The following is a 43,814-nucleotide window of genomic DNA, read 5'->3' as shown; positions in this document are numbered from 1 at the left end:
TTTCGCCTTCGGCGAGTTACTTGGAAAAGCACCCCAAGTAACCAAGGGTGCCTGCTCCTGGTTTGGCCCTTCGTTCCTCAGGGTTCCCTCACTCCGACGACGCTCCGTGGGCCCGCACCCAAGTCGCGATTGGCGGTGTCTGGGCTGGCTGTGTATGAAGATCAAGATCACGATCAAGTGCAGATCAAAGGCTTCTCGGCTGAAGCCGGTCCTACGGGTGCGCGTTGTTTCTGCTGATCGTTGATCGTTCCCACGCTCCGCGTGGTAACGCCGCCTCGGACGCTCCGCGTCCCTGCATGACGCGGAGCGTCTTGGGATGCATGCCCACGCGGAGCGTGGGAACGATCAGTTGCCGAACTGAGAAACTGATGGTGACTGAACTGCCCCCTTCCCGGCTAAAGCCGGTCCCACTAACGGCAGCGCGTGCATTCTGCAAGAGTCGCGGCAGACCTCGACCGTAGGACCGGCTTTAGCCGGGAAGCCCTTGATCGGCTTTAAAAGCGCTTTTGATCTTCCTGCACAAAAAGCCCAAACACCGCAGAACGCGACTTGGGTGCAGGCTGAACGCAGGTCTCGCGGAGTGGGCCGAGCCGCAGGGATGCGGCGAGAGCGCCGTCAGGACATGGATGTCCGTTCGGCGCGGGCCCACGGAGCGAGACCGGAGTGAGGGAACCCCGAGGAACGAGGGGCCCAACCAGGAGCACAAGCCCTTGGTTACTTGGGGCTTTATCAAGTAACTCGCCGAAGGCGAAACAGTCTGCCCCCAGGCAGACGCTTTTGATCTTGATCTAGCCGACCTCAACGCCATGTTGCTTTAGAAACCTCACAAACGCCTCTTCGTCGAGCACCTTAAGCCCCAGCTCGTTGGCCTTGGTCAACTTCGACCCCGCCCCCGGCCCGGCCACCACCGTGTGGGTCTTCGCCGAGACCGAACCGGACACCTTCGCCCCCAGCCCCTCCAGCTTCTCCTTCGCCACATCCCGGCTCATCAACTCCAGCGAACCGGTCAAGACCCACGTCTGCCCGGCCAGCGGCAAACCCTCCACCACCTTTTTCTCGCTCTGCCAGTGCATGCCGAAATCCTTCAGCTGCTGCTCGATCGCCAACGCCCGCTGCGCATGCTCCGGGACATCGAAAAACGCCCGCACCGCCTGCGCCTGCTTCTCCGGCAGTGTCTGCCGCATATCCAGCCAGTCTGCCGAAACCACCGCCTCAAGGGTGCCGAACTTGTCCGCCAGTTTCTGCGCCGCACCCGGCCCTACCGACGGAATATTCAGCTTGTCCAGCATCCCGCCCAAGGTCGCACTGGCTGCGAACTCAGCGCCCAAGTCGCCCGTGTCCTGAAGCTCCATCTGGCATTCGCCGAGCAAGGCCCCGATCACCTTCTGGTTGTGCTCGTCCTCGAAGAAACTGTGAATCTCATGGGCGACTTCCAGACCCACGTCCGGCAAATACGTCAGCACCTCCGGCAGCGCCACAATCACGCGATCCAGCGAACCCAGCGAGCGCGCCAATACCTTGGCCGTCTCCTCACCCACGTCCGGAATGCCCAGCGCATAGATGAAGCGCGCCAGCGTCGGCTGCTTGCTGTCGTCGATGGCCTTGAGCAGCTTCTTGCTGGAGATTTCGGCAAAACCCTCCAGATCGATGATCTGCTCGTACTTCAGCTTGTACAGATCGGCGGGCGAACCGATGAGCTTCTCGTCCACCAGCTGCTCGATGGTCTTGTCGCCCAGGCCTTCGATGTCCATCGCCCGACGGGACACGTAATGGATGATCGCCTGCTTGAGCTGCGCGCCACAGGCCAGACGGCCGACGCAACGGTAAACCGCGCCTTCGCTGATGGTTTCCTTGCCCTTGCTGCGCTTGATCAGTTGCGTGCGCTCGACCTGGGAGCCACACACCGGGCAGGTCTGCGGGATCTCGACGGCGCGCGCGTGTGTCGGGCGGCGCTCCTGCACCACCTGCACCACCTGGGGAATCACGTCCCCGGCGCGGCGGATGATCACCGTGTCGCCGATCATCAGGCCCAGACGCGCCACTTCGTCCATGTTGTGCAGCGTCGCGTTGGCGACCGTCACACCGGCGACTTTCACCGGTTTCAAACGGGCGACCGGCGTGACGGCGCCGGTGCGGCCGACCTGGAATTCCACGTCGAGCAGCTCGGTGAGTTCTTCCATGGCCGGGAATTTGTGAGCGATGGCCCAGCGTGGTTCGCGGGCGCGGAAACCCAGCTCGCGCTGGGCGGCAACGCTGTTCACCTTGAACACCACGCCGTCGATTTCGTACGGGAGCGTGAGACGTTTCTCGCCGATGTCGTGGTAGTACGTCAGGCAGTCTTCAATGCCGTGGGCAATTTTCATCTCGCGGCTGATCGGCATGCCCCACTCTTTCAGCTGCTGGAGGTTGCCGGTGTGGGTGTCGGCGATGTCGTGGGACACCTGGCCGATGCCATAGCAGCAAAATTCCAGCGGGCGGTTGGCGGTGATTTTCGAATCCAGCTGGCGCAGGCTGCCGGCCGCCGCGTTGCGCGGGTTGGCGAAGGTCTTGCCACCCACTTCAAGCTGACTGGCGTTCAGACGCTCGAAGCCGGCCTTGGACATGAAGACTTCGCCGCGCACTTCGAGGGTGTCCGGCCAGCCCTTGCCGTGCAGCTTCAGCGGGATATTGCGCACGGTGCGCACGTTGACGCTGATGTCTTCGCCGGTGGTGCCGTCGCCGCGGGTGGCACCACGCACCAGCGCGCCGTTCTGGTACAGCAGGCTGACCGCCAGGCCGTCGAGTTTCGGCTCGCAGCTGTATTCCACCTTCTTCGAAGCAGCCGGCAGGTCCAGCCCTTCGTTGACCCGACGATCGAACTCGAGCATGTCGGTTTCTTCGAAGGCGTTGCCGAGGCTCAGCATGGGGATTTCGTGGCGCACCTGGGTGAACGCCGACAGTGCCGCACTGCCCACCCGCTGGGTCGGCGAGTCAGGGGTCACCAGATGCGGGTTCTCCGCCTCCAGCGCCTTCAGCTCGTGGAACAGCCGGTCGTACTCGACGTCTGGGATGCTCGGCTCGTCGAGCACGTGATAGCGGTAATTGTGCTGATCCAGCTCAGCGCGCAGTTCAAGGATGCGGGTTTCGGCGGCTTTCATAAAAATAATCTCGAAATGCAAAAGAGCAGCCGAAGCTGCTCAATCGTGGTACGTGCATAACCTGTGGGAGCGTGGCTTGTCCCGCGATCGGCTGCGCAGCAGTCGCAGCTCATCCAACGCGGTGTAGCTGAAATACCTCATCCGTCAGATCTACTGCCGCTTCGCGCCAGATCGCGGGACAAGCCACGCTCCTACAGGATTGCATCGTCCAATAAACGTGCAGCCAATCAACGGCGCTGGGTCAGGGCGCGGCGTTCGAACTCGACGATGCGCTGACGGTAATGCTCGATGGTCTGCGCGGTCATGACGCTGCGCTGGTCATCTTTCAATTCACCGTTGAGCTCGTGGGCCAGCTTGCGAGCGGCGGCGACCATGACATCGAAGGCCTGCTTCGGATGACGCGGCCCTGGCAAACCCAGGAAGAAGCTCACGGCGCGGGTGCTGAAGTGGTCGATATCGTCCAGATCGAACACGCCCGGCTTGACCGCATTGGCCATCGAGAACAGCACCTCGCCGTTGCCGGCCATGCTTTCGTGACGGTGGAAAATGTCCATTTCGCCAAAGCGCAGGCCGCTTTCCAGAATGTTCTGCAACAGCGCCGGACCTTTGAAGCCGCTTTCGTCCCGGGAGATCACGCTGATCACCAGCACTTCTTCCACCGGTGGCAGGTCCTTGTCTTCGGTGATGCGCTGGTTCGGCTTGTCGTCCGGGAAGTCGTCGTCGCGGGCACTGAACAGGTCAGGACCGGCGCTCAGGTTAAGGTCGCCCTGATGCGGCTCGTCCTTGCGCTTGCCCCGTCGCGGTTCACGTTCGGCGCGCTCCCGGGGCGCGGCACTCATCGTCGGCAGGTCATGCTCGTCGAGTTTCGGTTCTTTATGGGTGTCGAGGACGCGCGCAGGGCCCAGCACTTCGGCGGACGTTGGTTCGTCGTCGTCCGGCAGGTTGGATAAGTTGCGGTCCAGCCTGAATTTCAATTTGCCCTTGCCGCCGCGCATACGGCGCCAGCCGTCAAACAGAATACCGGCAATGACAATAATGCCGATGACGATCAGCCACTCTCGCAGACCGATTTCCATGTAGTCCCGTGCCTCTAATGAAATTCTGAAAATTAAGGGCGCAAACCCCTTTAAAACGTGGAGCCAACTCTATGTTCTGAATGGCCTTTTACCCACGCGAAATGGAAAAGTGGACATTAAGCTAGCACGACCAAAGGCAACTTTACACCGTCTGTTACATCTGGCAGGTCACAAGCATCTGTCACGCTGCGGCGGTGGTTCCTGTACTGGACGTCCGTGCGCCACTTTTCCCTGCAAATCTGCATGATCGCCACGCGATCAACTGCGCATCCTGCTATGACTCCACCAGCGCCATCGCCTCCTCTACGTCCACCGCCACCAGCCTTGAACAACCCGGTTCGTGCATGGTGACGCCCATCAACTGGTCAGCCATTTCCATGGCGATCTTGTTGTGGGTGATGTAGATGAACTGCACCGTCTGCGACATCTCTTTGACCAACCGGGCGTAGCGCCCCACGTTGGCGTCGTCCAGCGGCGCATCGACTTCGTCGAGCATGCAGAACGGCGCCGGGTTGAGTTTGAAGATGGCAAAAACCAGCGCCAGCGCGGTCAGGGCTTTCTCACCCCCGGACAGCAAATGGATCGTGCTGTTTTTCTTGCCGGGAGGACGCGCCATGATCGTCACCCCTGTATCGAGTAAATCTTCGCCCGTCAGTTCCAAGTAAGCGCTGCCGCCACCGAAAACTTTTGGAAAAAGTGCCTGAATTCCGCTGTTTATCTGATCAAAGGTCTCTTTGAAACGGTTGCGTGTTTCCTTGTCGATTTTGCGAATCACGCTTTCCAGCGTGTCCAGCGCTTCGACCAGATCGGCGTCCTGGGCGTCCAGATAGCGTTTGCGTTCGGACTGCTGCTGATACTCGTCGATGGCGGCAAGGTTGATGGCGCCCAGACGCTGAATCCGTGCGGCGATGCGTTCGAGCTCTTCTTCGGCGGCCTTCTCGTTGGCGTCGGCGGTCAGGGTCGCCAACACGCCGTCCAGGTCGTAGCCGTCTTCGTGCAGTTGCTCCTGAAGCGCCTTGCGCCTTACGGTCAGGGTCTGCCATTCCAGGCGCTGCTGCTCCAATTGCCCACGCAACAGCGCCGATTGCTGCTCGGCCTGGTTGCGACGTTTCTCGGCTTCCCGCAGTTCGCGGTCGGCGTCTTCCAGGGCGTTCTTGGCGGTGCGCATCTCCTCGTCGACCACCATGCGCTTTTCCAGCAGCTCTTCGAGCTTCATGCGCAACTCTTCCAGCGGCGCGGCGCCCTCCTCCAGATTCAGGCTCAATTGCTCGCGCTTCTCGGTCAGGCGCTCGGACTGCATCTCCAGCCGTTCCAGGGCCTGACGGGTGGAATCATGCTGCGCGCGCAGCGAACCCAGGCGCACGGCCAACTGGTTGGCGTGATCCTTATGCTGCCGGGCTTCCTGACGCACCCGGTCCAGGCGCTCGCGCAGGCTGTCGCGCTGGGCCAGCAGCAGCTCGCGCTGTTCGGTGTCCAGCGCCATGCTGTCGAGGGCGTCCTGCAGTTGCAGGCGGGATTCGCCGAGGGTTTCCTGCTCCATGGCCCGCTGTTCAGCGAGCTCGGTCAATTCTTCATCGAGCCGCGTGCGGCGCAGGGTCAGTTGCTCGACCTTGGCTTTGGCAGCGGACAACTGCGCCTTGAGCTCGCTCTGCTGACGGGCTTCGTCCTGCAAGCGACGGCGCAATTGCTCGCGGTTGTCTTCCTGGGTGCGTTGCTGCTCGCGCTGAGTTAGCAATTGTTCTTCCAGCGCAGCCAGGCTCGCCTCACGTTCGTCGCGCTCGGCTTCAAGGCGCTGCAATTCCTGACCCCGCGCCAGCACGCCGCTTTCGGCTTCGCTGGCGCGGCGCACGCGGAGAAAATCCCGACCGACCCAATAGCCGTCGCGGCTGATCAGGCTCTCGCCGGCGCCCAGTTGGCCGCGCAGCGCCAGGGCATCGTCGAGGGTTTCAGCGGGTTTGACCTGGCCCAGCCAGTGGGTGAGATCGACCTGAGTGTCGACTTTGTCCAGCAAACTGCCAGGGATGCGCATGACATCAGCGCCGGGACTCACCAGGCGCAGGTCGCCCTGACTGAATCCGGCCAGATCGAGCCCGGCGAAATCATCCACCAGCACCGCATGCAGGTCGGCGCCCAGCACGGTTTCCACGGCCATTTCCCAGCCCGCCTCGACCCGCAGCCCTTCGGCCAGACGCGGACGCTCACTGAGTTGATGATCGCGCAGCCATTCGGCGGTGCCGGTGCCGGGATCGAGTGCCGCCTGTTGCAAGGCTTCCAGCGAAGCGAGGCGACCGTTCAAGCGTTGCAGATCGCCCTGGGCCTGTTGCTGCGCCTGGGTGGCCTGTTGTAGATCGACGCGCAGTTGCTCAAGGCGCTCGATCAGGTGTTCTTCTTCAGCGGTCAGTTCTTCGAAAGCCATTTCCCGCGCGGCGAGGTCTTCGCTGAGTTCGAGAATCGCGGCGTCTTCGGGGTCAGCCGCGAGCAATTGGCGCTCTTCACCCAAACGCCGCTGACGCTCGGCCAGGCGCTCCAGGCTGGTTTCCAGCTGCTGAATGCGCGACTGCTGCACTTCGGCCTGCCGCCGGGGTTCGGCGGACGTGAGGTTGAAAGCGTCCCACTGCTCCTGCCAGCCGTGCATGGCGGTTTCGGCGTCTTCCAGCGCGGCGGCGGACTCTTCGGCGGCGGCGAGGGTGATTTCCTGCTCCGGCTCGAGCATTTCCAGCTCTTCGCCAAGGGTCGCCAGCAGTGTGCGGTCGTGGCCCAGGTGGGATTCGGTTTCCAGGCGCGCGCGCTCGGCTTCGCGCAGGTCGTCCTGCAACTGACGCAAGCGCTGCTGACCGTGCTGGATGCTTTGCTCGACCCGGGCGATGTCGCCGCCCACGGAATAGAAGCGCCCCTGCACGAGATTGAATCGCTCGGACAGGTCGTGATGGCCATCGCGCAGGCGCTCGATGGCCGCGTCGGCGCTGCGCTGGTCGGCGACCAATGACTCGAAGCCGACCTCCTGATTGCCGATCACCGATTCGCGCTGGGCCACTTGCTCATTCAGCGCCTGCCAGCGCAACGCCGACAGTTGCGCCTTGAGCTGACGCTCTTCGGCCTTGTATTCTTGATACTTCTCGGCCGCCTGGGCCTGACGCTGCAGGCGCTCCAGCTGCCGACCCAGTTCTTCGCGCAAATCGGTCAGGCGCGCGAGGTTTTCGTGGGTGCGGCGAATGCGGTTTTCGGTGTCGCGGCGGCGCTCCTTGTACTTGGAGATGCCGGCAGCTTCTTCGATGAAATTGCGCAGGTCTTCGGGCTTGGCTTCGATCAGCTTGGAGATCATGCCCTGCTCGATGATCGAGTAGCTGCGCGGGCCCAGGCCGGTACCGAGGAAGATGTCGGTGATGTCGCGGCGACGGCATTTGGTGCCGTTGAGGTAGTAGCTGTTCTGGCTGTCGCGGGTCACTTTGCGGCGAATGGAGATTTCCGCGTAGCTGGCGTATTCGCCGACCAGGGTGCCGTCGGAGTTATCGAAAACCAGCTCGATGCTCGCCTGACTCACCGGCTTGCGGCTGGTGGAGCCGTTGAAGATGACATCGGTCATCGACTCGCCGCGCAGGTTCTTGGCCGAGCTTTCGCCCATGACCCAGCGCACCGCGTCGATGATGTTGGATTTGCCGCATCCATTGGGGCCGACCACGGCCGCCATGTTGCTGGGGAAGTTCACCGTCGTCGGGTCGACGAACGATTTGAACCCGGCCAGCCTGATGCACTTGAGGCGCATGAATCAGCTGGCCGCCAGGGCAGACAAAACCGATTGGCAGCTGCGCTCGGCGTAGCAGGTCAGCACGTCGCGGATGCGCGCCAGATCCCGCGCCACCACTGCTTCGAGCAACTGGCCGAACAGGGTCAGGTATTCACTCATTTCCGCCTCGCGTTGATCCAGGGCGAGGAAATAGAAGCGGCTCATGGAGGGCTGCAGGTTCTCGACGGTCTCTTCCAGGTACGGGTTGTTGGCGAACGGATAGGCCGCGCGCATCACGTTGAAGCTCTCTTCGACGAAGCCTTTCACGTCCTGGCGCTCGCAACTGGCCATGAGCCGCTGCTGAATCTGCTGGAACGGCGCCAGATCGACCGGCTCCTTCCAGCTGCGCGCCACGGCCAGACCGAGCAGGATGTACATCTCGCTCATCAAGGCGCAGAGGCTGGTGATGTTGTGCGGGGTCAGGACCGACACCTGCGCGCCACGACGGGGCAGGATCACGATCAGGTGGCGGCGTTCGAGAATCAGCAACGCCTCGCGCACCGAGCCCCGGCTCACGTTCAGCGCGGCCGTGACCTTCTGCTCCTGAATCCGCTCCCCTGGCTTGAGCTCGCCGCGGATGATGCGCTCGGCAAGGTGGTGAGCGATCTGCTCGGCGAGGCTGTCAGGTGCCTTGAACGTCATTTCTTACCTTCAACTTCTTGGGTCGCAAACAAGCGGCGGAGTGTATCGCACTGCAGGTCTGTGGCGCAGGGCCATACTGTGGAAACTGGCACGAATTAAGCAGAAACACGGATATGTTCTGCTCACGCGCACCCAGTCTTTAAACATCATGTTCACCTGAGTTATCGGCCATATTTCGAAATAATGAATTTCTTGACCTTTGAGTCAGAAATTAATTGACCCGATAGTCAGAGCTGATAGATTCATCGACATGTTCGATGACCCCTCCGCCGGCAGCTGTGACCAGTGCTTTTAAATGACAAGAACGAGGCGCGACCCGTGATCCAGTTTCTCCTGAACCAAGAGCTGAAAACCGAACAGGCTCTGGACCCCAATGTGACGGTGCTCAACTATCTGCGCGAGCATCTGCACAAGTCCGGCACCAAAGAAGGCTGCGCCAGCGGCGATTGCGGCGCGTGCACGGTGGTCGTGGGCGAGCTGACCACCGATGCGGCGGGCCGGGAGCAACTGAGTTATCGAAGCCTCAATTCTTGCCTGACCTTTGTGGCCTCGCTGCACGGCAAGCAACTGATCAGCGTTGAAGACCTCAAGCATCAGGGACGCTTGCACAGCGTTCAGCAGGCGATGGTCGACTGCCACGGTTCCCAGTGCGGCTTCTGCACGCCGGGCTTTGTCATGGCGCTGTTCGCGCTGCAAAAGAACAGCGCCGAATCCGCCTCGCCCGACACCAGGCACGCCCAGGCCCACGAAGCCTTGGCCGGAAACCTATGCCGTTGCACCGGCTATCGACCGATCCTCGCGGCGGCCGAGCAAAGCTGCAGCCAACCGCAGCCTGACCAGTTCGATGCCCTGAAAGCGCAGACCATCGCCCGCCTCAAGGCCATTGCGCCGACGCAAACCGGCGAGCTGAACAGCGGTGACAAGCGCTGCCTGGTACCGCTGACCGTCGCTGATCTGGCGGATCTCTACAACGCCTATCCTCAGGCGCGATTGCTGGCCGGCGGCACTGATCTGGCCCTCGAAGTGACGCAATTCCATCGCCCGCTGCCGGTGATGATCTACGTCGGCAACGTCGCCGCGATGAAAAAGATCGAACACTTCGAAGACCGCATCGAGATCGGCGCGGCCACGGCGCTCACCGATTGCTACGAAGCACTGAGCCGCGAGTACCCGGACTTCGGCGAATTGCTGCACCGTTTTGCATCGCTGCAGATCCGCAATCAGGGCACCCTCGGCGGCAACATCGGCAACGCTTCGCCGATTGGCGACTCGCCGCCCCTGCTCATCGCCTTGGGCGCGAAGATCGTGCTGCGCAAAGGCGAGCAAACCCGCACCCTGGCGCTGGAGGATTACTTCATTGATTACCGCGTGACGGTGCGTCAGGAAAGCGAGTTCATCGAGCGCATCATCGTGCCCCGCGCCAACGCCCGGCAGACGTTTCGCGCGTACAAGGTTTCCAAGCGGCTGGACGACGACATCTCGGCGGTGTGCGCAGCGTTCCGCGTGCAGGTCGAGAACGGTGCCATCGTCGACGCCCGCGCGGCCTTCGGCGGCATGGCGGCGATCCCCAAACGCGCCGCCCATTGCGAACAGGCGCTGATCGGCCAGCCATGGACGTCGGCCACCATCGAGCGTGCCTGCGCCGCACTGGCCGAGGATTTCACGCCGCTGACGGATTTCCGCGCGAGCAAGGAATACCGCCTGCTCAGCGCACAGAACCTGCTGCGCAAATACTTCATTGAAGTGCAAACGCCCCACATCCAGACGCGGGTGACAGCTTATGTCTAACCATCATTCAGCCAAGTCCCAGGAAGAAATGGTCGCCCTGTTTCAACAGGACCTGACCACCGGCGTGGGCCGCAGCGTCAAGCACGACAGCGCCGACAAGCACGTCTCCGGCGAAGCGATCTACATCGACGACCGTCTCGAATTCCCCAATCAGCTGCACGTGTATGCGCGGCTGTCCGACCGTGCCCACGCGCGCATCGTCCGCGTCGACGTGTCGCCCTGCTACGCCTTCGACGGCGTGCGCATCGCCATCACCCATGAAGACATTCCCGGCCTCAAGGACATCGGCCCGCTGCTGCCCGGCGACCCGTTGCTGGCCATCGACACGGTCGAGTTCGTCGGTCAGCCGGTGATTGCCGTGGCCGCCCGGGATCTGGAAACCGCACGCAAGGCGGCCATGGCCGCGATCATCGAATACGAAGACTTGGAGCCGGTGCTCGACGTCGTCCAGGCCTACCGCAACAAGCACTTCGTGCTCGACAGCCACACCCACCAGCGCGGTGATTCGTCGACGGCGCTGGCGTCCGCCACCCACCGGATTCAGGGCACGCTGCACATCGGCGGTCAGGAGCACTTCTACCTGGAGACGCAGATTTCGTCGGTGATGCCCACGGAAGACGGCGGCATGATCGTCTATTGCTCGACGCAGAACCCGACCGAGGTGCAAAAACTCGTCGCCGAAGTGCTGGACGTGCCGATGAATAAGATCGTCGTCGACATGCGCCGTATGGGCGGCGGCTTCGGCGGCAAGGAAACCCAGGCCGCGAGCCCCGCGTGCCTGTGCGCGGTGGTTGCGCGTCTGACCGGTCAGCCGACCAAGATGCGCCTGCCCCGCGTGGAAGACATGATGATGACCGGCAAGCGGCACCCGTTTTACGTCGAGTACGACGTGGGGTTCGACGACGACGGACGCTTGCACGGGATTCAGCTTGAACTGGCGGGCAACTGCGGTTATTCGCCGGACCTGTCGGCGTCCATCGTCGACCGCGCGATGTTTCACGCCGACAATTCGTATTACCTGGGCGACGCCACGATCAATGGCCATCGCTGCAAGACCAACACCGCGTCAAACACGGCCTACCGGGGCTTCGGCGGCCCCCAGGGGATGGTCGCCATCGAGGAAGTGATGGACGTCATCGCCCGGCATCTGGGCAAGGATCCGCTGGCGGTGCGCAAGTCCAACTATTACGGCAAGACCGAGCGCAACGTCACCCATTACTACCAGACGGTCGAGCACAACATGCTCGAGGAAATGACCGCCGACCTGGAAGAAAGCAGTGACTACGTCGAGCGACGCAAAGCGATCACGGCCTACAACGCCCACAGCCCGATTCTGAAGAAAGGCCTGGCCCTGATTCCGGTGAAGTTCGGCATTTCCTTCACTGCCAGCTTTCTCAACCAGGCCGGCGCGCTGATCCACATTTACACCGACGGCAGCATTCACCTCAATCACGGCGGCACCGAGATGGGCCAGGGTCTGAACGTCAAGGTGGCGCAGGTGGTGGCCGAGGTGTTTCAGGTCGACATCGACCGTGTGCAGATTACCGCGACGAATACCGACAAGGTGCCGAACACGTCGCCGACGGCCGCCTCCAGCGGCGCTGACTTGAACGGCAAGGCCGCGCAGAACGCTGCGGAGATCCTCAAGCAGCGGCTGGTGGAATTCGCAGCCAGGCATTATCAGTGCGATGAGTCGCGGGTCGAGTTTCGCAACGGTCATGTGCGCGTCGGCGAGCAGGTCATCAGCTTCGACACCCTCGCCCAGCAGGCGTGGATGGGCCAGGTGTCGCTGTCGAGCACGGGCTATTACAAGACGCCGAAGATCTTCTACGACCGCAGCCAGGCGCGCGGCCGGCCCTTCTATTACTTTGCCTTCGGCGCGGCTTGCACCGAGGTGCTGGTCGACACCCTGACCGGCGAATACAAAATGCTGCGCACGGACATCCTTCATGACGTCGGCGCCTCGCTGAACCCGGCCATCGACATCGGCCAGGTCGAGGGCGGCTACATTCAAGGGATGGGCTGGCTGACCACCGAGGAACTGGTCTGGAACGACAAGGGCAAGCTGATGACCAATGGCCCGGCCGGCTACAAGATTCCGGCCGTGGCCGACATGCCGGCGGACCTGCGGGTGAAGCTGGTGGAAAACCGCAAGAACCCCGAAGACACGGTGTTCCATTCCAAAGCCGTGGGCGAGCCGCCATTCATGCTGGGCATCGCCGCGTGGTGCGCGATCAAGGACGCGGTGGCGAGCCTGGGCGATTACCGGCATCAACCGAAGATCGACGCGCCGGCGACCCCGGAACGGGTGTTGTGGGGGTGTGAGCAGATGCGGGCGTTGCGGGCTGCGGCGCCGGAAGCGGAAGGTGTCGCCCATGAGCTGGCGGGTTCGCCAGTTTGAACAGTGGTGGCTTGAGCCAACGCCTTCGCGAGCAAGGTGGAGCGCCACCCCGGTCGTTCCTACAGTCCAAATGCGAGCCTGTAGGAGTGAGCTTGCTCGCGATGAGGCCAGCACGGGCAATGACGATGTTTGATCTGCCAACCCGCCGATCAGGAGAAATCACATGAATAACTGGATCAGCGCCCTCGCCGATTTGCAGCAGCAGGGCGAGGCCTGCGTGCTGGTGACCATCATCGAGGAGCGGGGCTCGACGCCGCGCAATGCCGGCTCGAAAATGGTCGTCAGCGCCGGGCGGATCTTCGACACCATCGGCGGCGGTCACCTGGAATACAAGGCCATGGAAATTGCCCGGGAGATGCTCGCCAGCGGCAGCCAGCACACCCGCCTGGAGCGCTTCAGCCTTGGCGCCAGCCTGGGTCAGTGCTGCGGCGGCGTTAACGTGTTGCTGTTCGAACCCATGGGCCAGCCCCAGGCGCACATTGCCGTTTTCGGCGCCGGCCACGTCGGTCGGGCGCTGGTGCCGCTGCTGGCCAGCCTGCCCTGCCGCGTGCGCTGGATCGATTCCCGCGAGGCCGAATTTCCCGCGCACCTGCCAGAAGGCGTGACGCAGATCCTCTGCGAGGACGTCACCGAAGAAGTGGATAACCTCCCCGCTGGCAGCTATTGCATCGTCATGACCCACAATCATCAGCTGGACCTGGAACTCGCCGCTGCGATTCTCAAGCGTGGCGACTTCAGCTATTTCGGCCTGATCGGCTCGAAAACCAAGCGCGTGAAGTTCGAGCATCGCCTGCGGGATCGCGGCTTCGATGCTGCGGTGCTGCAGCGGATGCGGTGCCCGATGGGCCTGACCGAGGTCAAAGGCAAGCTGCCTATGGAAATCGCCGTGTCCATCGCCGGCGAAGTGATCGCCACCTACAACGCTCATTTCGGCGAGCAAAGCACCACCGCCGAACCTGTCGCCAAGCTGCTGCCGGTGTCCCGCCGCAGCCAGGCCCAATGAATCCCGGAAGAACGATCAACTGACATGACCACAGATATCAGCACCGCCAAAAAAGCCTACCGCGCCGCCATCATTCACAGTATCGCCGACCCTGCCGACGTAGCGGTGGAAGCGTCGTACGAATATTTCGAAGACGGCCTGATGGTGGTCGACAACGGCAAGATCATCGCCCTCGGCAATGCCGAAGACCTGTTGAAGACCCTCGCCAACGACGTCGAAATCGTCAGCTATCAGGACGCGCTGATCACCGCCGGTTTCATCGACACCCATATCCATTTGCCGCAGACCGGCATGGTCGGGTCCTACGGCGAGCAGTTACTCGACTGGCTGAACACCTACGTCTTTCCCTGCGAGAAGCAGTTCGAAGACCCTGAGCATTCGGCGCAGGTGGCTGACATCTTTCTCAAGGAACTGCTGCGCAACGGCACCACCACGGCACTGGTGTTCGGCAGTCGTCACAAGGAGTCGGTGGAGGCGCTGTTCAGTGCAGCCGAGAAGCTCAATCTGCGCCTGATTGCCGGCAAGGTGATGATGGACCGCAACGCGCCGGATTATCTGGTGGACACCGCTGAATCCAGCTACGTCGACAGCAAGGCGCTGATCGAGCGCTGGCATGGCAAGGGCCGTCTGCATTACGCCGTCACCCCGCGCTTCGCCCCGACCAGCACGCCCGAGCAATTGACCCTGGCCGGCCAGTTGCTGACCGAATACCCCGACCTGTACATGCAGACCCACATCAGTGAAAACCTGAAGGAAGTCGAGTGGGTCAAGGCGCTGTTCCCGGAGCGCAAGAACTACCTGGACGTGTACGACCATTTCAACCTGCTCGGCGAGCGCTCGATGTTCGCCCATGGCGTGCACCTGTGCGACCAAGAGTGTGAGCGCCTGGCAGAAACCGGGTCAGCCATTGCCTTCTGCCCGACCTCCAACCTGTTCCTCGGCAGTGGGCTGTTCAACTTGCCGATGGCGGAAAAGCACAAGGTCAATGTAGGACTCGGGACAGACGTCGGCGCCGGGACGTGCTTCTCGCTGCTGCACACGCTGAACGAGGCGTACAAAGTCATGCAGCTGCAAGGCGCCAAACTGAGCCCGTTCAAATCGCTGTACCTGGCGACACTGGGCGGCGCACGGGCGCTGCGGCTTGACGACAAGATCGGCAATCTGCAGCCGGGCAGTGAAGCGGACTTCGTGGTACTGGACTACAACGCCACGCCGCTGCTGGCCTACCGCATGAGTCAGGCGACCAGCATCGAAGAGCGGTTGTTTGTGCTGATGACCCTGGGGGATGACCGGACCGTGAGCGAAACGTATTCGGCGGGGGGGTTGGTGCATAAGCGTTGAGGCGCTGCTGCACGCTCTGCGTTCGCCGCAAGAGATGCGGCGAACGGGAGGGGTTAGACCGCGGTGCTGCGCCCTGCCTTTTTCTTCGGCAGCATCAGGTGCGAGAACACGGCGTGGAGGTCGTCGGAGGCGCTGTCTTCGTCGAGGTTGAGCTTGCTGTCGATGTGATCCATGTGGTGCATCATCAGGTTCACCGCCAGGGTCGCGTCGCGGGCTTCGATGGCGTCGATCAGTTGGGTGTGTTCATCGTATGAGCAGTGCGAGCGGTTGCCGCTTTCGTACTGCGCGATGATCAGCGAGGTCTGCGAGACCAGACTTCGCTGGAAGCTGATGAGCGGAGCGTTTTTCGCCGCTTCCGCCAGCTTCAGATGGAATTCCCCCGACAGACGAATGCCTGCTCCGCGATCCCCTTTGGAAAAACTGTCGCGCTCGTCGCTGACCATCTGGCGCAGCTCGCTGAGCTGTTCCGCCGTGGCGTGCTCGACCGCCAGTTCAGTGATCGCCTTCTCCACCAGACGCCGGGCAAAGAACACCTGTCGTGCCTCATCGACGCTCGGGCTGGCCACCACCGCCCCACGGTTAGGGCGCAACAACACCACCCCCTCGTGGGCCAGACGCGAGAGTGCGCGACGAATGATGGTGCGGCTGACGCCGAAGATTTCACCCAGGGCTTCTTCACTCAGTTTGGTGCCGGGCGCCAGGCGCTGTTCGAGAATCGCCTCGAAAATGTGCGCGTAGACGATGTCGTCCTGGGTGCCGGTACGGCCGGATTTGGCCGTGCGTGAGTGTTTCTTGAGGGGTTGCAGCTGATCGTTCATGGGCACTCGTGGTAACAGAATCCGGCGCGGGGCATTGCCGTGATCAGGGCGGGTACGACCACTGTTGGAGCAACCAATAGCAGATATCCCGGCAAAGTCACAGTAAAAGTAATGGCGCATTGTACACAGCCGGCAACGTCTGCACAGGCCCCGAAACGGCGGGGCGTTATGCACACAATCCGCCAAATATACCGAACAATATCTAAAACATTATTTGCATTATTTGTATACAAAAGCATAATCCTCTCGTGCACGTTTCTGACCTTTCAGTCAACAAATCGGCCTGACAGGTCCACCGCCTCCCGGAGCCCGCAACCGGCTTTGTCATAACAACAAAAACGTCCCGAGGATTTCACTGTGGAAAGTCGCAAAACCGAAGCCACGCCGCTGGATCTCACGCTGCCGCGCAGAGGCCTGCTTGAACGCCTCTTCAAACTGAGCCTGCACGGCACGACCGTCCGGACCGAGCTGCTGGCGGGGCTCACGACCTTCATCACCATGGCCTACATCATCTTCGTCAACCCCAACATCATGGCCGACGCCGGCATCGATCATGGCGCGGCGTTCGTCGCGACCTGCATCGCCGCGGCGCTGGGCTGCCTGCTGATGGGGCTGTACGCCAACTGGCCGGTGGGTCTGGCGCCGGGGATGGGCCTGAACGCGTTCTTCACCTACACCGTTGTCGGCACCATGGGTTACAGCTGGGAAACGGCCTTGGGCGCGGTGTTCGTCTCGGGCGTGATCTTCATGTTCCTGACGCTGTCGCGGATCCGCGAATGGCTGCTCAACAGCATCCCGGTCAGCCTGCGCTACGCCATGGGCGCCGGGGTCGGTCTGTTTCTCGGGCTGATCGGCCTGAAGACCGCCGGCATCGTGGTCGACAGCCCGGCGACGCTGATCAAGCTCGGCTCGTTGCGCGAACCCGGTCCGCTGCTCGCCGCCATCTGCTTTCTGATGATCGCCGTACTCAGTTATCACCGGGTCTTCGGCGCGATCCTCATCAGCATCATCGCGGTGACGCTGGCCGGCTGGGGCCTGGGGCTGGTGCATTACAACGGCATCTTCTCCACCCCGCCGAGCCTGGCGCCGACCTGGATGGCCATGGACCTGACGGGCGTGTTCAACGTCAGCATGATCAGCGTAGTGCTGGCGTTTCTGTTCGTGCACATGTTCGACACCGCCGGCACGCTCATGGGTGTGGCACAGCGCGCCGGTCTGGTGCGCGAAAACGGTCGCATCGAGAACCTCTCGCGGGCCTTGAAGGCAGACAGCGCCTCCAGCGTGTTCGGCGCAATGGTCGGTGTGCCGCCAGTGACCAGCTACGTGGAGAGCGCCTCGGGCGTGGCGGCCGGGGGGCGGACGGGGCTGACCGCCGTGACCGTGGGCGTGCTGTTCGTGGCGGCGATGTTCTTCGCCCCGCTGGCTGGCATGATTCCCGCCTACGCGACGGCAGGGGCATTGATTTATGTGGCGATGTTGATGATGGGCGGCATGGCGCACATCGACTGGGACGAAGCCACCGACAGCATCCCGGCGATCGTCACGGCGATCATGATGCCGCTGACGTTCTCAGTCGCCGACGGCATCGCGCTGGGCTTTATCACTTACGTAGTGCTCAAAGCCGGCACCGGCAAACACAGGGAGATTTCGGTCAGCCTTTGGGCGCTCTGCGCGATCTTCATCGCCAAGTTTGTGTTTCTGTAAATCAATAGCCGGCGGCGGCGCCATTGCCACGCGGATCGAAAGCGCCTTCAAAGCTGCCATTGACCAGCCGCACCGCAGCCCCGGCATGCCCCATGGTTTCAGTGAAGGCCGCAAGCAACTCGACCTCGTGGCCACGGCGCTTGAGTTCATCGACAACGGACGCCGGGAAACGCGACTCCAGTTTCAGGGTGTCCGACGTATCACCCCAGGTCCGCCCCAGTAACCAGCGCGGCGCCGTCACCGCCTGCTGCAATGACTGACCAAACACCGCGTAGCGGCTGAACACCGCCGCCTGCGTCTGCGGCTGACCGTCTCCACCCATGGTGCCGTAGACCATGGCGCGGCCATCCTTCAAGCGGGCCGCCGCAGGGTTGAGCGTGTGGAACGGCTTCTTGCCCGGCTTCAAGACCAACAGGTGCTCAGGATCGAGACTGAACGAGGCGCCGCGGTTCTGCCAGTTCAAGCCCGAGCCCTGCAACACCACGCCGCTGCCGAATTCGTGGTAAATGCTCTGAATGAACGAAACCGCCAACCCGTCGTTATCGATCACACCCATCCAGATCGTGTCGCCCGGCCCCTTGCCTTCACCCCACGGCGCGGCTTGCTGCGGATCAATGCGCGCGGCCAGCGCTTGCAGATTGTCCGGCGCCAGGCAGCTCTGTGGGTCGATAGTCATGTGCTCGGGGTCGGTTATGTGACCATCGCGCAGCGCGAATGCGAGCTTGGTCGCCTCCACCAGGGTATGAATATGGTCTGCCTCGTCCGCGGCATGTGAGGCTAGACCTGCGTGATCGGAAATCCCCAGGATCAGCTGCGAAACCAGCCCCTGGCTAGGGGGCGTCAGGTTGTAAACCGTGCCTGCGCTGTGGGTCAGCTCAAGGGGGCGCACACGCCTGGCCCGGTAGCTGGCCAGATCGGCGCGGGTCACCGGCGCGCCCAGTGCCTCCAGATCATGGGCGATGGAATCGGCAAGCGCCCCGCGATAGAAACTGTCGAGACCGTCGTCGGCCAAGGCTTGCAGCGTGTCCGCCAGACGCGGTTGCCGGAACAGACTGCCAGCTTGCGGCGCTGCGCCGTTCGGCAAAAACGTCTCCGCAAAACCCGGCACATGCTGCAGCTCAGCCTGCTTGGCAGAAGTGGCGACGTGTTGCGAGACGGTGGTGGGGATTCCAGACTGTGCATAGTGGATCGCGTCTTCGAGCAGGCGCGGCAAAGGAGTATGGCCACCCCGTTGCGCCGAAACGGCCAAGGCCTCCTGCCAGCCGCCTACGGTTCCCGCCACGGTCAGCGCCGCATCGACGCCACGGGTCGGGATCTTGTTCATGCCTTCGTAGCGGCTCAGGGTGGCCAGACTGCCAGCCGGACCGCTGGCGTCAATCGCCACCGGCTCGCCCTGAGCAGGCATGATGAGCCAGAAACCGTCGCCGCCCAGGCTGTTCATGTGTGGGTACACAACGGCGATCGTGGCGGCTGCCGCGACCATGGCCTCGATCGCGTTCCCGCCCTCGCGCAATACTGCCAGCGCCGATTGGGCAGCGAGGCTGTGAGGTGCAACGGCAATGCCCCGAGCGGCCAGTGTGGTGTTCAACATGCGCAAATTCCTTGTTGTAAAAATTACAGAGCGTGTGCGGCAAGCCAGTTCATACGCATGCGTTTGAGCACGAAGAAGGCCAGCAGAGCGGTGACGATGTCAAAGCTGATGGCCACTGCGAATACCGGGTACCAGCTACTTGTGTACTGGTGCAGCAGCGCTGCAACCGGACCGCCAAACACCGCGCCAATCCCCTGCGCCATGTACAGAAAACCGTAGTTGGTAGTGGCGTGGCGGGTGCCGAAGGTGTCGGTCAGGGTTGAGGGGAACAGGGAGAATATTTCACCCCAGCCCAAGAACACGACACCCGACAACAGCACGAACAGGACCGGATTATCACTGGTCAGCAACCACAGCGTCATGGCTACACCTTCAAACAGGAACGCGAACGCCATGGTGTTTTCACGGCCGAAACGGTCGGAAATCCAGCCGAACAATGGCCGGGTCAGGCCATTGCAGACCCGGTCGATGGTCAGGGCCAGTGGCAAGGCCGCCATGCCCATCACCATGACGGTGGTCATGCCGAAATCCTTGGCGAAGCTGGCCATCTGTGAGGTCACCATCAGACCGGACGTGGACATCATGGTGAACATGGCGAACATCAGCCAGAAGACTGGCGTCTTGAGCATCTCGCGGGGCGCGACATCAGAAACGGTCTGGGGCGTTTGCGCCACCGCCGCATCACGCAACAGTGCCGGTGGTTGACGCAAAAACCGCGACGCGGCAAGCCCGACCACCCCCAGCACCAGGCCGAACGTCATCATGGTCTGTTCCATGCCAGCACTTTGCAGACTGTTGCTGATAGGAAACGTGGTGAGCATTGCGCCCATTCCATAGCCTGCGGCCACAGCGCCTGCCGCAAAACCGCGACGGTCCGGGAACCAGCGCACCATCAGACCGACAATTCCCACGTAGACAATCCCGGTACCCAGGCCACCCACCACGCCATAACTCAAGTACAGCATGCTTAGAGAAGAAGCCTGACTGGCCAGCACCCAACTAAGGCCGGACAACGTGCACCCCAGACCGACCAGCAGGCGAATGCCAAAACGATCGACCAGATAGCCCTGCACGGGGGAAAAGAATGTCTGCAAAATAATCAACAGGGAAAAGGTGATTTGCACTTGCGCCAGCGAAACACCAAGTTTATTGGTCAGCGGGCCGGTAAACAGCGTCCAGACATATTGCGGACTGGAAATCGCCATCATGCACACAACACCGATGAAAAGTTGATACCAACGGGCGGTCGCAACAGGCGTACGTGCGCCTTCAATAATGTATTGATCACTGCTCATGGCATTAGGCTCGAAGTTGGGTTTATCGAGTCAAAGCAAAGAGCAAACGGCATGCCAGCCACTTAAATCGCTTCAACTTATCTGCCTATTAAAAACCAAACTTACGCCGGTCAAAACCTTTCGTCCGCGCCTCCGCCTTCCGGCTATTTATCCGAAATTCAATGTATATATAAGTCCAACTAAACAATGAGTGGAAAAGAACGTACGCGCCAAGCGCAGGCTTGTCTATCGCTAAAGGGACGGCGTATATCGCCTAACGGACACGCGCAAAATTCGAGGTCAGCTTATCGCCCGACGTCGGTGCAGCGACGCACGCCGCGCACCAGGCTGACCCGATTTACAACGGCGGCAACGGTATTGCCGGGCATGAGAAGAGCGGTCCGAACCCGGCCGCCCTCTTCATTCATAGCGCGCCGGGAATAGATCCAGCCGCCTTTGCGAGCGCGAACTTCACGCCCGCTCGAATACGATCTCTTGAGCCCCTTCCCATAACGTCTTCACGCCCAGGGCGCGCAAGTTTTCCTTGCCTTGCACGATGGTCAGAAAGTGATTGCCCGCCAGTTGCCCCATTTTGCTGGCAAAGCAGCAAGAGCCGTACGCCACGAGAATCTCGGTTTCGCTATAGGGGCCGGGGTAGAAAAGAATGTCACCCACGGAAGGATGGCTGGTGTGATTCTCGAAGCCGATGGGCTCCTCGCCCTTCAGAAGTTGATACTCACCCAATGGCACCCAGCATCCCTCGCCACTCCAACGCACGTGAATCAGCTTCTGACGATACGGCAGCAATGCGAGAAACGCCGAGACAGTTTCCGGGGCATCGGGGTGAGTTTCGGCGAGAAACTGATACCCGCCTGCGGTGATTTTAAGAGTGGTCATGCAGCATTGTCTCCTCAATAGGCATGGCGATGATCCGAGGCGCGGCGGCCCTAGCTCCCGCGATAGGTCGAATAACTATAAGGCGAGATCAGCAGTGGCACGTGATAGTGGTCCTGCGCCGCATCAATGCCGAAGCGCAGCACGACCACATCAAGAAACGCGGGGTCGGGCAGTTGAACGCCTTTGGCGCGGTAGTAATCACCTGCGTGGAATTGCAACTGGTAGACGCCTGAACGGTAATCATCGCCCTGCAACAATGGCGCGTCGCATCGACCGTCGGCGTTAGTGACGGCGTCGGCGACTTTCTCCAGCCGTTCGCCTTCAACCCGGTAAAGCACGATGTGAATGGAGCTGCCGGGGCAGCCGTGAGCGGCGTCCAATACGTGTGTGGTCAGTCGTCCCATGCTTGTCGGGGCCTCGCTTGAGAAGTGGAAAATCAGGTACGCGCACCAATTGAGGGCTCAGCGGGTGCGGGAGATGAACGATTAAGACACTTTGATCGTAAATTGTACACAATAGATATCGTTCCATAGCCCGTTTTGCTTGTCGCGTCTGCATAACCCGTATTTCAGAGCCGAGTCAGGAAATTATTAGGGTTTTTGTAAAGATCCTGACCAACAAGGCAGGTTTCTTGCAGCACCAGCCTTCGCAAGAAAAGAAAAACAGGCTTACAAAATGCGGCCAAGGTTGTATACAATCTTTTCACCGCAACGGCAGTCCCCTGCATCGTTCCTGCAATGTCAGACAGCCACAGCAACAGACAACACGCACAGAAGGAATCTCGCAGTGAGCGCCGACTACCCACGCGACCTGATCGGTTACGGCAGTAACCCGCCCCATCCCCACTGGCCAGGCAACGCCCGTATCGCGCTGTCGTTCGTGCTCAATTACGAGGAAGGCGGCGAGCGCAACATTCTGCATGGCGACAAGGAATCCGAGGCGTTCCTCTCTGAGATGGTCGCCGCGCAACCGCTGCAGGGCCAGCGCAACATGAGCATGGAATCGCTTTACGAATACGGCAGCCGCGCCGGCGTGTGGCGCGTGCTCAAGCTGTTCAGGCAATTCGACATCCCGCTGACCATTTTCGCGGTGGCCATGGCCGCCCAGCGTCACCCGGACGTGATCCGCGCCATGGTCGACGCCGGCCATGAGATCTGCAGCCACGGCTATCGCTGGATCGACTATCAGAACATGGACGAGGCCCAGGAACGCGAGCACATGCTCGAAGCCATCCGCATCCTCACCGAACTCACCGGCGAGCGTCCGCTGGGGTGGTACACCGGGCGCACCGGCCCGAACACCCGGCGGCTGGTGATGGAAGAAGGCGGCTTTCTCTACGACTGCGACACCTACGACGACGACCTGCCCTACTGGGAGCCGAATAACTCCACCGGCAAGCCGCATCTGGTGATCCCCTACACCCTGGACACCAACGACATGCGCTTCACCCAGGTGCAGGGTTTCAACAAGGGCGACGACTTCTTCGATTACCTGAAAGACGCTTTCGACGTGCTCTACGCCGAAGGGGTCGAAGCGCCGAAAATGCTTTCGATCGGCTTGCACTGCCGCTTGATTGGCCGCCCGGCCCGGCTGGCCGCGCTGCAGCGTTTTCTTAAGTACGTCAAAGGCCACGAGCAGGTCTGGTTCGCCCGTCGCGTGGAGATCGCGCGGCACTGGCACCAGGTTCACCCCTTCAACGGAGCTGCCGAATGAGCCGTTTTCAGACCCTGACGCCCTCTTCCTTCAGCCGCGAAGCCTTCGTCCAGACCTTCGCCGACATCTACGAACACTCGCCTTGGGTCGCCGAACAGGCCTATGACCGGGGCCATCTGCACGAACTCGATGATATCGAGACGCTGCATGCACGCATGAGCGACATCCTGTTGAGCGCCGATCACGCCGCGCAACTGGCGTTGATCAACGCCCACCCGGACCTTGCCGGCAAAGCCGCCGTGCAAGGCCAACTGACCGAAGCCAGCACCTCTGAACAGGCTGGCGCCGGTATCCACCAATGCACGGCCGAAGAGTTTCAGCGCTTCACCGAGCTGAACGACGCCTACAAGGCGACGTTTGCGTTCCCCTTCATCATGGCGGTGAAAGGCAGCAACCGGCATCAGATCCTCGCGGCCTTCGAGACGCGCATTCACAACACGGCAGACGCCGAGTTTGCCTGCGCCCTCGCCGAGATCAACAAGATCGCGATGTTCCGCCTGCAAGCCCTCTGACCGACCGTTCCCACGCCCCTTATCAAAGGCAGACAAAAAGAATGAAAGCTTACGCCGCACCCTTCGAGAAGTTCGTCAACCTGGCCGATGCGCGCCTGGGGACGAAGATCCTGTCCGTCACCGATGACTGGTTCGCCGACGCCAACCGTCTGTTCCAGCCGACCCCTGCGGTCTGGAAAGAAGGCGTGTTCGACGACAACGGCAAGTGGATGGACGGCTGGGAGTCGCGCCGCAAGCGCTTCGAAGGTTACGACAGTGCGGTGATCCGTCTGGGCGTCGCTGGTTCGATCAAGGGCGTGGACATCGACACCTCGTTCTTCACCGGCAACTACCCGCCCTCGGCCTCGCTGGAAGCGTGCTTCCTGGCGTCGGGCGAGCCGGACGAGCACACCGTGTGGACCGAAGTGCTGCCGGCCGTGGAGCTCAAGGGCGACAGCCACCACTACCACGATATCGCGGACGCCAAGGCCTACAGCCACTTGCGTTTCAATATCTACCCGGACGGCGGCGTGGCGCGTCTGCGGGTGTACGGCGTGCCTCACCGGGACTGGTCGGCAGTAGGCGACAACGAGCAGATCGACCTGGTCGCGGCGCTGAATGGCGGCCGTGCACTGGCCTGCTCCGACGAGCATTTCGGGCGCATGAGCAACATCCTCAACCCGGGCCGTGGCGTGAACATGGGCGACGGCTGGGAAACCGCACGTCGCCGCACCCCCGGCAATGACTGGGTGATCGTGGCGCTGGGGCATGCCGGTGAGGTCGAGCAGATCGTCGTCGACACCCTGCACTTCAAGGGCAACTACCCGGACAGCTGCTCGATTCAGGCGGCGTTCGTCAAAGGTGGCACCGACAGCCAGATCGAAACCCAGAGCCTGTTCTGGCGCGAACTGCTGCCGAGCCAGAAGCTGGAAATGCACGCCGAACACACGTTCGTCGAGCAGATCAGGGCGCTGGGACCGGTTACCCACATCCGCCTGAACGTGTTCCCGGATGGTGGCGTGAGCCGGTTGCGGGTGCTGGGCAAAGTCGCGAAATAACACCAGACCCTGTGGGAGCGTGGCTTGTCCCGCGATCGGCGACGAAGTCGTCGCAATAGCGGCAACTGCGCTCTGTCTGATACCCCGCGTGCGCCGGTCTTGCTGACGCTTCGCGCCAGATCGCGGGACAAGCCACGCTCCTACAAAAGATTGCGTAGACCAAAGACCACAGTGTTTTCATTTACGAATAACGAGAAAGAAGACCCCGCATGCGCACACTGATCATCGAGCCGTTGACCAAGGCAGCCTTCGCCCCGTTTGGCGATGTCATCGAAACCGAGGGCAGCGATCATTTCATGATCAATAACGGCTCGACCATGCGCTTTCACCGTCTGGCCGAGGTTGAAACGGCCACGCCGGACGACAAGGCGATCATCAGCATCTTCCGCGCCGAGGCGCTGAACATGCCGTTGACTATCAGCATGCTGGAGCGCCATCCGCTGGGCAGCCAGGCCTTTATTCCGCTGCTCGGCCATCCTTTTCTGGTCGTGGTCGCGCCACTTGGCGATGCACCTGAACCCGAGTTGACCCGCGCCTTCATCACCAATGGCAGGCAGGGTGTTAATTACCATCGCGGCGTCTGGCACCACCCGGTGCTGACGATCGAAAAGCGGGATGACTTCCTGGTGGTTGATCGCAGTGGCAACGGCAATAACTGCGATGAGCATTTCTTCGAAGAGAGTCAGAAGATGGTTCTCGATCCCCAACTATAAGAAGGGTCTGACCACCCGCCAAGGGGTGGCAGGCAAAGGGTAAGACTGTGGCTGCACATCTGATGGAATGGCTGAATCTGGGCGTGCGCTGGATTCACATGATCGTCGGGATCGCCTGGATCGGCGCGTCCTTTTATTTCGTCTGGCTGGAGAACAACCTCAACCGCGCCAACCCCCGTGAGGGTCTGTCGGGCGACCTCTGGGCGATTCACGGCGGCGGTATCTATCACCTGGAAAAGTACAAACTGGCCCCGCCGACCATGCCGGACGACCTGCACTGGTTCAAATGGGAAGCCTACTGGACCTGGATGTCGGGCGTCGCGCTGCTGTGCATCGTGTTCTATTCCAACCCCACCCTTTATCTGCTGGCACCCGGCAGCACGCTGAGCGGCGGCGCAGGCATCGCCATCGGCGTCGGCTCATTGATCGCCAGCTGGACGATCTACGACATCCTCTGCGATTCGCCGCTGGGCAAGCGCCCTGTCCTGCTGGGCCTGGTGCTGTTCGTGCTGGTCATCGCGGCCTGCTTCGGCTTCAGCCAGGTGTTCAGCGGGCGAGCAGCTTACCTGCACACGGGTGCGATCATCGGCACGATCATGGTCGGCAACGTGCTGCGCATTATCATGCCGGCCCAGCGCGCGCTGGTCGCCGCCATCGCCGAGAACCGCACGCCGGACCCGTCGCTGCCCGCCAAAGGCCTGCTGCGTTCACGGCACAACAACTACTTCACCCTGCCGGTGCTGTTCATCATGATCAGCAACCACTTCCCGAGCACCTACGGCAGTCAGTACAACTGGCTGATCCTGGCCGGGATCGCGGTGTGTGCGGTGCTGGTCCGTCACTTTTTCAACACCCGCCACAACAGCCACAAATATGCCTGGGCCCTTCCGGTCGGCGCGTTGGGGATGATGTGTCTGGCGTACGTCACCGGCCCGGCGCAAACATCTCGCAGCCCGGACGTGGCGGCGAACATCCAGTACCAGCCGCTGCCGGGCACGGCCATCGGCGGTCATCGCGCCGACGAGCCGAAGCCCGAGGTCGCGCCAGCGCCTGTCGCCGCTGCGCCTGAAACTGTGCCTGCACCTGCCCCCGCTGCCGCGCAACCCGCGCAGGCCAGCAGTGGCGGTGTGGATTTCGAGAAAGTCCACAGCGTGATTCAGGAACGGTGCACCGTCTGCCACTCCGCCAAACCCACCAGCCCGCTGTTCAGCAGCGCGCCGGCCGGAATCATGTTCGACACGCCGCAACAGATCCAGCAACTCGCCCCGCGCATCCAGGCCCAGGCCGTAACCGCGCAGATCATGCCGCTGGGCAACATCACCCAGATGACCCAACAGGAACGTTACCTGCTGGGGCAATGGATTGATAAGGGGGCGCAGACGAACTAAGCAGCTGCAAGCTTCAAGCGGCAAGCCACAAGTCAGAAGCAGTACGCGATCGGCTTTAGCTTGAGGCTTGCCGCTTGAAGCTTGTCGCCTCTACCGATTCAAAGCTTCAACCCCAAAATAAGAACAAATGAGGTGTTGCATGTCCGAGTCAACTCACGCGCGCATCCATGCCGCGCCGCCACGACAGCCCCTGCCCTTGCTGCAACTGATTCTGGTGGGCCTGCAACACGTCCTGTTGATGTACGGCGGTGCCGTTGCAGTGCCGCTGATCATCGGTCAAGCCGCCGGGCTTTCCCGGGAAGACATCGCCTTCCTGATCAACGCTGACCTGCTGGTCGCCGGCATTGCCACGGTGGTGCAGTCCCTCGGCATCGGTCCGCTGGGAATTCGCATGCCGATCATGATGGGCGCCAGTTTCGCCGCCGTCGGCAGCATGGTGGCGATGGCCGGTATGAGCGGCGTCGGCCTGCCGGGGATCTTCGGCGCGACCATCGCGGCGGGCTTCTTCGGCATGCTGATCGCACCGTTCATGTCGAAAATCGTGCGCTTCTTCCCGCCGCTGGTGACCGGCACGGTGATCACCTCCATCGGCCTGTCGTTGTTCCCGGTGGCGGTCAACTGGGCCGGCGGCGGCAGCAAGGCGGTGAGCTTCGGCGCCCCGGTGTACCTCGGCGTCGCTGCGCTGGTGTTGTTGACCATCCTGCTGATCAACCGATTCATGCGCGGGTTCTGGGTGAACATCTCGGTGCTGATCGGCATGGGCCTGGGCTACATCCTCTCCGGCTTCATCGGCATGGTCGACCTCAGTGGACTGGGTCAGGCCGAATGGCTGAAAGTGGTCACGCCCCTGCACTTCGGCATGCCGCAATTCAGCCTCGCGCCGATCCTGTCGATGTGCCTGGTGGTGGTGATCATCTTTGTCGAATCCACGGGGATGTTCCTCGCCCTGGGCAAGATCACCGACCGCGACGTCACGCCCGGCATGCTGCGCCGGGGCCTGCTGTGCAATGCGGCCGCCTCGTTTCTTGCGGGCTTTCTCAACACCTTCACCCACTCCTCGTTTGCGCAGAACATCGGCCTGGTGCAGATGACCGGTGTACGCTGCCGCTCGGTGACCATTGTCGCGGGCGGGTTTCTCATCGTGCTCAGCCTGCTGCCGAAAGCGGCCTATCTGGTGGCCTCGATTCCGCCTGCCGTATTGGGCGGCGCGGCCATTGCGATGTTCGGCATGGTCGCCGCCACCGGGATCAAGATCCTCCAGGAAGCGGACATCTCCGATCGGCGCAACCAGCTGCTGGTCGCGGTGAGCATCGGCATGGGCCTGATCCCGGTGGTGCGGCCGGAGTTCTTCAGCCAGCTGCCGCAGTGAATGGGCCCGATCACCCACAGCGGCATCGCCATGGCGACGCTGAGTGCCGTGCTATTGAACCTGCTGTTTAACGTGCTCGGCGGTGCCGATCGTGCGGTGATGGCCGGACCGTTGCATCCACACTGAGGGGTTGCCCTGTTTTCGACGGGAGTGCGCTGTGACAGAGCACTTGAGCACTGCCGCGCGAGTCAGTATCCTCCGCCGCCGCTCGAATTCACTCCAATAACAACACTGCAACTGACCTGACTGGCCGGACAACTCTCCGATCAGCCCGTGCCTCTTCCAAACGGCATCGATAAAACGACCCATCGACTGTTCTTTAAACAGCCGGCGGGGCTTTTTCGTCTTTTTTCAAGGTGTTGGCTCAGCTCTTGCTATCAACTCGAAGCTGACCAAACAGACAACTTAGTAGATTAAAACCAAGGCGCCATAACAGAGCGTCAGTTCGCAAAAAACCACGACGTCAATCCAAGGGAGTATTTACATGAACCGCACGCTTTCCAGCCTGATGGCCGCCAGCAGCCTGCTTGCCGCGGCGCCGGCCATGTCGGGTGATCTGCTGCAGTGGCAGAGCAACAGCCTGACTTATCTCTACGGCAAGAACTTCGCCGTGAACCCTGAGAACCAGCAGACGTTCACCTACGAACATGCCGATGGCTGGAAATACGGCGATAACTTCGTCTTCCTCGATTACATCAACTACAACGGCAAAAAAGACGGCAGCCTGGGCAACGCCTCGACGTACGGGGAGATCTCCCCTCGCCTGTCCATGGGCAAGATCTTCGATCAGAAGTTTCAGCTGGGGCCGATCACTGACGTGTTGTTGGCGACGACGTACGAGTTTGGCGAAGGGGATGTCGAGTCGTACCTGATCGGTCCGGGTTTTGACTTGAAAGTGCCTGGCTTTGATTACTTCCAGCTGAACTTCTACAAGCGTTACACCGACGGCCACCGCGCCGGTTACGGTGCCTGGCAGATTACCCCGGTCTGGTCCTACACGATCCCGGTGGGCAAGTCCGACATTCTCATCGACGGTTTCATGGACTGGGTCGTGGACAACAAACAGTCCAACAGCAAAGGTGATTACCACTCCAACCTGCACTTCAACCCGCAGATCAAATACGACCTGGGCAAGGCGCTCAATCTTCCGGACCGGCAGTTGTATGTGGGCGTCGAGTACGACTACTGGAGCAACAAGTACGGCATCAACGACACGCGCTCTTTCGACACCGATCAGAACACCGCCAGTTTGCTGGTAAAAGTATTCTTCTAACGAAGCGTTGATCTGCTGCCGATCAATGGTCGACCGGCAAGATCCTTGTCGACCTGAGGCGCAGCGGATCAGACACCAAAGGTCTCTGATCCGCCACTTTCAGCCACTCCAGCCCTGCTGACAGCACCCGCTCAGGAGTGCCCTTCCCACGGCAGCGGCTTGCCCGCTCGCACCCTCGCGTTGAGTGAGCGCAACAGGTCGAGGGGATCACGGTCCTTCATCGCATGACTCTGCTCGTCGACCCAGGTCATGACCTGCTGCCGGTCGAGCGTTGGCCGGCGGTGCAGGATTTCCACCAGCTGTCGCTCGCAATGCTGGGCATACGCAACGACGCTGGAAAACAATGGGCTGTTCATGCTGCCGACACCTCGCCACCGAATACGCGTTCAGCCTTGATAAGGCGCCCGTTCTGTTACTGCCCTTCTGCTACTGCTCCCGATGCAACCCGCCACACAATACCACCGGCACGCCGTCGCGCCAGTGACAAAGCCGGTGGACAAAGGGGTTGTAGTTGCACAGCAGTGGCAATGTTGAGCCTGCTGCGAGGCCGGTGCTAACATTCGCCACCGCCGAGCAGGCAAGGACATACCGGTTTATGAGCAGCATCCGCGAGCGCAACAAAGAACTGATCCTGCGCGCAGCCAGTGAAGAATTTGCCGATAAAGGATTCGCTGCCAGCAAGACCAGCGACATCGCCGCCAAGGCGGGTGTGCCCAAGCCCAACGTCTATTACTACTTCAAATCGAAGGACAACCTGTACCGAGAGGTGCTCGAAAGCATCATCGAGCCGATCATGCAGGCGTCGACGCCATTCAATCGTGAGGGGGTGCCGGCTGAAGTGCTGACAAGCTACATCCGCTCGAAGATCCGCATCTCCCGCGACCTGCCTTTCGCTTCCAAAGTGTTCGCCAGCGAGATCATGCACGGCGCGCCGCACCTGACCCCCGAGCAGGTTGACCAGTTGAATGGTCAGGCCAGGCACAATATAGAGTGCATCCAGGGCTGGATCGATGACGGCCTGATCGCACCGATCGACCCCCATCATCTGATGTTCAGCATCTGGGCTGCGACCCAGACCTACGCCGATTTCGACTGGCAGATCTCAACAGTGACGGGCAAAGCGACCCTGGACGACGCTGATTACGAAGCGGCCGCCCAGACCATCATCCGGCTGGTGCTCAAAGGGTGTGAGCCGGACCGCTGAGGGTCACAGGCTTTCGTGCTTGTCGTAGCCCAAGGCCTTGTTAACGCCTTGTAAAAGCTGGCCGAAACTCCAGGGCTTGCGAATGAACACGACCGGGTGCACGACGCCAGAACTCTCGGGGGTCTCGTGACCTGACATGATCAGGATCGGGATGTGCGGATACTTGTTGCCCGACAGGTTCGCCAGATCGGCACCGTTCAACTGACCCGGCATGAGGATATCGGTGAGAAGGAGCGCCACGTCGTCGGAGTTGCTCTCGAGGTACGTCGCAGCCTCGTCGGCAGTCTCCAGCGCATAGGTCATAAAATCTTCGTCCTGGAGGATTTCGCAAACAAACTCGCGAATGATTTGCTCGTCCTCAACCACCAGAATGAGTCTCTTGTTCGGTACGTCTGCTGCCATTTGCGCCACATCCACAATAATTATTTCCCATGCCTGCCCGGCCGGCCCTGTCCTGGACTCGGGTGTAGTCCGTACTGTGAGCGGCGCGAGCGCAGGAAATTCCATCGGGAAGCAACATTTGGTCGAAACGCTGTACAGATTCGGTAAATGAATGGGTACAAAAGGGCGTTCGCCAAATCGCGGGCAATAAAAAACCCGCCGAAGCGGGTTTGTGCAACACCGTCCAACTTCCTGTTGGCCGCCAATGCCTGGCAACGGTCGATCATCCTTGATCCTGCAGCGGTCCGTTGCTGCAGTTGATGGATCCAATGTACCGCGCCGAAGTGTTTCAACCTAGAGCCAAGTTCCTCAGCTCGTGTAAGCCTTTCGCTATACCTGTATCGGATCTGACGTCAGGCGAAGGCATTTCTTACAGCTTATTTGGCTTTGATAACTACCATTGCAGATATATCCCTGCACCGCTCTCACGTTTGTCACAAACAAGCCGAGACGCTTAATGACACCGCGTCCTCTGTCTGTCGTTTGACGGTCATCGATCCGCTGTCCCGCAACCAGTTTGACTGGCGCGCTGCCCAAGACGCCAGACCCAATAAAAAGAACAACGAAACGGAGTGACGATCATGAACATGCGCAATCTTTCCATCAGCCGGCGCCTGTGGTTGATTCTCATCGTCGCGGTGGTGATGTTGTTTACGCTGGCAGCGGCGATGCTCAAGCAGATCCATGACGATCTGTACGAAGCCAAAACCGTCAAGACCATGCACGTGGTGCAGACCGCCAGTGGCCTGCTTGATTACTACCATGGCCTGGAAACCGCCGGCAGCCTGACCCGCGAGCAGGCGCAGCAGCAGGCCATGGATGCCATTCGCGGGCTGCGCTATAACCAGACCGACTACTTCTGGATCAATGACCTGCGCCCGGTGATGATCATGCACCCGGCCAATCCCAAGCTGGTGGGCCAGGACCTGTCCGGCATCAAAGACCCGGACGGTTTCCAGGTCTTCAACGAGATGGTCACCCTGGCCAAGGCCAAAGGCGCGGGCATGGTCAACTATCGCTGGCCCAAGCCCGGCGCCACTGACGCAGTCGGCAAGACCTCCTACATCTCGCTGTTCGCGCCGTGGGGCTGGATCATCGGCTCAGGCGTTTACATCGATGACGTGCAGGGCGAGTTCTACAAGCAGGTGGTCAAGGCACTGTCGATCAGTGCCGGCATTTTTCTGGTCATGGCGCTGCTGTTGATTCTGATCGCACGCAGCATCGCCGGCCCGCTCAAGGCCACGGTCGAAGCGATGGCCAATATCGCCAGCGGCGAAAGCGACCTGACCCGCACCCTGGAAACCCAGGGCAACGACGAAGTCACGCAACTGGCCCGGCACTTCAATGCGTTCACTGCCAAACTGCGGCGGGTGGTCAGCGAGCTGCAGTCGTCTGCGGTCGGTCTCGGCCAGGCATCCAGTGAGCTGGGCAGCAATGCCATCCAGGCCCAGGAGCGCAGCCAGCAGCAGTCGTTGCAGATGGAACAGGTGGCGACGGCGGTCAATGAGGTCACTTATGGCGTGCAGGACGTGGCGAAGAACGCCGAGCACGCCGCCAGCGAGATGCGCAACGCCGAGTCCCAGGCGCAGCAGGGCCAGGCCAACATCGACAGCAGCCTGAAGCAGATCGGGCACCTGTCCGGCACCATCGATCAGGCTGTGGAAGTGATTCGCACGCTGGCCAGCGAAAGCACGCAGATCGGCGGGGTGCTGGAGGTGATCAGCTCGATTGCCGAGCAGACCAACCTGCTGGCGCTCAACGCCGCCATCGAAGCCGCCCGCGCCGGTGATCAGGGCCGAGGCTTCGCCGTGGTCGCAGACGAAGTCCGCCTGCTGGCCCAGCGCACGCAGAAATCCACGGCGGAGATTCAGGCGATGATCGAGCGCCTGCAAGCCCATTCGGACGCTGCAGTGAAAGTGATCGCTGACAGCAGTCGTTCGTCGCAGCTGACCATCGAACAGGCCAACCTGGCCGGCCAGAGCCTGACGTCGATCAGCCAGGCACTGCGCAACCTCAACGGCCTCAACGCCTCGATCGCCAGCGCCACCCTTGAGCAATCCCACGTGGTGGAAGACATCAACCAGAACGTCACCCAGGCCGCACAACTCTCCCAGAGCACGGCGGTGGCGGCGGAACAGTCCAGCGCGGCGAGCCATCAGCTCAAGGGGTTGAGTGAGCAGTTGAATGGGTTGTTGAAGCAGTTTCGGGTTTAAGCGACTGACGCCTTCCCGGCTGAAGCCGGTCCTTGGGGTACGCGATGTTTTCGTAGGACCGGCTTCAGCCGGGAAGAGGCCGGTGGGAGCCCCATCAGATGTGCGGTGCGACGCCTCACAGGTTGCGCTCCTGAGCGCTTTGTCCCACGCTCTGCCGACCTTGCACGCGGAACGATCCCATGGACAGCAACATCAGCTGGCGCGAACAGCTACGCATCATCGTTTTTCAAAGTGACACCAAACCCGGCCGACGCTTCGACAAGATTCTGCTGGTGCTCATCCTCTGCAGCTTGCTCGTGGCGATCATCGACAGCATCGAGGCCGTGCACCGCAATTACGCCGCGCCATTGGCCTGGGTCGAGTGGACCTTCACCTTCATCTTCGCGGTCGAGTACCTGGTGCGCCTGTACTGCTCGCCCAAACCCCTCAAATACGCGTTCAGCTTCTACGGCCTGATCGACCTGCTGGCGATCGTGCCGGGCATTCTGGCGATCTATTACAGCGACGCGCAGTACCTGCTGATCGTCCGCGTGGTGCGCATGCTGCGGATCTTCCGCGTGCTCAAGCTCAGCCCTTATCTGAAACAAGCCAACTACCTGCTCGCCGCCCTGCGTGGCAGCAAACAGAAGATCATCGTGTTTCTCGCCACCGTGTCGACGCTGGTGACGGTGTTCGGCACCTTGATGTACGTCGTCGAAGGCCCGGAGCACGGCTTCACCAGTATTCCCAAGGGCATCTACTGGGCGATCGTCACGCTGACCACGGTGGGCTTTGGCGACATCGTGCCGAGAACACCGATCGGGCAGATCCTCTCGTCGCTGGTGATGATCACCGGTTACTCGATCATCGCCGTGCCCACCGGGATTTTCACCGCCGAACTGGCCAATGCCATGCGCGGCGATCAGCTGCAGCACGACTGCCCGGTCTGCGCAAAGAACGCCCATGAGCCTAACGCGGCGTTCTGTTCGCGCTGCGGCAATGCGCTGTTTCCCAAGCTCGGCGCGATCGCTGGACCGGCCAATGCAGAACCCGACATAAGCACATGAGTTTTTGATCTATTGGGGGGCTGGCGACTTTGGTTATAGTCGCCAGCCATTGGCCATCTCGTCTGGTTCTAACAACGGCTCTTTCAAGAGCGAATCGATAAACGCCTCATGCTCAACGCCACAAGGAATCCACAGTGAAAAAGATCTTCGCCGCTTCCCTGCTCGCCGCAGGACTGGCTCTGGGCAGCGCTGCACAGGCCGCCGCGCCATCGCTGCTCAACGTGTCGTATGACGTGATGCGCGATTTCTATAAGGACTACAACGCAGCCTTCCAGAAGCACTGGAACGCCGAGCGTCAGGAAAGCCCGACGATTCAGATGTCCTTTGGCGGGTCGAGCAAACAGGCGCGTTCGGTGATCGACGGACTGCCGGCCGATGTCATCACCATGAACATGGCCACTGACATCAACGCGCTGGCCGACAACGGCGAGCTCGTGCCCAAGGACTGGGTCACTCGCCTCCCGAACAACAGCGCGCCGTTTACCTCGGCCACGGTGTTCATCGTGCGCAAGGGCAACCCGAAGGCGTTGAAGGACTGGCCGGACCTGGTCAAGGAGGGCGTTGAAGTCGTGGTGCCCAACCCGAAAACCTCCGGCAACGGCCGCTACACCTACCTGTCGGCGTGGGGCTATACGCTGAAGAAGGGTGGCGATGAAACGGCGGCCAAGAAGTTCGTCGGCGAGTTGTTCAGCCATGTGCCCGTCCTCGACACCGGTGGCCGTGGCGCGACCACCACGTTCATGACCAACCACATCGGCGACGTGCTGGTGACCTTCGAAAACGAAGCGGAGATGATCGCCCGCGAATTTGGTCGCGATCAGTTCGAAGTGGTCTACCCGAGCGTCTCCGCCGAGGCTGAACCGCCGGTGAGCGTGGTCGACAAAGTGGTCGACAAGAAAGGCACCCGCGCGGTGGCCGAGGAATACCTGAAGTACCTGTGGTCGCCAGAAGGCCAGGAAATCGCGGCCAACAATTACCTGCGCCCACGGGACCCGGCAGTGCTGGCCAAATACACCGACCGCTTCCCGAAAGTGGATTTCCTGTCAGTGGAAAAAACCTTCGGCGACTGGCGCACCGTGCAGAAGACCCACTTCAACGATGGTGGGGTGTTTGATCAGATCTACCCGGCCAAGTAAGGCCTCCGGCTTAGTACGCCAAGATCAAGAGCGTCTGCCTAGGGGCAGACGCTCTTAATCTTGTCGCAGCAAGACTCAATTCCCGAACTGCTTACTCAACCCAGGCGGCACACCGCTGGCATCGGTCTCTTGCCACGGGCCACTTGGCGAAGTCGACCAGGTCCAGCCATCATTCCAGCGGTAGTACGTGCGCTGGCGATAGAACGTGTTCGGCACGTTATCCAGCACATGCACACCCAGACGCGCATCCCAGTGACTGTTGCCACCCGGCGGCGGCGCGAAGTGCGAAGAGGTTTTCGGGCCGGGCGCAGGGATCGGCGTCGACGGCGGTGTCTGCGGCGCAGTGCGCGGGGTGCCGGGCTGCGGCGTCGGCGACGGACCGGGAACGGTCGGGATCGGTTCGGAACTCTGCGGCCCTGGATGCTGCACCGCACAGGCTGCGGTCAATCCCGCCACCAGACTCAACAAGGCAAAACGGGCGACGCGATACATAAGGGCTCTCTACTCGCTGCGTTAACGGAGATTACTGATCAGGGCTGTCGATGGTCAGGGTCTGCAGCGCCGTCACATTGCTCGGCAACGGCTGGCTGCGGCCGATCCATTCGCCCGCCGTAGGTTGACCGGCGCGGGACACCCGGGCCACGAGTTGGACTTCGGCAAAGTTCGACAGTTTCAGCTGCGGCATCATCGCGTCGGCGTCGCTCAGCTCGACCTCCACCGGCAAGTCGGCCACGGTCACGCGCTTGACCGCCAGCGGCGCCGGCGGGCCTGACACCGCGCGGGCGAACACAAACACCGTGTCGCCCGGCTGGACCTTGGCTTTCAACGCCTCAGACAGCGTGACACGCACCTTCATGCGTGCGGCCTGCACCGCCAACGGCTGGGTGTCTTCCAGCTTGCCGCCGCTTTGCACGAGCTTGTCACGGGCGCGTTTGATCCCGCCTTCCAGCGCCCCACGGGAGGGATCGTCCGGCGGCAACACGGCCAGCAAACGCGTCCAGTAACTGACTGCCTGATCAAACTGCTGACTTTCAAACGCGTTGATGCCCATCAAGCCCAGGCTGGTGACTTCCTTGGGATTGAGCTTCAGCGCTTCTTCGGCAATCCCCTGAATCTGCGGGCTCCAGGCCTTGTTGCCAGCGAAATACAGCGCCTGTGCCCACTGCCCCAGCAGTTCGGGCTGACGGCCGGCCAGCTTGGACGCGCGCTCGAACATCCGCGCGGCATCGGCCGGGCGATCCTGGGCCATGTAGGTCCGCGCAAGGAAGTACGCGCTCTCGGCGGAATCCGGCTGCGCCTTGACCGCACGCTCCAGCCGCTCGGTCATCTGCGCCAGCGAACCCGGTGGCTGGGAGAACTCCCGGGTCAGCTCGACCTTGTCCGACGCGCCGAAGTGCAGATACAGGCCCAACGCCAATACCGGGACCAGAATCGCGGCGAGCAGCGGCAGCGGCTTGCCCAGGCGCGAAACCCGCTCGCCCTCCACGCCTTCGGTGTCGGCGAGCAATTCACGGGCAGCCTCGGCACGACCGCCGTCCAGTTGCGCCACCGAGAGCACGCCCTCCTCCTGCTGCGCTTGCAGCTCGGCGATGCGCTCCTGATACAAGGCGACGTTGAGGGCGGTGCGATCTTCTTCAGTTTGTGCGCGACGGCCGCGCACCACAGGGATCAGCAGAAAACTCAGGGCCACCAGCAACAGCAGGCCGGCGGCCATCCAGAAATCGATCATTCGCGGTTCTTATCCAGCAAGTGGGCGAGGCGCTGACGCTCCTCGTCGGAAAGCACGTCGGCGTCTTCGCGGCCTGAGCGGCGCCGGCGCACGACAATCACACCAATCAACACCCCGCCAACCGCCAGCAGCCCGGCCGGGCCGAACCAGAGGAGCCAGGTGTGGGCATTGAGCTCGGGCTTGTAGCGCACAAACTCGCCGTAGCGATCGACCATGAAATCGATGATCTGCTGATTGCTCTGGCCTTCGCCGAGCATGCGGTAGATCTCTTTGCGCAGGTCTGCGGCGATGGGCGCATTGGAATCGGCGATGTCCTGATTCTGGCATTTCGGGCAGCGCAGCTCGCGGGTCAGCTCGGTATAGCGGGCACGCTCGGCGTCGTCCTTGAAGGTATAAGCGTCAATGGCCGCCTGAGCAACACCTGCAAAACCCAGCGCCAACACCGCAGCAGCAGCCCATCGCCGCACTCCCTTGAGGAGCAAGCCAGCAGACACACCGCCGAACCCCTGTGGGAGCGAGCTTGCTCGCGAAGAGGCCCGACCAGCCGGCACATCATCGCGCCTGATCATGGCTTGCCCTCATCCACCAGCGCCTGATACTGGCCCGCCAGCTTCTCGCGCCAGACCGTCTCGTCGATCACGCCGACATGCTTGTAGCGAATGACACCCTTGGCATCGATCAAAAAGGTCTCCGGCGCGCCATACACACCCAGATTCAACCCCAGGCTGCCGGCCTCATCGTTGATGTTCAGCTGATACGGGTCGTGAAACGCCTTGAGCCACTTCTGCGCCTCGGCATTAACGTCCTTGTAGTTGACGCCGTAGATCACCACGCCCTGTTGCGCCAGCTTGGTCAGCACCGGGTGCTCGACGCGGCAGGCCACGCACCAGGTGCCCCAGACGTTAACCAGTGCCGGTTTGCCAAGCAGGTCGGCGCGGGTCAGCGGCTTGCCGTCCTGCACCGCGGGCAGGCTGAACTCAGGGAAGGGTTTGCCGATCAGCGCCGACGGCAGTTCCGATGGATCCAGATACAAACCCCGGTACAGCAACCCCGCCATGCCGAGAAACAACACCAGCGGCGCCAGCAACATCCAGCGCTTCATACCGCCGCTCCCGTCATGCCCAGCGCGTCGCGCACTTTCGCGCGGACTTTGACGCGATATCGTTTATCCAGCGCCGCCAGCACCCCGCCCAGCGCGGTGATCAACCCGCCAAACCAGATCCAGCGCACGAACGGCTTGACGTGGACACGCACCGCCCACGCGCCGTTTTCCAGCGGTTCGCCCAGCGCCACGTACAGATCGCGGGTAAAACCGGCGTCGATGCCGGCCTCGGTCATCATCGAGCGCTGCACGGTGTACAGGCGTTTTTCCGGGTGCAGCACAGTGATTTCCTTGCCGTCTTCCAGCACGCGAAGGGTGCCGCGATCGGAGGTGAAATTCGGGCCCTGATAATGCTGAGCGCCCTCGAACACAAACGTGTAGCCGCCCAGGTCCACCGATTCTCCGGGGGCCATGCGCAGGTCACGTTCCGCGCTGTTCTGGCTGGACAGCACCACGCCCAGCGCCAGCACCGCGATGCCGAGGTGCGCCACTTGCATGCCCCAGTAACTGCGGGTCAGCGAACGCATGCCTTTAAGCAGGCCTTTGTGCCGCGTCTTGTCGAACAGGTCGCGCACGCCGGCCAGCAGCACCCAGGCCGCGAGCAAATAGGTGGCAAGCACCGCCCAGTGGAAGTCGGCCATGGCGAAACCGGCGATCACCGCCAGCACCGCGCTGCCCACCAACACCGGCGCGAGCATGCTCAGCAGCCATTTGACCGGCGTGTCCTTCCATCGCACCAGCACGCCCACCGCCATCACCGCCATGAGCAAGCCCATCAGCGGCACAAACAACGCATTGAAATACGGCGGGCCGACCGACATCTTCGCCCCGCTCAGGGCATCCAGCACCAGCGGGTACAGGGTGCCGAGCAGAATCATGGACGCGGCCACCACCAGCACCAGGTTATTGCCCAGCAGCAAGGTTTCCCGCGACCACAGGCCAAAACCGACATGGCTCTTCACCACTGGCGCGCGGAGGGCGAACAGGGTCAGTGAGCCGCCGACCACCATCAGCAGAAAGATCAGGATGAACACGCCACGGGCCGGGTCGGAGGCGAAGGCATGCACCGACGTCAGCACGCCGGAGCGCACCAGGAAGGTGCCCAGCAGGCTCAACGAAAACGCCGCAATGGCCAGCAGCACAGTCCAGCTTTTGAACACGCCGCGCTTTTCGGTGACCGCCAGCGAGTGAATCAGCGCCGTGCCCACTAGCCATGGCATGAACGAGGCGTTTTCCACCGGGTCCCAGAACCACCAGCCGCCCCAGCCCAATTCGTAATAGGCCCACCACGAACCCAGGGTGATGCCAACGCCGAGGAAGGCCCAGGCGACGATGGTCCACGGCCGCGACCACCGCGCCCACGCTGCATCAAGACGACCGCCAAGCAACGCGGCGATGGCGAAGGCAAACGCCACGGAAAAACCGACATAACCCATGTACAGCATCGGCGGGTGAACGATCAGGCCAATGTCTTGCAGCAACGGGTTGAGGTCGCGCCCGTCCTGGGGAATCTGCGGCAGGATGCGGCTGAACGGGTTGGAGGTGAGGATCAGAAACAGCAGAAAGCCAACGCTGATCATGCCCATCACGGCCAGGACACGGGCGAGCATGACCTGGGGCAATTGCCGGGAAAAGATCGACACGGCGAAGGTCCAGCCACCGAGGATCAGCGCCCAGAGCAGCAACGAGCCTTCGTGCGCCCCCCACACGGCGCTGAACTTGTAGTACCAGGGCAGCGCGCTGTTGGAGTTTTCGGTGACGTAGGCCACGGAAAAGTCATCAACCATGAACGCGTGGGTCAGGCAGCCAAAGGCAAACACCAGAAAGGCAAACTGCCCCCATGCGGCGGGCTGGGCGAGGCTCATCCACAGGCGGTCGCCGCGCCAGGCGCCCATCAGCGGCACGATGGCCTGCACGATGGCGAAGCACAGGGCCAAAATCATGGCCAGATGGCCGAGTTCGGGAATCATCGTTTACCCCTGTTTGTCCGGGAGAGCGGCGGGCGTGGCGGCGGGTGCGGGCTGGCCGCTGTCTTTCAGCGCTTTCGCGACTTCCGGCGGCATGTATTTCTCGTCGTGTTTGGCCAGCACTTCATCGGCAACGACCACTCCGTCGCCATTGAGCTTGCCCAGAGCAACGATCCCCTGCCCTTCACGGAACAGGTCCGGCAGGATGCCGCGATAGGTGATGGGCACCGACTTGTTGAAATCGGTGACGGCAAACGTGACATCCAACGAATCCGGCGAGCGCTGCAGCGAGCCCTGGACCACCATGCCGCCGGCGCGAATCCGCGTGTCACGGGGCGCTTCGCCGCTGGCGATCTGAGTCGGGGTGTAGAACAGGTTGATGTTTTCCTTCAGCGCGCTGAGTGCAAGGCTGACCGCGATGCCGACCCCGGCGAGGATCGCCAGGATCATCAACAGGCGCTTTTTTCGCAGCGGATTCACGTAATGCTCTCCCGGCGCAGACGGCGCGCCTCTTGTTGCAGGTAACGCCGACGCGCGAAAACCGGTGCCAGGACATTGATCGCCAGCACGGTGAAACAGATGCCATAGGCCGACCAGACATACAGCCCGTGCTTGCCCATGGCGAGAAAATCACTGAAAGACTCGAAGCTCATCGTTCGGCTCCGTGGCGAGAAGGTGCTTGGTCGCCAAGGCTTTTCACTAACACGTCCTTGACCCAACCGGCGCGGGCCTCGCGCTTGAGCACGTCCAGGCGCATGCGCATCAGCAGCACCGCCCCGAAGAAGCAGTAAAACCCCAGCACGGTGAACAGCAGGGGCAGCCACATTTCAGCGGGCATGGCAGGCTTTTCCGTCAGGCTGAAGGTCGCGCCCTGGTGCAGGGTGCTCCACCACTCCACCGAGTACTTGATGATCGGAATGTTGATCACGCCGACAATCGCCAGCACGGCGCAGGCTTTGGCGGCGCTGTCGCGGTTGGTGATCGCGTTACCCAGCGCGATCAGGCCGAAATACAGAAACAGCAGAATCAGCATCGACGTCAGCCGCGCGTCCCAGACCCACCACGAACCCCACGTCGGCTTGCCCCAGATCGCGCCGGTCACCAGCGCCAGGGCGGTCATCCACGCACCGATGGGCGCCGCGCATTGCAGGGCGACGTCGGCCATCTTCATCTTCCAGACCAGCCCGACCACGCCGCACACCGCCATCATCACGTAGCAGGACTGGGCCAGCATCGCCGCCGGCACGTGGATATAGATAATGCGAAAACTGTTGCCTTGCTGATAGTCCGGGGGCGCGAACGCCAGGCCCCAGACCACGCCAATGCCGATCAACAGCGCCGCAGCGATGCTCAGCCACGGCAGCAGGCGGCCGCTGATGCCGTAAAACCATTTGGGCGAACCGAGTTTATGGAACCAGGCCCAACTCATGCCGCCTTTAGCCTTGGCGCTTGTGTTCATCACGCTGCCTTTTCATCACGGTGCTCTTTATAACGGTGCGTCTCAGCACGAGTTGCTGTCAGGGCAAGGCGCTTCTTATGGCTGAAGCGTCCGTGACCTGCCGACGGAAAAACTGTCCGCTCGGTCAGGGTGCGATTATTCGCCAACGCTGATCTTCAAACCAGCGGCAATTGCAAAGGGCGTCAGGGTTACCGCCAGTGCGGTGAGGCTGCCAAGCCAAAGCAGATAACCGGTCGCGGGCATGCCCTCAAGGGCAGCCTGCAAGGCGCCGCTGCCGAGAATCAGCACCGGGATGTACAGCGGCAGAATCAACAGCGCCAACAGCAGACCGCCGCGCTTGAGCCCTACGGTCAAGGCCGCGCCCACCGCGCCAAGCAGGCTCAACACCGGCGTGCCCAGCAACAGCGACAGCAGCAGCACCGGCAAACACGCGGTGGGCAGGCCGAGCATCAGTGCCAGAAGCGGGGACAGCAGAACCAGTGCCAGCCCGGAAAACGCCCAGTGCGCCAGCACCTTCGCCAGCACCAGCAGCGCCAGCGGTTGCGACGACAGCACCCATTGTTCGAGGGAGCCGTCTTCGAAATCATTGCGAAACAGGCCGTCCAGTGACAGCAGCACGGACAACAGCGCGGCCACCCACATCAACCCCGGCGACAGCCGCTGCAGCAGTTGCGTGTCAGGGCCGACGGCCAGGGGAAACAGGGCGATGACGATGGCGAAGAACACCAGCGGGTTGAGCAGTTCGGCCGGGCGCCGAAACAGCAGGCGCGCTTCGCGGGTGATCAACAGGGTGAACACGTGACTCATGCCGCCCACTGCCCCAGGTCCAGCTCGCGATAACCCGAGGGGGTGCGACTCAGCGTGTGGTGAGTGGTCAGGACCACGGCGCCGCCCTTTTCACAGTGAGCGGCCAGGTGCGCTTCCAGCTGGGCGACACCCTGCTTGTCCAGCGCCGTGAAGGGCTCGTCAAGCATCCACAGGCCGGGGCCCGGCAAATACAGGCGGGCCAGTGCCACCCGACGGCGCTGGCCGGCCGACAAGGTGTGGCACGGCACGTCTTCAAACCCGCGCAGTCCGACCGCTTCGAGGGCGCGCCAGATCTCGGCGGCCGCCACGGGGGTGTGCAGCGCGCAGAGCCAGGCGAGGTTCTCCAGGGGTGTGAGCACGTCTTTGATGCCGGCGGCGTGGCCGATCCACAGCAGGTGGCGGGTCAGTTCGCTACGCTGGCTGGCAAGGGGCTTGCCGTCGAGGAGCACATCGCCGGCGGTGGGCTGCATCAGTCCGCACAACAGGCGCAGCAGGCTGGTCTTGCCGCTGCCGTTGGGGCCGCTGATCTGCAGCATGTCGCCCGCGCTCAGCCGCAATTCGAAATGCTCGAACAGCAGGCGCCAGTCACGCTCGCAAGTCAGCGCCACGGCTTCAAGAACGGGGATCGGCATCGGGACCTTCTTTTCGGTAGCAGCGGCACGGCGGTTCAAGTCGGGATCATGACGGCCGTTATACTGGTGCAGCTTAACGGTGGACCGCCGACGCAGTCGGTGCCGGATTATACATACCCGGGCCCGCCACCCAGAGCGCAAATTCACCGAGTCGGGATCTGATGACAGGCGATATACCCAATCTTTCTCCAGTAAACGTGGCCACGGCCTTGCTGCGCGCAGGTGTGCCGGCGGGCGAAGTGCTCAAGCTGATGGAGCCGCGCGAAGGGCTGTTGTCCTCAGGTCAGGTGGCCAGCGCTGAAGTGGTGAGCCTCAAGCAACTGGGGCAGGACTTTCAGCTCTTGCTCAAACTGACCATGGACAACGGCCGGCAAACCACCCTGCCCGTCAGCAGTTCGCTGCCGCTGACGCCGGGCACCAGCGTCAACGTCGCCCAGGGCTCGGCCGACACCCTGACCATCAGCGTGCAGGACCTGCAGAAAGCCGCCACCAACAGCCTGACCAGCATCGACACGCGGCAATTGCCTGCTGGCACGCTGGTGCAGGGCAAAGTGCTGACCACTCAGGTGGCGGCACAGAATGTCGCTCAGTTGGCGGGGCAATACCCCGGGCAATCG

The 43,814-nt window shown here is 61.7% G+C and carries 37 protein-coding genes and 1 pseudogene (1 of these 38 only partly in view); 17 read left to right on the top strand and 21 right to left on the bottom strand.

Annotated elements, in window-relative coordinates; all coding sequences use genetic code 11:
- Positions 1-788 precede the first annotated feature (788 nt).
- From ligA to SLW74_RS10540, 4 genes are all read right to left on the bottom strand, one after another.
- A complete protein-coding gene (gene ligA, locus SLW74_RS10555) occupies positions 789-3,137 on the bottom strand; it encodes an NAD-dependent DNA ligase LigA (protein WP_410928806.1) in 2,349 nt (782 codons plus the stop codon).
- Between the two features lie 227 nt (positions 3,138-3,364).
- Complete coding sequence (gene zipA / locus SLW74_RS10550) at positions 3,365-4,213, bottom strand: cell division protein ZipA (protein ID WP_065988711.1); 849 nt, start codon at positions 4,211-4,213, stop codon at positions 3,365-3,367.
- Between the two features lie 274 nt (positions 4,214-4,487).
- Positions 4,488-7,976, bottom strand: a complete 3,489-nt coding sequence (gene smc, locus SLW74_RS10545) for a chromosome segregation protein SMC (RefSeq protein WP_410928805.1) — start codon at positions 7,974-7,976, stop codon at positions 4,488-4,490.
- A 3-nt stretch (positions 7,977-7,979) separates the two neighbouring features.
- Positions 7,980-8,639 carry a GntR family transcriptional regulator gene (locus tag SLW74_RS10540; RefSeq protein ID WP_065988713.1) on the bottom strand — a complete coding sequence of 220 codons (660 nt, stop codon included), beginning with the start codon at positions 8,637-8,639 and terminating at the stop codon, positions 7,980-7,982.
- Between the two features lie 318 nt (positions 8,640-8,957).
- On the opposite strand from SLW74_RS10540, the gene xdhA reads away from it, so the two are divergent.
- From xdhA to guaD, 4 genes are all read left to right on the top strand, one after another.
- Positions 8,958-10,427, top strand: a complete 1,470-nt coding sequence (gene xdhA, locus SLW74_RS10535) for a xanthine dehydrogenase small subunit (RefSeq protein WP_410928804.1) — start codon at positions 8,958-8,960, stop codon at positions 10,425-10,427.
- On the top strand, positions 10,420-12,828 hold the full coding sequence (gene xdhB / locus SLW74_RS10530; protein ID WP_410928803.1) for a xanthine dehydrogenase molybdopterin binding subunit: 2,409 nt from the start codon (positions 10,420-10,422) through the stop codon (positions 12,826-12,828). Before xdhA ends, xdhB begins: the two co-directional genes overlap by 8 nt.
- A 163-nt stretch (positions 12,829-12,991) precedes the next feature.
- On the top strand, positions 12,992-13,831 hold the full coding sequence (gene xdhC / locus SLW74_RS10525; RefSeq protein WP_065988716.1) for a xanthine dehydrogenase accessory protein XdhC: 840 nt from the start codon (positions 12,992-12,994) through the stop codon (positions 13,829-13,831).
- 24 nt (positions 13,832-13,855) lie between these two features.
- Positions 13,856-15,172 (top strand): guanine deaminase, encoded by a 1,317-nt coding sequence (gene guaD, locus SLW74_RS10520; RefSeq protein ID WP_410928802.1) that lies wholly within the window; start codon positions 13,856-13,858, stop codon positions 15,170-15,172.
- 53 nt (positions 15,173-15,225) lie between these two features.
- Here guaD and SLW74_RS10515 read toward each other — a convergent pair whose 3' ends face one another.
- Complete coding sequence (locus SLW74_RS10515) at positions 15,226-15,990, bottom strand: GntR family transcriptional regulator (protein ID WP_065988718.1); 765 nt, start codon at positions 15,988-15,990, stop codon at positions 15,226-15,228.
- A gap of 357 nt (positions 15,991-16,347) precedes the next feature.
- On the opposite strand from SLW74_RS10515, the gene SLW74_RS10510 reads away from it, so the two are divergent.
- Positions 16,348-17,694 carry an NCS2 family permease gene (locus SLW74_RS10510; protein WP_410928801.1) on the top strand — a complete coding sequence of 449 codons (1,347 nt, stop codon included), beginning with the start codon at positions 16,348-16,350 and terminating at the stop codon, positions 17,692-17,694.
- 1 nt (position 17,695) lies between these two features.
- Here the strand turns inward: SLW74_RS10510 and SLW74_RS10505 are convergent, their stop codons facing one another.
- The 4 genes from SLW74_RS10505 to uraH form a co-directional block, all read right to left on the bottom strand.
- Positions 17,696-19,285 (bottom strand): gamma-glutamyltransferase family protein, encoded by a 1,590-nt coding sequence (locus SLW74_RS10505; RefSeq protein ID WP_410928800.1) that lies wholly within the window; start codon positions 19,283-19,285, stop codon positions 17,696-17,698.
- A 23-nt stretch (positions 19,286-19,308) separates the two neighbouring features.
- Positions 19,309-20,580: an oxalate/formate MFS antiporter gene (gene oxlT / locus SLW74_RS10500; RefSeq protein ID WP_369319304.1), complete on the bottom strand. Its 1,272-nt coding sequence runs from the start codon at positions 20,578-20,580 to the stop codon at positions 19,309-19,311.
- Between the two features lie 450 nt (positions 20,581-21,030).
- Complete coding sequence (locus tag SLW74_RS10495) at positions 21,031-21,456, bottom strand: DUF3830 family protein (RefSeq protein WP_065988722.1); 426 nt, start codon at positions 21,454-21,456, stop codon at positions 21,031-21,033.
- Positions 21,457-21,506: 50 nt separating this feature from the next.
- On the bottom strand, positions 21,507-21,860 hold the full coding sequence (gene uraH, locus SLW74_RS10490; RefSeq protein ID WP_065988723.1) for a hydroxyisourate hydrolase: 354 nt from the start codon (positions 21,858-21,860) through the stop codon (positions 21,507-21,509).
- 382 nt (positions 21,861-22,242) lie between these two features.
- Between uraH and puuE the strand changes: the two genes are divergently transcribed.
- The 7 genes and pseudogenes from puuE (at position 22,243) to SLW74_RS10455 (ending at position 29,461) form a co-directional block, all read left to right on the top strand.
- Positions 22,243-23,169 (top strand): allantoinase PuuE, encoded by a 927-nt coding sequence (gene puuE / locus SLW74_RS10485; protein WP_410928799.1) that lies wholly within the window; start codon positions 22,243-22,245, stop codon positions 23,167-23,169.
- Complete coding sequence (gene uraD / locus SLW74_RS10480) at positions 23,166-23,681, top strand: 2-oxo-4-hydroxy-4-carboxy-5-ureidoimidazoline decarboxylase (RefSeq protein ID WP_192130058.1); 516 nt, start codon at positions 23,166-23,168, stop codon at positions 23,679-23,681. The genes puuE and uraD overlap by 4 nt, the downstream gene beginning before the upstream one ends.
- Before the next feature lie 41 nt (positions 23,682-23,722).
- Positions 23,723-24,718: an allantoicase gene (alc, locus tag SLW74_RS10475; protein ID WP_410928798.1), complete on the top strand. Its 996-nt coding sequence runs from the start codon at positions 23,723-23,725 to the stop codon at positions 24,716-24,718.
- Positions 24,719-24,927: 209 nt separating this feature from the next.
- Positions 24,928-25,431: an ureidoglycolate lyase gene (locus tag SLW74_RS10470; protein ID WP_410928797.1), complete on the top strand. Its 504-nt coding sequence runs from the start codon at positions 24,928-24,930 to the stop codon at positions 25,429-25,431.
- A gap of 47 nt (positions 25,432-25,478) precedes the next feature.
- Positions 25,479-26,819: a urate hydroxylase PuuD gene (locus tag SLW74_RS10465; protein ID WP_410928796.1), complete on the top strand. Its 1,341-nt coding sequence runs from the start codon at positions 25,479-25,481 to the stop codon at positions 26,817-26,819.
- Between the two features lie 139 nt (positions 26,820-26,958).
- A pseudogene (locus SLW74_RS10460) lies at positions 26,959-28,314 on the top strand (nucleobase:cation symporter-2 family protein).
- 358 nt (positions 28,315-28,672) lie between these two features.
- The gene (locus SLW74_RS10455) at positions 28,673-29,461 is read left to right on the top strand and encodes a hypothetical protein (protein ID WP_296309577.1); all 789 of its coding nucleotides are present in this window, start codon (positions 28,673-28,675) and stop codon (positions 29,459-29,461) included.
- Positions 29,462-29,592: 131 nt separating this feature from the next.
- Here SLW74_RS10455 and SLW74_RS10450 read toward each other — a convergent pair whose 3' ends face one another.
- Entirely contained in the window at positions 29,593-29,817 is a 225-nt protein-coding gene (locus SLW74_RS10450; RefSeq protein WP_065988731.1) for a hypothetical protein, read from the bottom strand.
- A gap of 239 nt (positions 29,818-30,056) precedes the next feature.
- On the opposite strand from SLW74_RS10450, the gene SLW74_RS10445 reads away from it, so the two are divergent.
- Positions 30,057-30,665, top strand: a complete 609-nt coding sequence (locus SLW74_RS10445) for a TetR/AcrR family transcriptional regulator (protein ID WP_192130053.1) — start codon at positions 30,057-30,059, stop codon at positions 30,663-30,665.
- A gap of 3 nt (positions 30,666-30,668) precedes the next feature.
- Here SLW74_RS10445 and SLW74_RS10440 read toward each other — a convergent pair whose 3' ends face one another.
- On the bottom strand, positions 30,669-31,067 hold the full coding sequence (locus SLW74_RS10440; protein ID WP_410928795.1) for a response regulator: 399 nt from the start codon (positions 31,065-31,067) through the stop codon (positions 30,669-30,671).
- 620 nt (positions 31,068-31,687) lie between these two features.
- Here SLW74_RS10440 and SLW74_RS10435 point away from each other — a divergent pair.
- The 3 genes from SLW74_RS10435 to SLW74_RS10425 all read left to right on the top strand — a co-directional run bounded on the left by SLW74_RS10435 (position 31,688) and on the right by SLW74_RS10425 (position 35,501).
- Positions 31,688-33,319 carry a methyl-accepting chemotaxis protein gene (locus SLW74_RS10435; protein WP_410928794.1) on the top strand — a complete coding sequence of 544 codons (1,632 nt, stop codon included), beginning with the start codon at positions 31,688-31,690 and terminating at the stop codon, positions 33,317-33,319.
- Between the two features lie 179 nt (positions 33,320-33,498).
- A complete protein-coding gene (locus SLW74_RS10430; RefSeq protein ID WP_065988735.1) occupies positions 33,499-34,365 on the top strand; it encodes an ion transporter in 867 nt (288 codons plus the stop codon).
- 134 nt (positions 34,366-34,499) lie between these two features.
- On the top strand, positions 34,500-35,501 hold the full coding sequence (locus tag SLW74_RS10425; protein WP_410928793.1) for a sulfate ABC transporter substrate-binding protein: 1,002 nt from the start codon (positions 34,500-34,502) through the stop codon (positions 35,499-35,501).
- Positions 35,502-35,576: 75 nt separating this feature from the next.
- Here SLW74_RS10425 and SLW74_RS10420 read toward each other — a convergent pair whose 3' ends face one another.
- The 10 genes from SLW74_RS10420 to ccmA form a co-directional block, all read right to left on the bottom strand.
- Complete coding sequence (locus tag SLW74_RS10420) at positions 35,577-35,993, bottom strand: hypothetical protein (RefSeq protein ID WP_410928792.1); 417 nt, start codon at positions 35,991-35,993, stop codon at positions 35,577-35,579.
- A 31-nt stretch (positions 35,994-36,024) separates the two neighbouring features.
- Positions 36,025-37,230: a c-type cytochrome biogenesis protein CcmI gene (gene ccmI, locus SLW74_RS10415; protein ID WP_410928791.1), complete on the bottom strand. Its 1,206-nt coding sequence runs from the start codon at positions 37,228-37,230 to the stop codon at positions 36,025-36,027.
- Complete coding sequence (locus SLW74_RS10410; RefSeq protein ID WP_410928823.1) at positions 37,227-37,697, bottom strand: cytochrome c-type biogenesis protein; 471 nt, start codon at positions 37,695-37,697, stop codon at positions 37,227-37,229. Before SLW74_RS10410 ends, ccmI begins: the two co-directional genes overlap by 4 nt.
- A 98-nt stretch (positions 37,698-37,795) precedes the next feature.
- Positions 37,796-38,332, bottom strand: a complete 537-nt coding sequence (locus SLW74_RS10405; protein ID WP_192130047.1) for a DsbE family thiol:disulfide interchange protein — start codon at positions 38,330-38,332, stop codon at positions 37,796-37,798.
- Complete coding sequence (locus SLW74_RS10400; protein ID WP_410928790.1) at positions 38,329-40,302, bottom strand: heme lyase CcmF/NrfE family subunit; 1,974 nt, start codon at positions 40,300-40,302, stop codon at positions 38,329-38,331. The genes SLW74_RS10405 and SLW74_RS10400 overlap by 4 nt, the downstream gene beginning before the upstream one ends.
- Before the next feature lie 3 nt (positions 40,303-40,305).
- Positions 40,306-40,779 carry a cytochrome c maturation protein CcmE gene (gene ccmE / locus SLW74_RS10395; RefSeq protein ID WP_410928789.1) on the bottom strand — a complete coding sequence of 158 codons (474 nt, stop codon included), beginning with the start codon at positions 40,777-40,779 and terminating at the stop codon, positions 40,306-40,308.
- On the bottom strand, positions 40,776-40,952 hold the full coding sequence (gene ccmD, locus SLW74_RS10390; protein WP_065987324.1) for a heme exporter protein CcmD: 177 nt from the start codon (positions 40,950-40,952) through the stop codon (positions 40,776-40,778). The genes ccmE and ccmD overlap by 4 nt, the downstream gene beginning before the upstream one ends.
- Positions 40,949-41,728 carry a heme ABC transporter permease gene (locus tag SLW74_RS10385; RefSeq protein ID WP_410928822.1) on the bottom strand — a complete coding sequence of 260 codons (780 nt, stop codon included), beginning with the start codon at positions 41,726-41,728 and terminating at the stop codon, positions 40,949-40,951. The genes ccmD and SLW74_RS10385 overlap by 4 nt, the downstream gene beginning before the upstream one ends.
- Positions 41,729-41,893: 165 nt before the next feature.
- The gene (gene ccmB / locus SLW74_RS10380) at positions 41,894-42,565 is read right to left on the bottom strand and encodes a heme exporter protein CcmB (protein WP_410928788.1); all 672 of its coding nucleotides are present in this window, start codon (positions 42,563-42,565) and stop codon (positions 41,894-41,896) included.
- Entirely contained in the window at positions 42,562-43,197 is a 636-nt protein-coding gene (gene ccmA / locus SLW74_RS10375) for a cytochrome c biogenesis heme-transporting ATPase CcmA (RefSeq protein WP_410928787.1), read from the bottom strand. Before ccmA ends, ccmB begins: the two co-directional genes overlap by 4 nt.
- A gap of 161 nt (positions 43,198-43,358) precedes the next feature.
- Here ccmA and SLW74_RS10370 point away from each other — a divergent pair, with 161 nt between their 5' ends.
- A protein-coding gene (locus tag SLW74_RS10370) for a flagellar hook-length control protein FliK (protein WP_410928786.1) crosses the window boundary here: on the top strand, positions 43,359-43,814 show its 5' end (the start). The gene runs 1,173 nt beyond the window's last position; the window shows 456 of its 1,629 coding nt (coding positions 1-456); its start codon is at positions 43,359-43,361; the stop codon falls past the right edge of the window.

Origin of the sequence: Pseudomonas sp. W5-36 (assembly GCF_046540455.1) — a bacterium.
Lineage (GTDB): Bacteria > Pseudomonadota > Gammaproteobacteria > Pseudomonadales > Pseudomonadaceae > Aquipseudomonas > Aquipseudomonas graminis_B.
This window is presented reverse-complemented; position numbering and strand designations above follow the sequence as displayed.

Bases quoted from the DNA above. Each gene is read 5' to 3' on its own strand.
- ccmB (WP_410928788.1), bottom strand. From the start codon at position 42,565: ATGAGTCACGTGTTCACCCTGTTGATCACCCGCGAAGCGCGCCTGCTG.
- alc (WP_410928798.1), top strand. From the start codon at position 23,723: ATGAAAGCTTACGCCGCACCCTTCGAGAAGTTCGTCAACCTGGCCGAT.
- xdhB (WP_410928803.1), top strand. From the start codon at position 10,420: ATGTCTAACCATCATTCAGCCAAGTCCCAGGAAGAAATGGTCGCCCTG.
- SLW74_RS10445 (WP_192130053.1), top strand. From the start codon at position 30,057: ATGAGCAGCATCCGCGAGCGCAACAAAGAACTGATCCTGCGCGCAGCC.
- SLW74_RS10430 (WP_065988735.1), top strand. From the start codon at position 33,499: ATGGACAGCAACATCAGCTGGCGCGAACAGCTACGCATCATCGTTTTT.
- smc (WP_410928805.1), bottom strand. From the start codon at position 7,976: ATGCGCCTCAAGTGCATCAGGCTGGCCGGGTTCAAATCGTTCGTCGAC.
- SLW74_RS10435 (WP_410928794.1), top strand. From the start codon at position 31,688: ATGAACATGCGCAATCTTTCCATCAGCCGGCGCCTGTGGTTGATTCTC.
- ccmI (WP_410928791.1), bottom strand. From the start codon at position 37,230: ATGATCGATTTCTGGATGGCCGCCGGCCTGCTGTTGCTGGTGGCCCTG.
- SLW74_RS10400 (WP_410928790.1), bottom strand. From the start codon at position 40,302: ATGATTCCCGAACTCGGCCATCTGGCCATGATTTTGGCCCTGTGCTTC.
- guaD (WP_410928802.1), top strand. From the start codon at position 13,856: ATGACCACAGATATCAGCACCGCCAAAAAAGCCTACCGCGCCGCCATC.
- uraD (WP_192130058.1), top strand. From the start codon at position 23,166: ATGAGCCGTTTTCAGACCCTGACGCCCTCTTCCTTCAGCCGCGAAGCC.
- SLW74_RS10455 (WP_296309577.1), top strand. From the start codon at position 28,673: ATGAACCGCACGCTTTCCAGCCTGATGGCCGCCAGCAGCCTGCTTGCC.
- SLW74_RS10495 (WP_065988722.1), bottom strand. From the start codon at position 21,456: ATGACCACTCTTAAAATCACCGCAGGCGGGTATCAGTTTCTCGCCGAA.
- oxlT (WP_369319304.1), bottom strand. From the start codon at position 20,580: ATGAGCAGTGATCAATACATTATTGAAGGCGCACGTACGCCTGTTGCG.
- SLW74_RS10515 (WP_065988718.1), bottom strand. From the start codon at position 15,990: ATGAACGATCAGCTGCAACCCCTCAAGAAACACTCACGCACGGCCAAA.
- zipA (WP_065988711.1), bottom strand. From the start codon at position 4,213: ATGGAAATCGGTCTGCGAGAGTGGCTGATCGTCATCGGCATTATTGTC.
- SLW74_RS10385 (WP_410928822.1), bottom strand. From the start codon at position 41,728: ATGAGTTGGGCCTGGTTCCATAAACTCGGTTCGCCCAAATGGTTTTAC.
- uraH (WP_065988723.1), bottom strand. From the start codon at position 21,860: ATGGGACGACTGACCACACACGTATTGGACGCCGCTCACGGCTGCCCC.
- ccmD (WP_065987324.1), bottom strand. From the start codon at position 40,952: ATGAGCTTCGAGTCTTTCAGTGATTTTCTCGCCATGGGCAAGCACGGG.
- SLW74_RS10505 (WP_410928800.1), bottom strand. From the start codon at position 19,285: ATGTTGAACACCACACTGGCCGCTCGGGGCATTGCCGTTGCACCTCAC.
- SLW74_RS10405 (WP_192130047.1), bottom strand. From the start codon at position 38,332: ATGAAGCGCTGGATGTTGCTGGCGCCGCTGGTGTTGTTTCTCGGCATG.
- SLW74_RS10420 (WP_410928792.1), bottom strand. From the start codon at position 35,993: ATGTATCGCGTCGCCCGTTTTGCCTTGTTGAGTCTGGTGGCGGGATTG.
- SLW74_RS10470 (WP_410928797.1), top strand. From the start codon at position 24,928: ATGCGCACACTGATCATCGAGCCGTTGACCAAGGCAGCCTTCGCCCCG.
- ccmA (WP_410928787.1), bottom strand. From the start codon at position 43,197: ATGCCGATCCCCGTTCTTGAAGCCGTGGCGCTGACTTGCGAGCGTGAC.
- ligA (WP_410928806.1), bottom strand. From the start codon at position 3,137: ATGAAAGCCGCCGAAACCCGCATCCTTGAACTGCGCGCTGAGCTGGAT.
- SLW74_RS10450 (WP_065988731.1), bottom strand. From the start codon at position 29,817: ATGAACAGCCCATTGTTTTCCAGCGTCGTTGCGTATGCCCAGCATTGC.
- xdhC (WP_065988716.1), top strand. From the start codon at position 12,992: ATGAATAACTGGATCAGCGCCCTCGCCGATTTGCAGCAGCAGGGCGAG.
- SLW74_RS10540 (WP_065988713.1), bottom strand. From the start codon at position 8,639: ATGACGTTCAAGGCACCTGACAGCCTCGCCGAGCAGATCGCTCACCAC.
- SLW74_RS10440 (WP_410928795.1), bottom strand. From the start codon at position 31,067: ATGGCAGCAGACGTACCGAACAAGAGACTCATTCTGGTGGTTGAGGAC.